The organism is Haloferula luteola, assembly GCF_014201715.1.
In the GTDB taxonomy this organism is placed as follows: Bacteria; Verrucomicrobiota; Verrucomicrobiia; order Verrucomicrobiales; family Akkermansiaceae; genus Haloferula; species Haloferula luteola.
Genome location: NZ_JACHFD010000006.1, coordinates 46,510 through 104,180 on the forward strand (window position 1 = coordinate 46,510; position 57,671 = coordinate 104,180).

53 protein-coding genes (1 of these 53 running past the window's edge) are annotated in these 57,671 nt (G+C 59.4%); 20 read left to right on the forward strand and 33 right to left on the reverse strand.

Annotated elements, in window-relative coordinates; all coding sequences use genetic code 11:
• From HNR46_RS07305 to HNR46_RS07380, 16 genes are all read right to left on the reverse strand, one after another.
• Positions 1–1,536: vWA domain-containing protein (locus HNR46_RS07305; RefSeq protein ID WP_184017304.1), on the reverse strand; the 1,536-nt coding region annotated here is incomplete at its 3' end.
• A gap of 6 nt (positions 1,537–1,542) precedes the next feature.
• Entirely contained in the window at positions 1,543–2,553 is a 1,011-nt protein-coding gene (locus HNR46_RS07310; protein ID WP_343076021.1) for a vWA domain-containing protein, read from the reverse strand.
• A complete protein-coding gene (locus tag HNR46_RS07315; RefSeq protein ID WP_184017309.1) occupies positions 2,550–3,104 on the reverse strand; it encodes a DUF4381 family protein in 555 nt (184 codons plus the stop codon). The genes HNR46_RS07310 and HNR46_RS07315 overlap by 4 nt, the downstream gene beginning before the upstream one ends.
• On the reverse strand, positions 3,101–4,039 hold the full coding sequence (locus HNR46_RS07320; RefSeq protein WP_184017311.1) for a DUF58 domain-containing protein: 939 nt from the start codon (positions 4,037–4,039) through the stop codon (positions 3,101–3,103). Before HNR46_RS07320 ends, HNR46_RS07315 begins: the two co-directional genes overlap by 4 nt.
• A 67-nt stretch (positions 4,040–4,106) precedes the next feature.
• A complete protein-coding gene (locus HNR46_RS07325; RefSeq protein WP_246417982.1) occupies positions 4,107–5,120 on the reverse strand; it encodes an AAA family ATPase in 1,014 nt (337 codons plus the stop codon).
• Between the two features lie 283 nt (positions 5,121–5,403).
• Complete coding sequence (sucD, locus tag HNR46_RS07330) at positions 5,404–6,300, reverse strand: succinate--CoA ligase subunit alpha (protein WP_184017314.1); 897 nt, start codon at positions 6,298–6,300, stop codon at positions 5,404–5,406.
• 32 nt (positions 6,301–6,332) lie between these two features.
• A complete protein-coding gene (locus HNR46_RS07335) occupies positions 6,333–6,734 on the reverse strand; it encodes a VOC family protein (RefSeq protein WP_184017316.1) in 402 nt (133 codons plus the stop codon).
• Positions 6,735–6,756: 22 nt separating this feature from the next.
• Complete coding sequence (sucC, locus tag HNR46_RS07340; RefSeq protein WP_184017318.1) at positions 6,757–7,938, reverse strand: ADP-forming succinate--CoA ligase subunit beta; 1,182 nt, start codon at positions 7,936–7,938, stop codon at positions 6,757–6,759.
• Between the two features lie 77 nt (positions 7,939–8,015).
• Positions 8,016–10,154, reverse strand: a complete 2,139-nt coding sequence (locus tag HNR46_RS07345; RefSeq protein WP_184017320.1) for a hypothetical protein — start codon at positions 10,152–10,154, stop codon at positions 8,016–8,018.
• Positions 10,155–10,221: 67 nt separating this feature from the next.
• Positions 10,222–10,782: a leucyl/phenylalanyl-tRNA--protein transferase gene (gene aat / locus HNR46_RS07350; RefSeq protein ID WP_184017322.1), complete on the reverse strand. Its 561-nt coding sequence runs from the start codon at positions 10,780–10,782 to the stop codon at positions 10,222–10,224.
• Positions 10,783–10,789: 7 nt separating this feature from the next.
• Complete coding sequence (gene xseA / locus HNR46_RS07355; RefSeq protein WP_184017324.1) at positions 10,790–12,169, reverse strand: exodeoxyribonuclease VII large subunit; 1,380 nt, start codon at positions 12,167–12,169, stop codon at positions 10,790–10,792.
• 19 nt (positions 12,170–12,188) lie between these two features.
• Positions 12,189–13,277: an alpha-hydroxy acid oxidase gene (locus HNR46_RS07360; RefSeq protein WP_184017327.1), complete on the reverse strand. Its 1,089-nt coding sequence runs from the start codon at positions 13,275–13,277 to the stop codon at positions 12,189–12,191.
• A gap of 4 nt (positions 13,278–13,281) precedes the next feature.
• The gene (locus HNR46_RS07365) at positions 13,282–13,686 is read right to left on the reverse strand and encodes a DUF2721 domain-containing protein (RefSeq protein ID WP_184017329.1); all 405 of its coding nucleotides are present in this window, start codon (positions 13,684–13,686) and stop codon (positions 13,282–13,284) included.
• Positions 13,687–13,738: 52 nt separating this feature from the next.
• Positions 13,739–15,265, reverse strand: coding sequence for an RtcB family protein (locus HNR46_RS07370; protein WP_184017331.1), 1,527 nt, complete (start codon positions 15,263–15,265; stop codon positions 13,739–13,741).
• A complete protein-coding gene (locus HNR46_RS07375) occupies positions 15,243–15,824 on the reverse strand; it encodes a GNAT family N-acetyltransferase (protein ID WP_184017333.1) in 582 nt (193 codons plus the stop codon). The genes HNR46_RS07370 and HNR46_RS07375 overlap by 23 nt, the downstream gene beginning before the upstream one ends.
• A 150-nt stretch (positions 15,825–15,974) precedes the next feature.
• Positions 15,975–16,565 (reverse strand): HNH endonuclease, encoded by a 591-nt coding sequence (locus HNR46_RS07380; RefSeq protein ID WP_184017335.1) that lies wholly within the window; start codon positions 16,563–16,565, stop codon positions 15,975–15,977.
• Positions 16,566–17,338: 773 nt separating this feature from the next.
• On the opposite strand from HNR46_RS07380, the gene cls reads away from it, so the two are divergent.
• Positions 17,339–18,769: a cardiolipin synthase gene (gene cls, locus HNR46_RS07385; protein WP_221285065.1), complete on the forward strand. Its 1,431-nt coding sequence runs from the start codon at positions 17,339–17,341 to the stop codon at positions 18,767–18,769.
• Between the two features lie 89 nt (positions 18,770–18,858).
• Positions 18,859–20,274 carry a DUF4139 domain-containing protein gene (locus tag HNR46_RS07390; RefSeq protein WP_184017337.1) on the forward strand — a complete coding sequence of 472 codons (1,416 nt, stop codon included), beginning with the start codon at positions 18,859–18,861 and terminating at the stop codon, positions 20,272–20,274.
• Positions 20,275–20,344: 70 nt separating this feature from the next.
• Here HNR46_RS07390 and HNR46_RS07395 read toward each other — a convergent pair whose 3' ends face one another.
• Positions 20,345–20,887 (reverse strand): DNA-3-methyladenine glycosylase I, encoded by a 543-nt coding sequence (locus tag HNR46_RS07395; protein WP_184017339.1) that lies wholly within the window; start codon positions 20,885–20,887, stop codon positions 20,345–20,347.
• Between the two features lie 102 nt (positions 20,888–20,989).
• Here HNR46_RS07395 and HNR46_RS07400 point away from each other — a divergent pair, with 102 nt between their 5' ends.
• The gene (locus tag HNR46_RS07400) at positions 20,990–22,033 is read left to right on the forward strand and encodes a sulfite exporter TauE/SafE family protein (RefSeq protein ID WP_184017341.1); all 1,044 of its coding nucleotides are present in this window, start codon (positions 20,990–20,992) and stop codon (positions 22,031–22,033) included.
• Between the two features lie 36 nt (positions 22,034–22,069).
• On the forward strand, positions 22,070–23,650 hold the full coding sequence (locus tag HNR46_RS07405; protein ID WP_184017343.1) for a glycine--tRNA ligase: 1,581 nt from the start codon (positions 22,070–22,072) through the stop codon (positions 23,648–23,650).
• 91 nt (positions 23,651–23,741) lie between these two features.
• Here the strand turns inward: HNR46_RS07405 and HNR46_RS07410 are convergent, their stop codons facing one another.
• Positions 23,742–24,050: an EF-hand domain-containing protein gene (locus tag HNR46_RS07410; protein ID WP_184017345.1), complete on the reverse strand. Its 309-nt coding sequence runs from the start codon at positions 24,048–24,050 to the stop codon at positions 23,742–23,744.
• Between the two features lie 79 nt (positions 24,051–24,129).
• Between HNR46_RS07410 and HNR46_RS07415 the strand changes: the two genes are divergently transcribed.
• Entirely contained in the window at positions 24,130–24,570 is a 441-nt protein-coding gene (locus tag HNR46_RS07415; RefSeq protein ID WP_184017347.1) for a 23S rRNA (pseudouridine(1915)-N(3))-methyltransferase RlmH, read from the forward strand.
• Positions 24,571–24,588: 18 nt separating this feature from the next.
• Here HNR46_RS07415 and HNR46_RS07420 read toward each other — a convergent pair whose 3' ends face one another.
• The 3 genes from HNR46_RS07420 to HNR46_RS07430 all read right to left on the reverse strand — a co-directional run bounded on the left by HNR46_RS07420 (position 24,589) and on the right by HNR46_RS07430 (position 26,500).
• Positions 24,589–24,777, reverse strand: coding sequence for a hypothetical protein (locus HNR46_RS07420; RefSeq protein ID WP_184017349.1), 189 nt, complete (start codon positions 24,775–24,777; stop codon positions 24,589–24,591).
• A gap of 77 nt (positions 24,778–24,854) precedes the next feature.
• Positions 24,855–25,670: a coiled-coil domain-containing protein gene (locus HNR46_RS07425; protein ID WP_184017351.1), complete on the reverse strand. Its 816-nt coding sequence runs from the start codon at positions 25,668–25,670 to the stop codon at positions 24,855–24,857.
• A gap of 44 nt (positions 25,671–25,714) precedes the next feature.
• Positions 25,715–26,500 (reverse strand): hypothetical protein, encoded by a 786-nt coding sequence (locus HNR46_RS07430; RefSeq protein WP_184017353.1) that lies wholly within the window; start codon positions 26,498–26,500, stop codon positions 25,715–25,717.
• Between the two features lie 137 nt (positions 26,501–26,637).
• On the opposite strand from HNR46_RS07430, the gene HNR46_RS07435 reads away from it, so the two are divergent.
• Both HNR46_RS07435 and HNR46_RS07440 read left to right on the forward strand, forming a co-directional pair.
• Positions 26,638–28,377, forward strand: a complete 1,740-nt coding sequence (locus tag HNR46_RS07435; RefSeq protein ID WP_184017355.1) for an ABC transporter ATP-binding protein — start codon at positions 26,638–26,640, stop codon at positions 28,375–28,377.
• A complete protein-coding gene (locus HNR46_RS07440; protein WP_184017357.1) occupies positions 28,377–29,177 on the forward strand; it encodes an alpha/beta hydrolase in 801 nt (266 codons plus the stop codon). Before HNR46_RS07435 ends, HNR46_RS07440 begins: the two co-directional genes overlap by 1 nt.
• Before the next feature lie 8 nt (positions 29,178–29,185).
• Here HNR46_RS07440 and HNR46_RS07445 read toward each other — a convergent pair whose 3' ends face one another.
• The 4 genes from HNR46_RS07445 to HNR46_RS07460 are packed head-to-tail and all read right to left on the reverse strand — an operon-like array spanning position 29,186 to position 30,926.
• Entirely contained in the window at positions 29,186–29,533 is a 348-nt protein-coding gene (locus HNR46_RS07445; RefSeq protein WP_184017359.1) for an acyl-CoA thioesterase, read from the reverse strand.
• A 7-nt stretch (positions 29,534–29,540) separates the two neighbouring features.
• Positions 29,541–30,005, reverse strand: a complete 465-nt coding sequence (locus HNR46_RS07450) for a DoxX family protein (protein ID WP_184017361.1) — start codon at positions 30,003–30,005, stop codon at positions 29,541–29,543.
• Positions 30,002–30,469, reverse strand: coding sequence for a Jag family protein (locus HNR46_RS07455; RefSeq protein ID WP_184017363.1), 468 nt, complete (start codon positions 30,467–30,469; stop codon positions 30,002–30,004). The genes HNR46_RS07450 and HNR46_RS07455 overlap by 4 nt, the downstream gene beginning before the upstream one ends.
• A 31-nt stretch (positions 30,470–30,500) precedes the next feature.
• On the reverse strand, positions 30,501–30,926 hold the full coding sequence (locus HNR46_RS07460) for a GAF domain-containing protein (protein WP_184017365.1): 426 nt from the start codon (positions 30,924–30,926) through the stop codon (positions 30,501–30,503).
• A gap of 205 nt (positions 30,927–31,131) precedes the next feature.
• Between HNR46_RS07460 and HNR46_RS07465 the strand changes: the two genes are divergently transcribed.
• From HNR46_RS07465 to HNR46_RS07485, 5 genes are all read left to right on the forward strand, one after another.
• On the forward strand, positions 31,132–32,301 hold the full coding sequence (locus tag HNR46_RS07465) for an aldose epimerase family protein (RefSeq protein ID WP_184017367.1): 1,170 nt from the start codon (positions 31,132–31,134) through the stop codon (positions 32,299–32,301).
• Positions 32,302–32,450: 149 nt separating this feature from the next.
• Positions 32,451–34,412, forward strand: coding sequence for a sodium:solute symporter family transporter (locus tag HNR46_RS20615; RefSeq protein ID WP_221285066.1), 1,962 nt, complete (start codon positions 32,451–32,453; stop codon positions 34,410–34,412).
• A 115-nt stretch (positions 34,413–34,527) separates the two neighbouring features.
• Entirely contained in the window at positions 34,528–35,751 is a 1,224-nt protein-coding gene (galK, locus tag HNR46_RS07475; RefSeq protein WP_184017369.1) for a galactokinase, read from the forward strand.
• Positions 35,752–35,864: 113 nt separating this feature from the next.
• Entirely contained in the window at positions 35,865–39,569 is a 3,705-nt protein-coding gene (locus HNR46_RS07480) for a glycoside hydrolase family 2 TIM barrel-domain containing protein (RefSeq protein ID WP_184017371.1), read from the forward strand.
• 88 nt (positions 39,570–39,657) lie between these two features.
• On the forward strand, positions 39,658–40,365 hold the full coding sequence (locus HNR46_RS07485; protein ID WP_184017373.1) for a hypothetical protein: 708 nt from the start codon (positions 39,658–39,660) through the stop codon (positions 40,363–40,365).
• On the opposite strand, the gene HNR46_RS07490 is transcribed toward HNR46_RS07485, so the two are convergent.
• Genes HNR46_RS07490 through HNR46_RS07505 form a run of 4 tightly spaced genes read right to left on the reverse strand, consistent with a single transcriptional unit; the run spans position 40,334 to position 44,734 of the window.
• Positions 40,334–41,365 carry a lysylphosphatidylglycerol synthase transmembrane domain-containing protein gene (locus tag HNR46_RS07490; protein ID WP_184017375.1) on the reverse strand — a complete coding sequence of 344 codons (1,032 nt, stop codon included), beginning with the start codon at positions 41,363–41,365 and terminating at the stop codon, positions 40,334–40,336. The genes HNR46_RS07485 and HNR46_RS07490 overlap by 32 nt on opposite strands.
• A gap of 37 nt (positions 41,366–41,402) precedes the next feature.
• A complete protein-coding gene (locus HNR46_RS07495; RefSeq protein WP_184017377.1) occupies positions 41,403–41,660 on the reverse strand; it encodes a phosphopantetheine-binding protein in 258 nt (85 codons plus the stop codon).
• Between the two features lie 24 nt (positions 41,661–41,684).
• On the reverse strand, positions 41,685–42,410 hold the full coding sequence (locus HNR46_RS07500) for an SDR family oxidoreductase (RefSeq protein ID WP_343076022.1): 726 nt from the start codon (positions 42,408–42,410) through the stop codon (positions 41,685–41,687).
• Positions 42,411–42,466: 56 nt separating this feature from the next.
• Positions 42,467–44,734, reverse strand: a complete 2,268-nt coding sequence (locus tag HNR46_RS07505) for a glycoside hydrolase family 2 TIM barrel-domain containing protein (RefSeq protein WP_221285067.1) — start codon at positions 44,732–44,734, stop codon at positions 42,467–42,469.
• Positions 44,735–44,837: 103 nt separating this feature from the next.
• Between HNR46_RS07505 and tmk the strand changes: the two genes are divergently transcribed.
• Positions 44,838–45,431 (forward strand): dTMP kinase, encoded by a 594-nt coding sequence (gene tmk, locus HNR46_RS07510; protein WP_184017381.1) that lies wholly within the window; start codon positions 44,838–44,840, stop codon positions 45,429–45,431.
• 169 nt (positions 45,432–45,600) lie between these two features.
• On the opposite strand, the gene HNR46_RS07515 is transcribed toward tmk, so the two are convergent.
• Positions 45,601–48,051 (reverse strand): DNA translocase FtsK, encoded by a 2,451-nt coding sequence (locus HNR46_RS07515; RefSeq protein ID WP_184017383.1) that lies wholly within the window; start codon positions 48,049–48,051, stop codon positions 45,601–45,603.
• A 141-nt stretch (positions 48,052–48,192) separates the two neighbouring features.
• On the opposite strand from HNR46_RS07515, the gene HNR46_RS07520 reads away from it, so the two are divergent.
• Positions 48,193–49,125 carry a type I phosphomannose isomerase catalytic subunit gene (locus HNR46_RS07520; RefSeq protein ID WP_221285068.1) on the forward strand — a complete coding sequence of 311 codons (933 nt, stop codon included), beginning with the start codon at positions 48,193–48,195 and terminating at the stop codon, positions 49,123–49,125.
• 10 nt (positions 49,126–49,135) lie between these two features.
• Here the strand turns inward: HNR46_RS07520 and HNR46_RS07525 are convergent, their stop codons facing one another.
• Positions 49,136–49,600 carry an EVE domain-containing protein gene (locus tag HNR46_RS07525; RefSeq protein WP_184017385.1) on the reverse strand — a complete coding sequence of 155 codons (465 nt, stop codon included), beginning with the start codon at positions 49,598–49,600 and terminating at the stop codon, positions 49,136–49,138.
• A gap of 66 nt (positions 49,601–49,666) precedes the next feature.
• On the opposite strand from HNR46_RS07525, the gene HNR46_RS07530 reads away from it, so the two are divergent.
• Positions 49,667–50,317: a protein-L-isoaspartate O-methyltransferase family protein gene (locus HNR46_RS07530; RefSeq protein WP_184017387.1), complete on the forward strand. Its 651-nt coding sequence runs from the start codon at positions 49,667–49,669 to the stop codon at positions 50,315–50,317.
• Here the strand turns inward: HNR46_RS07530 and HNR46_RS07535 are convergent.
• Positions 50,309–51,358, reverse strand: a complete 1,050-nt coding sequence (locus HNR46_RS07535; RefSeq protein WP_184017389.1) for a PA0069 family radical SAM protein — start codon at positions 51,356–51,358, stop codon at positions 50,309–50,311. The two genes, HNR46_RS07530 and HNR46_RS07535, sit on opposite strands and share 9 nt — an antisense overlap.
• A 112-nt stretch (positions 51,359–51,470) precedes the next feature.
• Between HNR46_RS07535 and HNR46_RS07540 the strand changes: the two genes are divergently transcribed.
• Complete coding sequence (locus tag HNR46_RS07540; RefSeq protein ID WP_184017391.1) at positions 51,471–52,742, forward strand: amino acid permease; 1,272 nt, start codon at positions 51,471–51,473, stop codon at positions 52,740–52,742.
• Complete coding sequence (locus tag HNR46_RS07545) at positions 52,739–53,818, forward strand: hypothetical protein (RefSeq protein ID WP_184017393.1); 1,080 nt, start codon at positions 52,739–52,741, stop codon at positions 53,816–53,818. The genes HNR46_RS07540 and HNR46_RS07545 overlap by 4 nt, the downstream gene beginning before the upstream one ends.
• Here the strand turns inward: HNR46_RS07545 and HNR46_RS07550 are convergent.
• Positions 53,815–54,555 carry a DUF502 domain-containing protein gene (locus tag HNR46_RS07550; protein WP_184017396.1) on the reverse strand — a complete coding sequence of 247 codons (741 nt, stop codon included), beginning with the start codon at positions 54,553–54,555 and terminating at the stop codon, positions 53,815–53,817. The two genes, HNR46_RS07545 and HNR46_RS07550, sit on opposite strands and share 4 nt — an antisense overlap.
• Positions 54,556–54,691: 136 nt before the next feature.
• Between HNR46_RS07550 and HNR46_RS07555 the strand changes: the two genes are divergently transcribed.
• The 3 genes in view from HNR46_RS07555 to HNR46_RS07565 are tightly spaced (at most 35 nt apart) and all read left to right on the forward strand, a layout consistent with a single transcriptional unit that may run on beyond the window.
• Positions 54,692–56,158 carry a sulfatase gene (locus HNR46_RS07555; RefSeq protein WP_425491686.1) on the forward strand — a complete coding sequence of 489 codons (1,467 nt, stop codon included), beginning with the start codon at positions 54,692–54,694 and terminating at the stop codon, positions 56,156–56,158.
• A 35-nt stretch (positions 56,159–56,193) separates the two neighbouring features.
• A complete protein-coding gene (locus HNR46_RS07560) occupies positions 56,194–56,739 on the forward strand; it encodes a sigma-70 family RNA polymerase sigma factor (RefSeq protein ID WP_184017400.1) in 546 nt (181 codons plus the stop codon).
• A gap of 7 nt (positions 56,740–56,746) precedes the next feature.
• On the forward strand, positions 56,747–57,671 hold the 5' portion of the coding sequence (locus HNR46_RS07565) for a FecR domain-containing protein (RefSeq protein ID WP_184017402.1). It continues 473 nt past the right edge of the window; the window shows 925 of its 1,398 coding nt (coding positions 1–925); its start codon is at positions 56,747–56,749; its stop codon lies off the right edge, out of view.

The window sequence follows — 57,671 nt, forward strand, 5'->3', positions numbered from 1 at the left end:
CTGCTTCTGATCCTGCTTCTGATCCTGCTTCTGATCCTGCTTCTGATCCTGCTTCTGATCCTGCTTCTGATCCTGCTTCTGATCCTGCTTCTGATCCTGCTTCTGATCCTGTTGCTGCTTGAGTTCCTCCAGCTTCTTCTTCACCCAATCCCGATTGAATTGGGCGTCGGCATCCTGAGGCTGGAGTGCCAAGGCATCTTCATACGCCTTCAACGCTTTCTCCCAATGCTCCATCGTCTTCTTGGGATCGTCCGCGTGATGCGCCTCCCCCCAGCGATATTGGGCATTCCCTAAATTGTAATACGCCTTCTGCTGGAGTTCCAAATCCGACGTATTCAACGAATTCTCCAGCTTCCCGACGGCCGACTCGAACTCCCCATTACCATAGGCCTCCGTACCAGCATTGTAGTCGACCACCGCTTCGCTCCCCCGCACCACCGCCACCGAGATGCATGCCACCCATACCAGAGCCAACGGCCGGACTCGTCGCGCCACGGAAGGAACGGTCAACTTCCGCCGCTCACGCTTTCGCTCTCCTAAGATGGCCTGCACGATCCACAACACCAACGATACTCCCAAGGGCCACTGAAATCGCTCAAGTGGCACTTTTTCCATCTGCTGCGCCAACTCGCTCTTCGGCACCAACGCCAGACGTTGGTGGTAGATGGCATCCAATCCCTCTGCTCCCCGACCAAGCGGCACATACAGTCCGCCCGTTCGTGCCGCGATCTCTTCCAGAGTTTTTGCGTCCAAACTCGTCTTCACCAACTCACCCTTTTCATCGCGAACGTAATCTTTCCGGCCAAATCGGTCGGTCACGGGAATCAGTTGCCCATCTTCCGCACCCACGCCCACCGTGTAGATCGTCGTGCCCTTTTGGGCCGCCTCGTCCGCCGCCGCCAGAGCTTCTCCCTCCAGGTCCTCGCCATCCGTGATAAGAACCATCAACCGATGGTTGTTCCCCTCCGCCTCGAACAATCGCTCCGCCTCGTGAATCGCGCTCGCCAAGTCAGTCCCCTGCTGAGGGATCAAATCTGTGTTTAGCGTCTTCAATGACTCACGGAATGCATCGTAGTCCAGAGTCAAGGGGCACAACGCAAACGCCGTCCCAGCAAACGGAATCAGTCCGACCCGGTCCCCTTCCAACTGCCCGAGAAAATCGAGAATCCCCAATCGCGCCCGCTCCAACCGGTTCGGAGCCAAATCCTCCGCCAACATGCTTCGCGATGTATCCACTGCGAATAGAATATCGATCCCCCGTCGTTTCACCTCCCGCCATTCATAGCCCATTTGGGGCCGCGCCGCAGCCCCTGATAGGGCGAGCAAGGCAGCCAACCACAATCCCCGCCGAGTCCACCGCAGCGCCGGTGACCAACCCGCTACCAACCGCGCGTGGAATCGGGGATGAGCCAACTTCTTCAGATCCTCACGACGACGACGATCCGCCATCACAAATCCCCACGCCCCCAGCCCCGCCAGCAGAACACCGGCCGCCAGCCACCACGGTTGAGCAAAATGCCATGTCATATCGTCCATAGGTCCTCAGGGCAGATGCCGATAACGTGTTTCCGCCAGCCAACGCTCCGCCAGCAATAGGATCAGGCCCGGCACCAAGGCGAAGAGAAACAACTCCTCGTAGTCCTCGTACTTTTTCACCGTCCTCTTCGTGGTCTCGAGTTGATTGATCGCATCGTAAATCTCTTCCAACGAACCCGTGTCGGTTGCCCGAAAATATCGCCCTCCCGTCAGCCGTGCGATCTCCCGCAATGAGTCTTCATCGATTTCCACATCCATCATCGCCAGCCGCTTGCGCCCAAAGCCATCGCGCACCGGCATCGGCGCCTGCCCCTCAATTCCAGCTCCGATAGTGTAAATTTTGATCCCCAAGGTCTTCGCCGCCTCGGCAGCCGTGACCGGATTCGCAGCGCCCGCATTGTTCACCCCGTCCGTCAGCAAAATCACAATCCGCGATTTCGCATCGGAATCCCGGAGGTGATTGACCGAAGCGGCAATCGCGGAACCGATCGCCGTTCCATCCTCCACCCGACCGATCTGCACCTCATCGAGACGCTTCTTCAACCATTCGTGATCCAAAGTCAGGGGGCTCACCAAATACGGCCGTCCCGCAAAGGCCACCATCCCGATGCGATCTCCAGGTCGCTCACCCACGAATTGCTCCACCACCTTCTTCACCACCTCCAGTCGATTCACCTGGCGACCCTCCAGCTTGAAATCCATGGCCTCCATCGAACCTGAAACGTCGATCGCCAAGGCAATATCAATCCCGCTCGTTTCAATCTCCGTCCTTCCCCGCCCCAATTGAGGCCGCGCCAACGCGACCACCAAGAACGCCAAACCCAACAAAAGCAAAACTTGCAACCACCCTCCGATCCTTGAACGAGGACGTCCACCCACCTCCCGTGCATCGGAAATCGACGGCAGCCGCAACGCCACCGCGCGCCCGGACCGACCGCGCAACCACGCCACGACAGGCAATGCCAACAGTGCCCACAACCACCCTGGGTTTGCAAACTGGAACGCTGTTTCCATCATACCTGTGCCTTCCTTTCCTCCACCCGCTCCCTCACAAAACTCCGCGCCTGCATCAAAAGCGCCTCACGATCCTTCTCCGCGATCTCTTCGCCCGCAAACTTCGCCCGATCACATGCGCGAAGAAACCGACGCAACCCCTCCACTCGCTCACCTAAGCCATCGGAGTTGCCTGCCACTTCACGGAGAAACTCCTCCGTCGTCCGCTTCGGTGCGGCAATCCCGAACCGGCTTTCAATGAATCGGCGCAACACCCCACTTGCCGCTTCCGCGAAAACTCCGGCAGCCATCCTACCCCCTTCGCGGCCTAACCGATCCAGCTCCCCATTCGCCTGCTCTTCAGCGGACAAAACCACCCCCTTCTTCCGGCGCAGCCACCCGACGATCCCCGCCGTCAAGAGAAGCAGACCCAATGCGATCGCGATCACCCACCCGATCGACGTCGGTTCCTCGGGAACCGGAATCTCCACGATCGGCTTAGGCCCACGGATATCCCCCCCTTCCTGCGCCATGGACTGCCCGATCAGCGCCACAAGCCCGATCCCTCTCTTCACGATTGGTGCCTCCGTTTCCTGAAAAATCCCATCAACTGCGGCAACCATTCCTCACCGCTCGTGAACTCCAGATGGTCCACTCCACTTCCCGCGATGGCCGCCTTCATCTCCTGTCGCCGCCGCGCCGCCTGCTGCCGATACGCCTCCCTCACGGAGGCCTTCCCCGTATCCAACTCCACATCTTCACCCGTTTCCGCATCCTCGATTCGAAGCACTCCCACATTGGGGAGCTCGTCTTCTCGCGGATCATTCACCGACATCGCGATCACATCGTGGTGCCGACCCGTCACCGCCAATTTCCGCCGCAGATCCCCAGAAGACTGCGATCCTGTTAGCCGGAAATCCGAAACCAGAAAAACCACCGCCCTGCGCCGCAGCACTTGATTCACAAAGTCCAACGCTCCACACAGATTCGTCCCGCGACCCGTCGGCTGAAAGAACAACGCTTCACGGATCACCCGTAGAATATTCGTTCGGCCCTTCACCGGTGGGCTATAAAGTTCCACCTCGTCGGAAAACAGCACCAAGCCCACCTTATCGCGATTGCGGATCGCCGACGAAGCCAACACCCCGGCAATCTCCGTCTGCATCTCACGTTTGCTCGTCTCACTCGATCCGAAGTCCGACGATGCACTCACGTCCACCATCAGCAGGATCGTCAATTCCCGCTCTTCCGTGAACATCTTGATGAACGGTTCACCGGTCCGTGCCGTGACGTTCCAATCAATCACCCGTACATCATCCCCTGGAACATAATTGCGCACCCGGTCGAAATCCATTCCCCGCCCCTTGAAGACACTCGCGTAACTTCCCGACAAGTGATCGTCCACCAACCGACTGGTGCGGATATCGACCCGCCGCACGCGGGCCATGATTTCCGCTGCACGCGCCTCATTGTCCGCCTCTTCGCGCTGCTCTTTCTTCGACTTCGCCATCGCTGCTCAGGACTTCATCACGAAATTCTTGGTCACCTCTCCCCTGCTCTTTTTCTTGTCCCCATCCTCAAGGCACCGGCATTTCATCGAGAATCTGTTGGATGAAATGCTCTGCATCCAGACCTTCTGCCTCTGCCTCATACGAAACCACCACTCGGTGCCGCAAAACATCACGGGCCACGGATTTCACATCGTGCGGCGTTACAAAGTTCCGCCCATCGAGAAATGCCCGGGCCTTCCCGAGAAGAGTCAGTGCAATCGATGCTCGCGGTGACGCCCCCACTCGCAAATAGGGCCCGATTTTCAGCTGAAAATCGTCCGGCTTCCGGGTCGCGTGCACCAAGCTCACGATGTAGCGCTTCACCTTTTCATCGAGATAGACCCGATTGACCACCTGTTGCGCCTGGGCAATCACATCGAGCGTTACCACCGGCACCGGCTTGGCCATTTCCTGGGTACTCGCCGCGACATCAATCACCGCCATCTCTTCCTCCATCGTCGGGTAGTCGACGATCACCTTCATCATGAAACGGTCGAGTTGCGCCTCTGGCAAAGGATAGGTTCCCTCCTGTTCCAGAGGATTCTGCGTCGCCATCACGAAGAACGGCTCTGGCAAGCGGAAACTCTGTTCTCCAATCGTCACCTGCTTCTCCTGCATCGCCTCCAACAAGGCACTCTGCACCTTGGCAGGAGCCCGGTTGATCTCATCCGCCAAGATAAAATTCGCGAAAACCGGTCCGTGCTTCACCTCGAATTGGGCAGCGCGAGGATCAAAGATCTGGGTGCCCACAATATCCGCGGGCAGCATGTCAGGCGTAAACTGTATCCGCCGAAAATTCGCGCTGACCAACTGAGCTAGCGTCTTGAGAGCCAGAGTCTTCGCCAGCCCGGGAACCCCTTCCAAAAGCACATGCCCTCGAACCAACAGCACCGCGATCAATCGATCCACCAAGTCCTGTTGACCGATGAGATGGCGCCCGATCTCGGCCCGCAAGGGAATCACCCACTGGGATGCCTGCTGAATTTCTTCCTCCGTGACCCGCTCTGCCGCGGGCTTCATCTCCGTTGTCTCGAAAGTCATGAATCGTCGCGTTCGTTTTCCAACATCAGGAGCGTTAGCCTCCCGTCCCCCTTGCCTAAGAAACTTCCCCACTCTCTGGAAAGAACCAAGCATCACCTCCGATTCTTCGCTGCGGGAGTGAACGGATCGGACGCCGGTCTTAGCGGTCTTGCCAGGCAGGAAACTCAAGGATTGAGAATCCGCTCCTGCCTCGGACTCCTTCTGCCAAAAGAAAAAAGGGCGCGACCGAAATCGCGCCCTCTAAAATAGATTCGTCATGGGCCTCATGTGGACCCGAGCTGGTTCACTTACCCCACTTTTCGAGCAAGGTCGTCGCCATGTCGCTGGGAGTTTCAGCCACGGCGATCCCACACTCGGCGAGAATCCGCTTCTTTGCTTGGGCCGTGTCCTCCTCTCCACCGACGATCGCACCAGCGTGCCCCATGCGGCGGCCGGGAGGCGCTGTGGCTCCAGCAATGAATCCCGCGATCGGCTTCTTGCAATGTTCAGCCGCCCAACGCGCTGCTTCGACTTCCGCGGTACCACCAATCTCTCCAATCATGATGATGGCCTCGGTTTCCGGGTCGTCGTTGAACATCTGGAGCACGTCGAGGTGCGAGGTGCCATTGATCGGGTCTCCACCGATGCCCACGCAGGTGCTCTGACCATAACCCAACGAAGTGAGCTGGAACACCGCCTCATAGGTGAGAGTGCCTGAACGCGATACGACCCCGACATTGCCCCGCTTGTGGATGTAGCCCGGAGAGATCCCGATACGGCATCCCCCGTGAGACTTGTCTCCGTGTCCGGGAGTCACGATGCCCGGGCAGTTTGGACCCACCAGTCGAGCCTTGGAGCCTTGAAGGGCAGCTTTGACCCGCATCATGTCCATGACAGGGATGCCTTCCGTGATCGCCACCACCAGCTCGACACCGGCGTCGACCGCTTCAAGAATGGCATCGGCCGCAAATGGCGGCGGGACGAAGATCGCGGAAGCCGTAGCACCCGTGGCCGCAACCGCTTGTGAAACAGTGTCGAAAATCGGCACCTGCCCTTCGAAGGTCTGGCCGCCTTTGCTCGGGGTCACCCCGGCGACGAGCTTGGTGCCGTATTCGAGCGATAGCTTGGCGTGGCGGGCGCCAAAGCTGCCCGTGATGCCCTGGACGAGGAGCTTGGTGTTTTCGTCAACGAGGATGGCCATGATGTTATGATATCGTTAGAAAGGTTCGACGCTCAGTGAGCGCACTCAGGATGATTCGGCTTCTTTTGGTGGAGGGCGAGGGTGTTGCCATCCGGATCGGCAATCAGTGCCATACGGCAAATCGGAAACTCCTGGATCGGCATCACGATCGTGACGCCCTCGGCCTGAAGTTTCGTTACGGCAGCATCGAGGTCGGCAACTTCGAAACAAATGCCACCGCCATTCGCATCAGGTCGCCATTGGTCATTGGCGCGAGCAATGGCCAGAGTGTGACCGCCGGGGATGGTGAATTCCAGCCAATGCAGTTCCCCTTGATCTTCGAAGACATGGCCCTCGGGAAGTCCCAGAGTTTCCCCATAAAACCGGCGGGCCCGGGCCATGTCCGTGGCCGGGTAACCGGTAAAGGCAGCTTCTTGAATCCCAATGCCGATCATGCAAGGAAGGGGAGCAAACGCTTCAGCCGACTGCGGCAACGATCTTCTTGGCAGCGTCCGCCATGGTATCACCAGAGGTAATGTCCAGCCCGCTGGCGGCGAGCGTCGCCTTTCCGGCTTCGACGTTGTTTCCCTCCAAACGGACGACCAGAGGAATCGGCAAGCCGGTTTCCTTGGCGGCAGCGATCACCCCTTCGGCAATCACGTTGCAGTCCATGATGCCACCGAAAATGTTGATCAAGATGCCCTTCACGTTGGGATCCCCGAGAATGATTTTGAAGGCCGCAGTGACCTGCTCCTTGGTCGCACCACCTCCCACGTCGAGGAAGTTCGCCGGTTCCCCGCCGTAGTGCTTGATGATGTCCATGGTGGCCATGGCAAGACCGGCTCCATTGACGAGGCAGGCAATGTTTCCATCGAGCCCGATGTAGTTGAGGTTGAACTCCGAAGCCGCCACTTCCCGGGGATCCTCCTCCTCCGGATCACGCATCGCCACAATGTCGGGGTGACGATAAAGAGCGTTGTCGTCGAAACCAAACTTGGCATCGAGAGCCAGCACGCGGCCATCCGGAGTGGAGACCAGCGGATTGATTTCCACCATCGAACAATCGCAGGTCAGGAACAATTTATAGAGTTTGGCAACAAGACGGCAGAACTCCTTCGATTGCTCACCATGGAAGCCCAGCTCAGCCGAGAGCTTGCGCAGCTCGTAGGGCTGAAGTCCCAACAGCGGGTGCACATGGTGGCGGATGATTTTCTCCGGTGTGTCGTGGGCAACATCCTCAATGCTCATGCCCCCCTCGGTGGACGCAACGATCACGGGCCGCGAAGTGGCACGATCCATGAGGATAGAAAGGTAGTATTCGTGGGTGATGTCGACCGCCTCGGCAACCATCACCTTGCGCACCAAACGGCCTTCTTCACCCGTTTGCACGGTGACCAAGGTCTCATTGAGCATCTTGCTCGCAAATTCAGCCGCCTGGTCGGGAGATTCAATGAGATGCACCCCACCCTGAAAACCGTTTTTGAAATGGCCTTTGCCCCGGCCACCGGCGTGGACCTGCGCCTTGATCACCAGCTTTGCACCAGCGAACTCCTGGGCGGCCGCAGCGGCTTCCTCAGGCGTTGAGGCGACCTTCCCCTTCGGGCTAGGGACTCCAAATTGGTCGAAAAGCTCCTTGGCCTGATACTCGTGGATGTTCATGACGCGAAAAGTTGGGCGACGCTGAAAGGCCGCCATCGGCCGGTCAAGGCACAATCCCCTCCAGCCCCCTTCCTCGGTCAGAAAACCATTCTTAGCACCCGAGGCCGGGCTTCATTGCGGAAGCGAATCCAGCAAAGTCCGTCGTGAGATTCCCAAGAAACCTCCTCACCATCGACTTCCACCCGCAACGGGACATTCGAGCTGGCCACCAGCAGGACTCCGGGAGTGTCTCCGACCCCTTCGATGGTCCACGCTGCCTCCTGGCCTTCCCTTGGCAAAGCTTTGCATCCGGCAGCTAATACCCGCGGTCCGGGCGACTGGGGAATCGCCTGCAAGTCAAGCAACAGAGCCCGAGTGCCTGGCTGAACTTCAAAACGCGGCTGCACCTCCAAACGAGGATCGAACAGATTGATCCAGCGGCCTTCCAGAACGGTCGCGCGCTCAGTCGGCGACTCATCAAGACCCGCGACGACTCGATAGGGCCCCCGTTGAAGCATCAAATGCGAGGTCGTGCGCCATTCCAAACCGGCGTGTTCCGCCGCAGCCTGAACCTCGCCAACCCATTGGTCATCGCGGGCAGCATCATCCGAAAAGGTCGCGGGATTCTCCTTGAGCCAGACGACAGCACCCTCACCCACTTCCACTCGTCGGCCTTCTGCCTGCACAAATTCCTCGTCCGCGAGACCGAGGCGCTCAAAAAGATCGAGTCGAGGACTGCGTGGTCTTTTCCCTCCATCATTCCACCACTCGGGAACCGCCAAATACGGATCGGCATCATCGTCCACCACCACCAACTCTCCCCCTTGGCGAACCCATTGGGCGAGAGCTTGATGGGGCTCGGAAGACAGCGGCTTCTGACCCGAGTAGGTGAGTGTCAGCACCTTGAAGGGATCCAGAAAACCCTCGATCCCGACGTTTTCCAGCTGCACAGGTTCCACCGGCATCCCTCGCTTCACCAGCGGCAGAGCTTGGCCATAAATGTGTGCCATGTCCGGATCGCTCGGCGCCGGATCCTCGCGTTGGAACATCAGCGAATCGCTCACCAGCACCCCAATGCCTCGAGTTCCGCTGTCCCACTCCACCTGCTCCTGATTCATGTCGGCCAGAGCCGACATCACCACCTGCAGTTCTGTGGCATAGTCGGGTGGCATGCCCTGACGTTGGTCCTCTGGAGCGTTCCGCGGATAGCGCCCGCCAAAGGCTCTTTCGGGCCACGGTGCCACCTCAAATCGCCACACTTCCGGCTGCAACAACGAGGCCGTGAGAGTGGACTCCCAATGAGTTCGATAATCGGTCCAGTCATGGCGCGGATTGTCCTCCACCGGGTCGTTCAAATACCACACTCGCCGTCCAGTGGAACGCACCAGATTCTGCATGACCCCATACTCCAAAAACGCCGTCTCGAAGGTTCTCTCCCGCTTCACACCCCGATATCGATTGGGCGTCCGGGAGGTACCGGTCCAAACTTGGGCAATGTAGCCGTCACAACCGTCGATCCGTGCCAGGCTCGATTGCGGGCTGACAATATGCCAGTGAGCGTAGTTCAGGAGGCTATGCGTCGGCACGTAGCACTTCACATCGGTGCCGTGCTCCCGATTCCACGCATCCACCCGGGCAAAAACCTGAGCCAGCGCACGACGGTAAAGAAAGTACTTCAGCTTCGATGCCTTCCACTGGGCCTCGACCGATCCATGAGGAGCCTGCCATTCCTCGTCGTAGTAGTCTTTCCATTCCCTTTTGAATCCATCCGAGTAGCCCGCCCGTGCCCAAAATTCAGGCTCCTCCAAATGGATGCCCGTGGCTCCCGCCATCAGGGCTTCCTCCACCCCCTTGGCCAAAAACTCACCGAAGTTCGCCGCAGGGCACATGTAGTAGACGTCGCCGCCGTGGCTGATCTTGTTACCATGGCGATCGGTCTGGGCGTTATCGACGTGGTTCTCTCCATCAAAGCGCCCGTAGAGGTAATCCTGATAATTTCCCCACGCCACCCCGGTCATGACGTGAATGTCGTAGCCCCGCTTGCGCCAGGACTCGATCCGTTCGGTCAATCGTTCTCCGATACCATACACCAGGGCCACATCCGAACGAAGGTTCCCTTTCGGACTCCAAAATTCCGATGTCTGGAAACAGGTGCGCTCGTCGCTCTGCTTTGGATCCCGAGGAAAGGCAGGAGGCGACTCTGCCGCCAAAGTCGCCTGTGCACACGCCGATACCATGAGAATCCCACTCCATCGCATCCCCCCCTTACGCCTCCCTCCACCGAGTTTCTGTCCGACGATTCCGTCAGCTTTCGTTGCCCAACGCTTCCGCCAACATTCTCAGGTACTCATCCCGCGGCACCTCGTATCCTCCAAAAGTCCGCAAATGATCGGTCATCCACTGGGTGTCCAACAGAACGAAACCCGCCTCGCGCAAGCGCTCCACCAAATGCACCAGGGCGACCTTCGAAGCATCAGTTTTCCGCGAGAACATACTCTCGCCAAAAAAGACGCGCCCGATCGCCACGCCATACAACCCACCCTGCAAACCTTCGGCGTCCCAACATTCCACCGAATGAGCAAACCCAAGGTGAAAAAGCTGTTGATAACTTTCGACAATTTGATCGTCGATCCAGGTTTCCACACGTTCTCCACAGCTTTTCACAACCTCCCCAAAAGCCGTATCAAAACGGACTTCGAACAAACACTTCTTCAAAGTCCGCCTGAGACCTTTCGGCACATGGAAGCGTTCATCCAAGGGAATCAGGCCACGGCGATGCGGTGAAAACCAATGAATTTCACCGGCTTCCGCCATGGGAAAAATCCCTTGTGAATAAGCGTTCAGAAGTAGCTCAGGGGCAATCATACCCGACTCAGGAAGCTTGTACACAACTGTGAATATCGCCGTCGGAAACCTTTGTTTGAATCACCTCTCCGGGTTGTACCGAATGCACGCTGTGAACAACTTTCCCATCGGGTCCGAGGGTGATTGAAAAGCCGCGGTCGAATGCCGACTGAGGCCCCAGAGCCTTTAGCAGACCTCCGAGATGACTGACTTGCGCCGCGCGATCTTCCAGTTGAACACGGGCGGCACGATCGATGCGACGTCGCAATCCCTCGAGGAGTTCCCGTCGCTGAGTGACCTGGCGCTCCGGTTTCATTACCGCCAAACGCAAATCCAGAGCTTTCAGCTCCGCCCGTTGCTGGCGCCACCTCGCCACAACCTGACGGACCAATCGGTAGCGAAGTCCATCGAGGCGCATTTCCGGTTCACGCAACAGTCGATCACCCCCGCGGGAAAGCACGCCGCGACGGGCATTCTCCAGAACCAACTCCAGCCGCTCGATGCGTTCAGAGACGCGACGCTTCAGGCGCCTCTCCAATCCTTCGATCCGTTGTCGCAACGCCTCCCCATCAGGAACCGCCATTTCAGCCGCAGCACTGGGAGTGGGAGCCCGGCGATCCGCAACGAAGTCGGCAATCGTGAAATCGATTTCATGGCCCACCGCCGACAGCACCGGAATCGGGCAGGCAGCAATGGCCCGAGCCACGACTTCCTCGTTGAAATTCCACAAATCCTCCAAGGATCCCCCCCCACGGCCAACGATTAGCAGGTCGCACCGTGGCAGACCGAACCGTTCCGGTTCCCCCATCCTGCGAATGGCTTCGGCAATTTCTTTCTCGGCTCCTTTCCCCTGCACTCGCACCGGAAAAAGCACGGGTTTCACCCAAGGTGCCCGCCGGCCCATCACGTTCAATATATCTTCGATCGCGGCACCGGTCGCCGACGTCACCAACCCCACCACCCGTGGAAAAGCGGGCAACTCCTGCTTCCGCTCTGCGGCAAAAAGCCCCTCCGCCTCCAGCTTGCGCTTGAGCGCCTCAAATCGCGCCTGCAGATCCCCCAATCCGGCGCGCTCGACTTTCTGAACGATGATCTGCAGCTGGCCGCGGGCCTCATAGACACTCGGCTCTGCGAATACTCGCACCTTGGCTCCATCCTCCAACGCCTCGGATCCCGCTTTCCGGCGCGCCCCGAACATCACGCAGGAAATCTGGGCACCTTCATCCTTCAGGGAAAAATACCAATGTCCGCTGCCCTGTTTCCGGAGGTTCGAAACCTCGCCTTCCACCCACTGTTCCCCCAGTTGAATTTCCAGCAGGTTCTTCATCCGGCGGACGAGCTGGGTGACGCTCAACGCCTGCGGTTCGCGAGATGATTTCGATGAAAAAAGATCCACAACGGGGATCATGCCCCGTCACGCCTCGCCATCAACCTTTCATGACCGGACGGACCCGCCCGCGGATCGACGGGAGCGTCGGGCACCCCGCAAGCAGCATCGCCACCTCCAGTTCGTGGCAGAGAATGCGCAGCGCATGCGCCACCCCCACAGCCCCCGCAACCGCCAAAGCGTAGAGCATCGGTCGCCCCACCATCACCGCATCCGCACCCAGAGCGAGCGCGATGAAAGCATCCGTGCCACGCCGGATTCCACCATCGACCAACACGGGAATCCGCCCGGCAACCTCTCGGGAAATCTCTGGCAAAACCTTCAAGGGCGCAGGCAGCACATCCAGTGTGCGACCGCCATGATTCGAGACCACCAACCCATCGAAACTCGCTTCGACCGCGCGCTGGGCATCGGCAACACTCAACACCCCTTTCAACCAGACGGGCAAACGCGTTTGATTCTTCAACCAGATCAGGTCCTCCCAAGTCGGCAGCTCCGCGAGATAGCGGGGATCCAAAACCGATTCCACGACCGGCCATGCCGGCTCTCCCACCAAATGGGGAGCTTCGATTTCCTCAGGAAATCGGAACCCAGCCCTCTGTTCTCGATTTCGAATGCCACTGACAGGCGCATCCACCGTCACCACCAAACCATCGCAACCCGCATCCTCCAAACGCCTAACAAGCCCCAACATGAACTCACGATCCTTGCGGACATACAGCTGGAACCACAAAGGCACTCCCAAATGACGGGGCATGGCCTCAATCGGCGTACTGGCCCGACAACTCATCACCAGCGGAGCTCCCATCGCCGCGGCGCCGAGGGCCGTGGCAAGCTCACCCTCCGCATGAAACAGTCGATGCGCTGCCATCGGAGCGATGAAAAACGGATGGGGGAGTTGGCCTCCTCGCAACTGGAGAGTCGAACTCGCCCCATGCATCTCAACGAGCACTTGAGGCTGGATCGACCACTGCCGATACGCCTCCTGATTTACCTTCAATCCCCTCTCATCCGCAGCTCCTCCGGCAAGGTAGGCCCAGATATCCGGGGGAAGGAATTCCGGCGCCAAACGCTCATAGTCGCAGAGAGCCACCACGTCTTGGGGAATGCGTTCGAGACAAGTCTTCATCACTTCAGGATTCCCGACAATGCTCTTCCAGATTGCTCAACAGAATGCGTAGCGCCCCCCCTGAGATCCAAACCTCCAGCAGCAGACACACCAGCGATCCCCCCATCAGAACCAGCGCAGCCGCGAAACAAAACACCGAAATCACCTGCAAGCCACCGACCACCGACACCATCGACACCACGCACAGGAACAAGCTGATCGCCCCCAGCACCTGCATCCATCGAATCAATGTCAGCCGTTTCCGCAAATTCGAAATCTGCGCCATCAGCGTCTCGTCTCTCCTTTCCAACCAGCTGGCATGCAGCTGCCGAATCAACGCCGCAAGGTGAAGAAAGCGATTGGTGAAGGAGAGAAAAAGCAGGCTGATGGCCGGAAAAAGCAGGGCCGGTGTGGAGACTTCAAGCGTCACGCCCCCCTTTACCCCGAAGACTCGTGATTGGCAAAAGGGGACGTCGCTTTCTTCACCACTCCCGCATCTCCTGGTTCATCTGCCGGCGTTCCTTCCGGTGTTGGATCTGACGCTTTTGCTTGGGAGTGAGAACCTCTTCCCGATCGCGCCAGGAACGGCCGGAATCTCCCGCCATAAGACAACCTCGAGGATGGATCTCGGCGATCACTTCAGCGAGCTGATAGGCCTCAATCTGCTCCCTCACGGTCCGCGCGTCCTTGTAGGCGAAAGGTAGCTCACTGAGGTCCGGCTTTCCGCAATACCAGCGGACATCCAGGCCCGCCGTGCTCTCAGCCAAGATCTTGCTGCGGCTCTCCTCCTCCCGATAGCGACGCCGCAGGGCCGTTCGCGAAAGGTTGCGGCCCGCCCCGTGAGGGGCAAAGGCATGATACGCCTCATGGTCCGCTCCTAACACCCACAAGATCGGCTCTGCCATGTTAAGGGGAATCAGGCCAAGTTGCGGTCGGCCCTGATCATCCCGCCACGCCGGAGTGGCACCCTTTCCGTGATAGAAAAGATCCCCCCTCCGCCACACGAAATTGTGGGCGTTCCCCACCTCCGCCTTGGCGATCCCACCAATGGCTTCAAGGAATCGACGATGAATCGCCCGGTGGTTCGCTCGCGTCCAACGGGAGACATATTGAAGGGCCTCCCAATATTCGCGTCCGTCCTCCGAATCCGCATCCAGCCAAGCAGCCGCATCGGGGATGCCCGCCGCCTGCCGCGCGACATGTTTCACCGCAGCTGCAAGTCCCCGTTTGTAGACATGGGCGCCCAGACTGCGGGATCCATGGTGCGTGACCAGAACCCGATAGTGCCCGATCGGCAGAGCAGATGCCAGGTCTCCATGCCCGGTAAGCTGCAACAGCGCCCGCATCTCAGGACGAACTTCGACCTCGCCAAGAAAAGCAAAATGGTTGCCATCCCCCTGATCGGCGATCTGGGCCCGGGCTCTCTCTCGCAAACCGTAAAGAAAGCGGTTCTCCCACACAGGCTCGTCAAGCACCGGATCGTCGACCCAATCCTCGGGAGCACGCTGGCCCTGACCCATTCGCGTGGCATGGGTCAGAGCATCCATTTCTACAGCCAGATCACCCTCTGCCCGATAAAACGTCGCAAACATCGAACACCCGATGTCCGAGGAATGCGCCGCGGGAAGAATCGCGTTCTGCGCCACCACCACCCCACCCACCGGGAGGGTGGCCTCGGCAGTCCCAGCAGGACAGGCGTCCGGCATGATCGCTCCTCCGATGAGAACCGGAGTTCTCAGGAGCTGGTCCATCTGCCGACGAACGCGAGTGAGATTCTCCCTCTCTTCCCGGGTTTCAGCACGAATCGCCTCCGCCCAAGGTAAGGGAGAATCCCGAAGTGTGGGCTTGGGAACTGGATCGCCAAATTCCCGCTTCAGCAACTTGATGAGATATTTCGGACTCGTGATCCCACGGGTCCGGTATTCGGCGAGCTTCTCAAGCATCGCCTCCAATCGCGGACCCGGCAAATAGCCGGCCGCGATCAGGTCATTCTTCGTGATTACTTTCATGGGGCGTCTGCGAACTCTTTCGGGCGGCCCGCCAATCCTCATCAATCATTCCATAATTCACGCGGTCACACAGTTCTCCCAGTCTCTGGGAGCGTAGCCGCTGGACACCTTCGAAGCCCATTCCCGCCTTGGCCATGACCCGTCCCGAGGCAGGGTTCCCGCTGAAGTGATAGGCTTCGATGCGCCGCAACCCGAGATCCTCAAACCCGTAGCGAAGCATCTCGGTCAGGGCTTCGGTCATATATCCCTGTCCCCAATGGTCGATGCCGAGCCAATAGCCCGCCATTCCCCACGGCTTCCCAGGTTCGGGGTGAAGTCCAATTGCCCCGATGAGGGCATCGGTTTCCCGGAGGACGATGACGAAAGTTTCCCAACAGCCTTCCTCCTCTTTCTTGCGAATGGCCGTCAGCCATTCCTCCGCATGGCGTCGCTCATAGGGCCATGGAACCACACTGAGCATTTCCACCACTCTGCGTTCTTGGAGCAGATGGGTGATGACGTCGATGTCCTCCTCGTACGGAGGACGCAGTTTCAATCGAGATGTCAAAAAAGTCTTCATGATGGATTCAAATTAAGGTCAGGGAGCGAACACGGCTCTCCCTGACCATAGGGGGACGAAAAGCAGCCCGCCGTGACGGGCCGCGGGGTCACCTCCCTCCGGAAGCCGGGGGGGCGATGCTTGGGTGGGTGCCGATGCTCCGGGAACCGCTTAGACCGAGAACTTGAGGAAGTAATTCCAGTCCTCGATCTTCCACGAATTCCGGATCCGCAGCGAGGCAGGCACGGCCTTTGGCGTTTTCGGTACCGAGAGCAGCCGAAGTCCCGCTTCTTCCGGAGTTCGGGCTCCCTTGCGGGTATTGATTCGGCGATCGGAAAGCACACAGTTTTCCCAATCGTCCACCCCGCCTCGTGACCTCGGAATGACGTGGTCGATGTTCGCCTCGTCCGGCCGGAGAGTCCGACCGGTATATTGGCAACGTCCTCCGTCACGCTCCCAGATCCCCCTGAATCCAAAGACCGGACGCACCATCGGCACCCGATCAAACTGATGAAGGAGAATCACCGTAGGAACCCGAATGCGCCCACGCGGAGTCCCCACTGATGGCAGATCCTCCGGCACGTCGAGCACCGACCATTGCTCCCATTCCATCGGCTGAAAGGCACCCTCTTCAATCCAGATCGCTCGGGCAGTGCCCGAAACGAGGTGGCTGAAAGCTTCCGCGGGTGAAATGGCATCGATGGCCATCCAGTGGCGGTTCAGCACCAAAACGCTGGTTCGATGAAGGATGCTGTCAGTCATGGCAGTGGGAGGTCGTGGGGATGAATCCGGATTTCGAGGGAGGTTCCGGCCCGAAGATGCCCAGTCAAAGCCAGGCAAGAATCAGGACCGATTGCTTATCTTTTCATGTAACAACAAAGACACAGAGATGGAGGCACTTCGAATATCTTCATGAAGACACCGGAAGTCTTTCAAATGGCCCCAGAGCGCGGGTGGCGCGCCGGATGTCAGGAAGCCCCAAACGGTCGTTGAGGCGATGTTGGATCGGTGGCGGAGCCGTACGGATGAGGAGGCTTGGAGCTTCCGAAGTTCGGGTAAAATGGCTGCGCAGGGTCGGGTGTCTTTCCGGAAGGTCGCTGGGGATAAAGAAAAAGCCCCGTTTCCTTGCGGAAAGCGGGGCGTCACAGCTCGGGTCTTCTGACTCGTGTGGGTCGTCATATCAACCCATCCCTACTTTCCGGATTTCTTCGATGCATCGGATTCGACACCTCCTTACCATTCTGGATGGGGGCCTCGATCCGCGTGATGGCATGCCCTGCATACCCGCCATCGACGAACCACTCCCCGCGCATGCGGCAAGGTTTGGTTGGACTGGATGAACGATGCAGGAACATGGTGCTAGGAGCAGATTGATTTTGCTGGCGGAGCACTATCTATCGATCCCGCCCATGTCAACACCCCAGTTGCTTTTTCAATATCATTTTCTCGAATCTTTCGCGGACCTTCGCCCCCTATGCACGGATTCCTTCCCTGCGATATTGCCGAATCTCTGCCTCGACCGGTAAACTCGGCGCGTGGAACACCCTGAATGGATCGCCCCTCTGCTCGCCGTGGGCATCGCCTGCCTTCACGGGGTCGGCCTCTTGCATGTGCTACACGTCCTGATGCGCGGCCGCACCTCCCAAGGGACCATTGCCTGGATTGTCTGCATGATCGTCGCCCCATGGGTGGCCATTCCATTCTACTGGATTGCCGGGCGTCAAAAATTTGCCGGGTACATCCGCGCCCGACGAGCCGAGGACGCAGGACTCCGGCGACTTTCCGACGACATGCATCGCCGGCTCCGCCAATTCGAGATTCAACCCGACGATCCATTTGGTCGCGCCGCCGCTCAATTGGGAGGACTTCCTTTCACCCGCGGCAATCACCTCGAACTCCTGATCGATGGAGACCGGACCTTCGAAGCCATCTTTGAATCCATCCGGACGGCCCGCCACTACCTGCTGGTCGAATTCTTCATCGTCAAAAACGACCGCGTGGGACAGCGCTTCAAGGAGGCCCTATGCGAAAGGGCCCGGGCGGGTGTCGCCGTCTATTTCCTTTTTGATGAGGTGGGCTCCCACAAGCTCTCGCGAACGTTCCTCGACGAACTCAGCGAAGCCGGCGTGGAATGCCATTCCTTCGGCACCAACCGCCATTGGTGGTCGAGACTGCAGATCAACTTCCGCAACCACCGAAAAATCGTCGTGGCCGACGGTCGCGAAGCCTTCGTCGGTGGACTCAATGTCGGCGATGAATATCTGGGCCGCGATCAACGGTTTGGACATTGGCGCGATACCCATCTTCGCCTGCGTGGGCCGTGTGTGCAGGCCGTGCAAATTGTGTTTCTCGAAGATTGGAATTGGGCGGCTCCTCGTCGCCCAGATCTCCACTGGGATTCCCACGAAGAACCGTCCGACCAAGCGGCAGCTATTTTACCGACCGGCCCGGCCGACCCCGCCGATTCCTGGCAACTCGTGGTGGCCGAGTCGGCAAACACCGCGCGCCAGCGCCTTTGGATCGCCTCACCCTACTTCGTCCCGGATCAAGGCGTCCTCACCGCACTTCAGGCAGCTGCCATTCGAGGCGTGGATGTGCGGATTCTCATTCCCGAAAAAGCCGACCACCTCATGGTTTGGTTGGCAGCACCCACATTTTACGAGGAGACCCTCCCGTTTGGGATCCGTATCCTCCGCTACCAGGCAGGCTTCCTTCACCAGAAAGCCATGCTGGTGGACCACCGCTACGCTTTTGTCGGCACCGCGAATCTCGACAACCGTTCCTTCCGCCTGAATTTCGAAATCACCGCCGTCAGCACCGACCTCGCATTCATTGATGAAGTCGGCCACATGCTGGAGCAGGATTTCGAACAAGCCGTGGAAGCCCAAGTCGAAGATTTTACCGGACGATCTCTTGGCTTCCGCATCGCCGCCCGCGCCGCACGCTTGGCAGCCCCCGTCCTATGACCCCGGGCGCAAGCCGCGATCTCCCAAGAAAACAAGTTTTTCAAAATCCCCTGTCACAATCTTCCTTCCCCGCTTCAATGGAGGGTAGCATGAGAGCATCACTCCTTTTCACTGCCCTGATCACCGCCGCTTCTGCGGAAACGGCCCTTACGATCTACAATCGCAACCTCGCTGTGGTGAGAGAGACCCTTCCCCTTCATCTCGAAGCAGGCGAAAATGCCATCACCTTTGATCGCGCCACAGCTCAGGTCCAAGCCGACTCCGTCGTCCTCCGCGATCCCGCCGGCTCCCATCCCTTCTCCCTCCTCGAACAATCATACCGCAACGACCCAGTGAGCCGCTGGCTACTGCTTCAACAGTTCGAGGGACAGAGCATCGAGTTCAGCCACACCTATCCCGATGGCCGGGTCGATCTGATCCCAGGGAAAATTGTCCGCTCTGGATACGTCCCCGGCGGATCTCCAACCGAACCCATCATCGAAGTCGAAGGCAAGTTGCTCTTCTCCCTCCCCGGAGAACCGCTATTCCCCAACCTCGGCGACGGCTCCATCCTTCGTCCGACACTCAGTTGGCAGATCTCCGCTCCGGAGGCTGCGAACTTCGATGCTCAACTGTCCTACCTCACAGGTGGCTTCACCTGGGAGGCCGACTACAATCTGGTTGCCCCCGAGAAAGGAGAATCCGTCACCCTGGCCGGCTGGATCACTCTCAGCAACCACTCAGGAACCGGTTTCGATCAGGCAAAGGTCAAGCTGGTCGCTGGCGATGTGAATGTGATGGAGAGCGACGTTCGCACCCTGATGAGAAAGAATGCCATCCACCCCGAATCGGCCGCTGCCGCGCAAGTTCAGGAGAAAGCTTTCGACGATTTCCACCTCTACACCCTACCGCGGGCTCTCACCATCCGGGATAAAGAAACCAAACAGGTCGAGTTCCTGCGATCCCCCCAAGTTCACGCGACCAAGAAATACATCTACGATGGTGCCTCAGGATTCCGCTACTACGGCGGCATCCAAACCCAGCCCAGCCAAGGTCAGACCTTTCCCAAGGACGTCGCCATCTACTGGGAGTTTCGGAATGATGAAGACAACGGCTTAGGAGTTCCACTGCCTGCAGGACGCGTTCGCTTTTATCGCGAAGACTCGTCCGACGGGAATCTGGAATTCGTCGGCGAAAACCAGATCGACCATACCGCCCGGCATGAACAACTAAGCATCTACACAGGCAACGCCTTCGATCTCGTCGGCGAGCGGAAAATTGCCAATTTTGAAAGCAACGAGCGTCAAAAATGGATGCGTGAGACCGTGGAAGTTCAGCTCCGCAATCGCTCCAAAGAAGCCAAGACCATCATCGTCCGAGAGCACCTATGGAGAGGTGCCAATTGGACCATTGAAAACCCCTCCCTCCCTTTCGAAAAGCAGGATGCGCAGACCATCGAATTCACGGTGAATCTCCAACCTGACGAGGAAAAGACCCTCAACTACGCCGCTCACTATACTTGGTGATTCGGCCCCTCTCCGGTCATTGAAACCCTCGGCACCCCATCCCAAAAGGGGCGCCAAATGCATTCAAAAATCACCGGCTCCTGAAGCAATCGACTGAGTGCTCATCGACCATTCCCACGGCCTGCATGAAGGCATAGAGAGTGGTCGATCCCACAAAGTTGAAGCCGGCCTTTCTCATCGCCTTGCTCATCGCATCAGACTCTGCGGAGGTGGCAACCACCTCGGCCATCGTGCGCGGCCGCTTCACCACGGTCTCCCCTCCGACAAAACTCCAAATCCATTCCACCGGGTCGTCGAGCTCCAGCCAGGCCCTGGCGTTCTGCCGGAAGGCCATCACCTTCCCTCGGTGACGGATGATCCCAGGGTCCTCAAGGAGCCCCTCCAACTCGGAATCGCTCATTTCTGCCACCTTGCTCACCTCAAAATGGTGGAAGACCTCACGGTAACGCGCACGCTTCTGGAGCACGGTCCACCACGAGAGCCCCGCCTGTGCGCCCTCGAGGCAGATCATCTCGAAGAGATGCCGAGGATCGCGAGACGCCACTCCCCACTCCATGTCGTGATAGTCCACATACAAGGGCTTGTCTTCCGGCACCCATAGGCAACGCGTCATGCCGCCCAGGCTGCCAGCCTTGGCCGCGACCGTCCATCTTTCCGCGCAGATTTCCCCCTCGACCCGCCACCACGCTCGGCTATGCCTTCGGGACCCATCGCCATGCCTTCATCCCGTCGTCCCCTCCTCCCCTGGTTTCTCTGGCTCGGTGTCTTCTACGCCGTCTGGCTAGGAATCGTGCTGGTCGGCAACCACGGACATACGGTGCGCGAGCATCTTGGAATCGCCATCGCGATGATCTTCGGCTCCTACTGCGCCGGAGCGACTCCAATGGGCGGGGGCACCGTGGGATTTCCCATCCTCGTGCTCCTTTTCGGTGAACCTGCCACCCTCGGAAGAGATTTCAGTTTCGCGATCCAGAGCATCGGCATGACCAGCGCCTCGATCCTGATCGCATGCCGTCGGCAACCGGTCGAATGGCCCATGCTCCGCTGGGCGGTGCTCGGCTCACTCATCGGCACCCCCTTCGGCATCCTTTTCATTGCCCCGCATGTGCCGTCGCTTTTCATCAAACTCCTATTTGCCGTCGTGTGGTGCTCCTTCGGCGTCCTGCACCTCTATCGGCTCCGAGAAATCACCCGCCATGAGGGACTTGCGCCAGGAGCGCATCGCTTCGACCGCACCGCAGGTCTGATGATCGGCCTGTTTGCGGGCTCCGGAGTGGCGGCCCTCACCGGTGTCGGCATCGACATGGTCATCTACGCCGTGCTCGTTCTGCTCTGCCAAGCCGACCTGAAAATCGCCATCCCCACCTCGGTCATCCTAATGGCCGCCAACTCGGTCATTGGAGTCGCCACCAAGAGCCTGACGAGTGGCTTTCAACCCGGAGTTTTCGAAAACTGGCTCGCAGCAGCTCCAATCGTCGCCCTCGGAGCTCCACTGGGCGCCTTTGTTGTCGATAAAATCGGCCGAACGCCCACCCTTTATGGCGTCTCCGTGCTCTGCATCGTCCAGTTTCTTTGGACCCTGCGCGACGAATGGTCGCAGCTCGGTGGCCTGGGACTTCTGGGGGGCATTGCGGGCGTGCTGACCTTCAATGCCGGTTTCGAGATTCTCCATCGTGTGGGGGCTCGCTTCGACCGCCGCGGCTTACGCGGTGATTCTGATCCAGACGAATCGCGCCTTGCCCCCGCCGATCCGGACTGATTTTCTCCCCGGCCCAAACCATTTCCGCAGAACATCATGGCCAACAAGGAGCATACCGACCCCGTCCGCATGGAGAAGATCGTCTCCCTCTGCAAACGCCGCGGCTTCATCTTCCAAGCCGGCGAACTTTACGGCGGTCTCAACGGATGCTGGGACTACGGTCCACTCGGCGCCGAACTTAAGCGTAACCTCAAGGACTATTGGTGGCGCAAAACCGTGCAGGAGCGCGACGACGTGCTCGGCATGGATGGGGCGATCCTGACCATGAAGCAAGTTCTCAAGTCTTCCGGTCACCTTGACGGTTTCAGCGACCCGATGTCCGATTGCTTGCTTTCGAAAGCCCGCCTGCGTGCCGACCAAATCCCTCCGCAGGATGGCACGGCTGTCTGGTACTCGGGCGCTCGCCACGAGGCGTCCGCTTGGTCCACCGACAAAGCATTCGCCGTCCTCGTCCCCGCTGGCAAGGACGCCGATTCGGCCAAGAAAACAGCCCGCCAGTTCTACGGTTCGTTCATGCCGGACAAAAAGGTCTCGCCCAAGGAATTGGAACTCATCGAGGACAAGCGCGAGGAACTCACTGGCACCACTCGCTTCAATCCCGAGAATGGCTCTCTTTTGACTGAGCCGCGTGACTTCAATCTCATGTTCAAGACGACCATGGGAGCCTCGGCCGATGAAAACGACCCGAACGCCGTGGCTTTCCTCCGCCCGGAAACGGCTCAATCCATCTTCGTTCAATACAAGAACATCCTCGACTCGAATCGAGTCAAGCTGCCCTTCGGCATTGCTCAGGTGGGAAAATCCTTCCGCAACGAAATCAATCCCCGCAACTACACCTTCCGTAGTCGCGAATTCGAGCAGATGGAGATCGAATACTTCTGCCGCCCGGAAGATGGCCTCCGCCTCACCGATGAATGGCTTGAATCCCGCCTTTGCTTCTATGAGGAAATCGGCATCCCACGGGAAAAACTCCACATTCTGGATGTGCCGGACGGCGAGCGCGCCTTCTACTCGATGAAGACATACGACATCGAATATGAGTTCCCCTTTGGCATTCAGGAACTCGAAGGCGTTGCCTACCGCACCGACTACGATCTGGGCGTCCACCAGACCGGCTCTGGCCGCCCCTTGGAGTACTTCGACGAGGAAACCAAAGAGCGCTTCCTGCCTCATGTCGTCGAACCCTCCGCTGGCTGCGATCGCACCGTGCTCGCGATGATTTGCGAAGCTTTCGACGAAGAAACCCTGACCGATGAAAAGGGCAAGGAGGACGTCCGAACCGTCCTGCGTTTCGCGCCCCGCATGGCCCCAATCAAGGTCGGCATCTTCCCGCTCCTCAAAAAGAACGAAGAGCAGGTCCGCCTGTGCCGCGAAATCCAAAAGACCCTGCAACCCTGGATGACCGTCTTCTATGACGACGGGGGTGCCGTGGGCCGCCGCTACCGTCGCCAAGACGAAGTGGGAACCCCCTTCTGCATCACCGTGGACTTCGACACCATCGGCGAAAATGGCCCTGAGCATCAAGGCACCGTCACCATCCGCCATCGCGATTCCATGGAACAGGAACGCCTGCCCATCGATGGCCTGCTCAGCTGGCTCCTCGACCGCATCCGCTAACCCGGGTGGGTCTGGTGGCCCCATCTCCAACTCTCAAAAACGGGGCGATCTCGCCCCGTTTTTGCTTACACCCAACAGGGTCTCCAACCGCTCAATGCAGGTCTTCCGGTAGAGGACTATCGATCGCCCGCTGAGTTTCCCAACGGGAAATGCCGCCATCCCGGTTGACATCGTAATGCTTCATCAAAGCATCGAGATCCGCCTCGGTCACGCCCGTCACACCACTTTCCCGCACTCCTTGCGCCACTTCGGCCTTCGTCAACTCGCCGTTGGCGTCGTAGTCAAATCGATCAAATTTCTCCTGCAACGCCATGACCTTGCGATTATGAGCTTCCTCCGAGTGAGGAGCTTCAGACGCACAGGCGGCGAGCAGCAGAAACAGCGGAAACATTGGCTTCATGATCCGGGATTATAGCCCAGGAAATCGCTCCGCAAGCTCCGACTCGCCAAACCACAGCGTCCTCTTTTCACTTCCTCCCATGCGAATCCGAGTTTACGTCGCCGGAAAGCCCGCCCTCGATCATGCCAAACGAGGTGTGGACGACTACCTCAAGCGTCTGCGCCGCTACGGCCACGTCGAACTCATCATTCTCAAGGCCGGGGATTCCGCAACCGTATCCGCCCAACTTCTCGCCCGCAGCGAAGGACACCATCGCATCGCCCTTGACGAAAGGGGGGAAGCGCTGACCACCCAACAATGGGCCGACGTTTTCGAGGAACTCGAACAGAGGGGCGAAGTCAAAACCCTTAGTTTTCTCATCGGAGCCTCCGATGGACATACCGAGTCCCTCAGACGAGCCAGCAACCGCATCTGGCAGCTCTCCAGCCTGACGCTGCAACACGAGATCGCATTGGTCGTCCTGCTTGAGCAAATTTATCGGGTAGCCACTCTCCGCAAAGGAGAGCCCTACCACCGCTAACTCGCGCGAACTCCAGGCTCAGCGCCGCTGCTGCATCGGCAGTGCTCCAAGTTGCCCAGCGCCTTGTCCGGCTACCGGACGATTGTGAGGCAGCTGATTGGAAGTCGACGGCGGCACCTTCGGCTTCGGATTCAAATCCGGGTCTGACGTGCAGGCGTTAAATCCAAGGCAGCTGAAGGCGATCACGGAGAGAGTGAAAAGTCGCATGGCGGGAACATAAAAAAACCTCCGTGCGTTTCAAGCGCACGGAGGTCGGAAAAAGCAGTGTCCGCTAAGGAAGTGGATCAGTTGGTGGCCGGCTCGGCGAGAATCACCGTGTCACCCGGCTGGATCACCACTCCTGGAGCGAGAGAATCGAAGTCGATCTCAGCCACAGTCTGGGTGGACTCAATGCTCGAAGGCGTCACTTCTGCGATGCGGCGACCATTGCGGGTCACCAGCAGGCGGGTTTGAGGCTTGAAGCCGCTGGTCGTGCCCGCGCCAATGATCACGAAACCGTAGTTTTGGTCGACACCGGTCACCACGGAGGACATCGCATTGCGTCCCATCCGGGCATCCCGCTCGGACTTGCGACGGGAAAGGCGGGAAATCTCCTCACGGTTCTGAGCGATGCTCTTCTCGGCGGCTTCGTTGTTGTTGGTCAGCTCTTCCACTTCGGCATTCAGCTCCTTCTGCTTATCGGTCAGAGTGCGAATGTTCTCTTGGATGCTTTCCATGGTCACCGGACCGGTGATCCCAAGACTTGCGAGGGCGGCCTCGATTTCCTTACGAGCCTTTTCGGCCTCGGCGAGCGTGGCCTTTTGCTCTTCGAGCTCCCCTTCCACCGTCGCAATCTCGCGCTTGATGCTGGATTGATCGGACTTGAGGGTCGAGATGCTGGCTTCAACCACGGCCAATTCTTCGTTGGCAGTCGTCAGCTTGGTATTTTCATCGTCGAGCTCGGCTTGAGTCTTGTCGATGTTCGCAGAAACCCGGCGGTTGTTGCTCACCGTCGCTTCATGGGACTCGAGCTGCTCGCTGAGGGCCTTCTTGTTGGAGGCGGAGAAAAACGCCGCGACTCCGGTGCCGAGAACGGCAATGACGTAAAAAAGGGCTTTCATGTGTGATGGAACAATGGGGCTTTTAAAAGGGATCGAAAACCGGATCAGTTGCCTTCGGAGGTTTCAGCGGCAACCGGCTTCACGAGGTCACCCACCATCAAAGTGGTGTCTTCGGCGAGGGAACCGGGGATCACATCGGCGGAAGCCCGGCCGGCCTCGACGGTGCGGACGCGGAGCTTAGCGATGGTCTCACCGTCCCGCACCACGCTCAGCGTGGAACCTGCGACGGCACCCGCGGAGTTGCCCGCCGAGATGGTCACGAAACCCCAAGGGCCAAAGATCGAATTGATCTGAGCGGACTCGAAGAAGGAGTTCTTGTTGGAGTAGTCGCGGTTGATCTTGTTGTAATCCGCGATGACTTCCTGAGTGCCATTGCGCTCGGAAAGCAGGTTGGCCTGCGTCGCCTTGAGGCTGGTGCGGCTGTCCTCAGCGGAGGCGATCTCTTCCTTGAGGCGGCGAATCTTGCCGGCGATCTCTTGGATATCGCCCAGCTCATCGGTTTGAGCCTTAATGTCCGAAATGCGTGCTGCATTCTTTTCCGACTCCGACTTCTTCTCCTCAAGGCCGGACTTAAGTTCGGCATTGGTCGTCTGAGTGGCGGTCTCCTCGTCCTTTTTGACGAGCGTTTGGGATTCGACGTCTTCGCGAGTTGCGATCGTATCGTCACGATCCCCTTGAAGTCCGGTCAATGTGGCCTGATTTTGGCTCAACGTCGATTCGGCAGCGGAACGACGATCCACTTCGGTTTCAAGGGCAGATTTGTTCTTGAAGGCAATGTAGGCGGATGCGGCAAGCAGCACCGCGCTGATGATGGCAAGGATGTTGGCCATGGAATTTTTTTTGGGAAGGTGGGTTTCTTGGGCCCGGAAATTAGGGAGACCCATCCACCCCCGGCAACCCTTAAATGCGGCAATCGCAAACGTGTCTTTACAAAGGATGACGCCGGAACCATCCGTGACCGCCCCTTATGCAATCGGTCTTACGAGTATTCACCTACCTGCGGCGCTACCCCGGTTTGGCGACCGCCCAGCTGTTCTGCGCCACCTTGATGGCCGCCTCGGTCATCTTCTTTCCGAGCGTCGCCAAGTTCGTCATCGACCAGGTTTTGCCCGACCCGGAACGTCAAAGTGAGCTGGCCTTCTGGGTGTTGCTCGGACTCGGAAGCTTTTTTCTCAAGGATGGTCTCAACTGCGCCCGGATCTTTGTGAACAACCATTTCGAGCAAAATGTCATCTTCGATATTCGCTCGGATCTTTATCAGAAAATCCAACGTCTGCCCCTCAATTGGTTCGATACCCGGCGCACGGGCGACGTCATGACTCGAGTCGTCGAAGACGTCACCTCCATGGAGCGAGTTCTCATTGATGGCATCGAACTGGGCGTTGTCGCCCTGATTCAGCTGCTCGCCGTCGGCCTGTGGATGTATCTCACCGATTGGCAAGTCGCCCTCTGGGCCACCCTTCCTATCCCGATTTTGATCGTGGGTGCGTGGGTGTATTCCAAGGACGCGCGCAGCCGCCACAAAGCCGAACGCACCACCACATCGGCTCTCAATTCCCTGCTCCACGACAACATTGCCGGGATTCGCCAGATCAAATCCTACGCCGCAGAAAACGTTGAGCATGAACACTTCAATCGCCTTTCCAACAAGGTCAGGGAAGCCACCCTGCGATTGATGCGCTGGTGGGCCATTTACAACCCCAGCATGTCCTTCGCCAGCATGCTCGGCTACGCGCTGGTTCTTTTCTTCGGCGGCAAGGCCGTCATCGCCGGCAACATGTCGAGTGGAGAGCTCTTCGCCTTTTTCCTGCTGCTCAGCCTATTCTACGAGCCGGTCTCAAAACTCCGGCAGCTCAACCAGCTGATCTTTTCCTCCCGCGCCGCGGCCGACCGGGTTTTCGAGATCATGGATGCCGATGACGAACTCAATGCTGCCGATGGCGCCGTGCTTCCTGACGACCTCCGGGCCGAAGTCATCTTCGAGCAGGTTTCCTTCTCATACGGCGAGCAACCCACCCTTCACGAAGTCCACCTCACGGCACGTCCTGGCCAAACCATCGCGCTGGTAGGTTCCACGGGTGCCGGAAAATCCACCGTGCTCTCCCTGCTGAACCGATTCTACGAGGCGACTTCCGGACGCATCACCATCGATGGCCGGGACATCGCCGAATTGGCCAAGCCATCACTGCGCGAAAAACTCGCCTACGTCACCCAGGAGCCGTTCCTCTTCAATGGCAGCGTGAGGGACAACCTCATGCTCGGACGGCGCGACGCCGATGAAGCCGACCTTTGGCAATGCCTGGAAGCCGCCCATGCCGCCAACTTCGTCCGCCAGCTCCCCAAACAACTCGACACTCACGTCGGCGAACGGGGAGTGAAACTTTCCGGGGGGGAAAAACAGCGGCTGTCCATCGCCCGCGCCTTGCTCAAGAACGCCCCCATCTTGCTCCTCGACGAAGCCACTGCCTCAGTCGACTCCCAAACCGAGCACGAAATTCAGGCCGCGCTCGATGCCCTCATGGAGAACCGCACCGCTTTCGTCATCGCCCACCGCCTCTCCACCATTCAGAATGCCGACCGGATCTACGTGCTGGAACGCGGGCGGGTGATCGAGGAAGGCAACCACGAAGAACTCCTGTCCCGGGAAGGAAAATATGCCGAACTCTGCCGTAAATCCTTCCTCACGGCTGAATCGGCTCCCGCTTGATGAAATCCCGAACAGCCCATCGTCTGCGCCGCTACGCCTGGGTCGCGGTGATCCTCTACGGACTCCTGGGGCTGTTTTCTTTTTTCGTCGCCGATTCTCTCATTTTCGCCCCACCCAGCCATCCAAATTACCAGGCGGATGGCACCACCCTTCAGCTTCTCGACACTCCGCAAGGGGGCCAGTTGGCCGTGCTGCATCTCCCCGCAGCACCCGGCAAGCCCACGGTTCTTTATTCCCACGGCAACGCTGAGAATCTCGCCCACTCACTGCCCCTCTACGAAGCGTGGAACCACCGTGGCTGGGGTGTTTTCGTTTACGACTACCCCGGTTATGGCCTTTCCTCCGGAAAACCCAGCGAAACCTCGGTCGAGAAAGCTGCCGAGGTTGCCTGGAACCACCTCACCACCGAGTGGGGAGTCGCCGATCGGGATGTTCTATTGATCGGTCGCTCCGTGGGGAGCGGGCCCGCCACTTGGTTGGCGACTCGGCACCCCGCGGCGGCTCTCATCCTGATTTCGCCCTTCACCTCCACCTTTGAGGTCCTGCCTCCCGCGCAGTGGATCTTTCCCGGAAACCGTTTCCCCAATCTTCGCCGGATCCGCCACTGCGAGCTCCCGCTATTGGTCATTCATGGGACCGCGGACGATGCGATTCCACCCTCCCACGGACTCGCCCTCTATCAAGCCAGTCCAGCCACCCACAAACTCTGGCTACCGCTTGAAGGCGCAGATCACAACAACCTCTTCGACCGCGAAAGCGATCGCATCTTTCAGTCCATTCAAGACTTCACTGGCCGCTGATCGCCCACTCAACGAATCGGCCGCTTGCGACCCTCATCATCCACACTCACGTACGTCACGTGAGTCGTGAACAAAGGGGGCGATCCTGGATTGCGACGATCCAATACCTCAACCGAATATCCGGCCGACGTCCGACCTTCGTGATATTTCTCACACCGGATCGATAGGATCGTTCCCTGCCGCACCGAGTGCCGGAACTCCACCTTGTCCATCCCGATGGTGACGAACTGGCAGTGAGGAAAATCGAGGCTCGCTGCAATCCAGCAAGCCTCGTCCACCCACGCGAGGAGACGTCCGCCAAACAAAAACCCCAAATGGTTCAGGTCTTCAGGCAGTACCAATCGCTGAGTCTCCATCGCTCGATCAGAAGAATTTCCTTCGCTTCTCCCGATACACCAGAGCATCCACCGAAAACTGGCCGGCGCCCGTGATGACCAGCACCAAGCTAGGGAGGAAATACAAGAATGCCGGTTCTTTTGCCGCCCCCCCAGCCATGAAAAACGGGGCCTCGCTGTGCACCTGGAAAGCCGCCACCAACATGGTGAAGCCAAACACAAAGGCCGCTGGGCGAGTCAACAACCCCAATACCAACAAGGCAGAGCACCCCACTTCCGCCACGATGGTGGCCAGCATGCTGACCGGGGGCGACATGGCAGATAGCAGGGGCAGCGAAGGCACCGTCCAAGTATCCTTTGCCTTCGAAAACATCTCAATTTTCGCCCACCCGTGGCCAATCAGCATCATCAGGCCGAAACCGACACGCAGCACCAACAGACCAGCCGAAGCCACCGCATCGCGGGTGCCACATTCAAAAAGGAACTTCTTCATGCTTCTTTCTCGTTCGATCGCGGGCGCAAAATGATCCGCTTGAGCCGATCGTCGCCCGACGGGGAAATGCTCTCTACCTCCGTTTCGTCAAGCAACACGTTGTGGACGAGCCGCCGGTAATACGCATTGAGCGGGCGCATCTTCATCGCCTTTCCCGACACCTTGACCCTTTCGATCATGCTCTGAACCTCTTCAACCAGCTTATCCTCTTGGATCGCCCGGTAGTGCTCGCAGTCCACCTTGACCCGCGGCGCCTCCGGGAAGTGCTTTCGGAGAATCCGGTTCACCAAATACTGCATATCATCCAAGCGCCCTCCATCCTTACCAATCAGGTGGGGACTCTCGCTCGTCAGAATCTGCAGGCACGGACCATCATCCGCCTGTTGCAGTTCGATGTTCACGGGGAACCCCAGATGCCCCAACATCGTATCGAGGATCTTCTTTGCCGCCGCTTCGGGTGTCATGGCGATCAAGCTAACAGCGCTCTGCGGTCGGTCAATGATCCTGCACCCAAACCCGGGCCAGTTCCGTCGCCTTTTCCGCCAGTCGCGCCTTTTCCTCCTCACTGAAATTGTGGGGCGCGGCCATCCCGACCCCCAAAGTTCCCAGCACGGAGCCGTCAACCGGAGAAAACACCGGCACCGCCAACGAGCCCGCCACTTGGGTCGCTCGCGCCCCTTCCTTGGCGATGCCTCCCAAATCCTGCTGGAGATTGCACAACTCCACCGGTTCCCGGGTGGCCGCTGCAGCTCCCGCAATCCCCTTGCCGAAGGGAATCCGCTGAATCACCGGCAGCAACGATTCCGGCACGCCCACCACGGCCACCAACTCCAGCCACTCACCATCTGCCGACCGGTGTACCGTCCCCGTGCACCCTCCAAACTCGTTCAGCACCTCACCCAACCATCCTTCATCGATCATGCCCGCAACCAAACACCATCCCCGGATTCGCGAAAGCGGGAAAACTCACCCACCCTTTCCCGCCCCACCATCGACTCCCCAGGGTTCCCCCGGCACCCGGCATTCCAAAACGAATTCCTCTGCTCACACGATCCGCCCTTTTCTTTTCACCATCCGATGGGTTAGTCCGGTCCCCGATCACATCCGTGACTCGAACCCTGTACTCATGAAAGCCCTGAATCAACTGATGCTCGTCAGTGCGGTCGCCGCTTTGGCTGCCTGCAAAGAAGCCCCCGCTGGAGACTCCGCCACCAGCACTACCGGTGGTGAATTCCCCGTCGAATCCTTCGGCAAACTCCCCGACGGCACCGAGGCACACCTCTACACCCTCACCAATGCTGCCGGCATGACCGCGAAAGTCTCGGACTTCGGCGCCACCTTGGTTTCCCTGACCGCTCCCGATAAAGACGGCCATTTCGCCGACGTGACCCACGGCTACACCTCGGTCTCCGGATACGACAACAAGGACAACCCTTACTTCGGCGCCTCCGTCGGCCGCTTCGGCAACCGCATCGCTCACGGCAAATTCTCCCTCGATGGTCAGGAATACACTCTGGCCACCAACAATGAACCCGGCGGCATCCCCTGCCATCTCCACGGAGGCGACGTCGGCTTCAATCGCCGCATGTGGACCGTCAAGAGCAGCGAACTGCCCAGCTCGATCACCTTCGAATACATCTCCAAAGATGGCGAAGAGGGCTACCCCGGCACTCTGACCTCCACCATCACCTACACACTCACCGACGCCAACGAACTCAAGTGGGAGGCCACCGCCACCACCGACAAGCCCACCGTCATCAACCTTGTCCACCACAGCTACTGGAACCTCTCCGGAGATCAGACGACCTCGATCAACGATCACATCCTGACCCTTCCAGCCGACAAATATCTTCCCACCGATGCGGGCCTGATTCCCACCGGTGAGCTGGCCCCTGTTGCCGGCACGCCGATGGACTTCAACAGCCCCACCGCCATCGGCGAGCGGGTCGAGCAAGACTTCGAAGCCCTCAAGCTTGGAGGAGGTTACGACCATTGCTGGGTCCTCACCAATCCTGACACCAACGGCCTTGCCTTGGCCGCCCGCGTCAAAGACCCGAAGAGCGGCCGCGTTCTCGAGGTTTCCAGCAACCAGCCTGCAGTGCAGTTCTACGGTGGCAACTTCCTCGACGGCACCCTGACCGGTAAAAATGGCGACGTCTACGGCCGCCGCACCGCCTTGTGCCTTGAAACCGAAGGCTTCCCGGATGCGCCCAATCATCCTGAGTTCCCCTCTGCCGTGCTCAAACCCGGCGAGACCTACCACCACGTGATGGTCCACAAGTTCTCCGCCGAATAAAGCGCATGAATCTTCCAAGAGCCGCCGGATTCCTCCGGCGGCTCTTTTTTGCCCCTCCTTTCGTGGGTCCCTGCAAAACACACTCCGTCCTTGCGGCACCTAACGGGGCTCCATTGAATGTCGCGCCACAGACCACCTGAACCCAACCCATGAACAGCCTAGAAGTCATCCTTTTCATCGTCGCCGTTGTTGGCGTCGTTGCCCTTGGCATTTGGAAAGCCAGGGATGAGACCGACGCCGAAAACACCGGCGCTTCCGATTATTTCCTCGCCGGCCGCGGCCTCACCTGGTGGCTCGTCGGCTTTTCCCTGATCGCTGCCAACATTTCCACCGAGCAGTTCGTCGGCATGTCCGGGTCCTCCGCCAACTGGCTCGGCATGGCCATCGCGTCCTACGAATGGATTGCGGCGGTGACCTTGATCTTCGTGGCATTCTGGTTCCTGCCCCGCTTCCTGAAAGCCGGACTCTACACCATCCCCGAGTTCCTCGAGTATCGTTTCGATGGCGTCGCCCGACTGGCCATGGCCATTCCCGCCATCGTCACCTTGGTTTTCGTCACCACCTCTTCGGTGATCTTCTCGGGGGCGAAGTTCGTTTCCGAATACTATCACGACGTTCCGGTGCTCAACAACCTGTCGGCCATGTGCTGGCTGATTGCCGCCTTCGCCGCGGTCTATGTGTTTGTAGGCGGCCTCAAAGCCTGCGCTTGGACCGACCTGATCTGGGGTGCGGCGCTCGTTGTCGGGGGTGCGGTGGTCATGTATTTCGCATTCAACACCCTCGCCGAACGTCCCGCCGAGGATCTCATCCAGACCAAGGTCGCCAACTCATCTGCGACCGTTCAAGACCTCGATAATGCCGGTCCCTGGGAGCGCCTCATGCTCCTCAATGACGGCAAAGAGGGTGAAGCCATTGCTCAGAATGGAGACAACTTGGCTGGCGGCAAGATGCACATGAAACGCCCCAAGGAAGATTCCGACATCCCTTGGACGGCCCTTCTCATCGGACTTTGGATTCCCAACTTCTTCTACTGGGGTCTCAACCAATACATCGTCCAACGCACCCTTGGTTCCAAGTCCCTCGCGGAAGGCCAAAAAGGCATCGTGTTTGCCGCGTTCCTCAAGCTCATCATCCCCTTCCTGGTGGTCATCCCCGGCATCCTTGCCTTCAACCTGTTCTCTGGCGATCTCCACAAGGGCGCCCAGACGATCAACAGCAGGGTGATCGAGAAAGCCGCTCCCGGTGATGTGTTCAAGGTGGAAACCGCCTTCGTCGAACGCGAACCCGAGCTCGCTGCCAAGATCCTCGCCGACAATGCCAACGCGGCAAAAACCACGGCATCCCCTGCGCCAGGAGCCTCCGCGACCGAAATCGCTGAGCAAATCAACTCCCTCGCCGATGAAAGCAAAAAGAACCTCGCCGGAACTCTCAAGGGGTACGACTACGACGCCGCTTTCCCCATCCTCGTCCGGAACTTGATCAAGCCCCATCCGCTCATCTCCTGGTTCGTGCTCGCCGCTCTCTGCGGTGCTGTGATCAGCTCGCTGGCTTCCATGCTGAACTCGGCCTCGACCATTGCGACGATGGACCTCTACGCCAAATTCTCCGGCGTTCAGGACTCCGCCAAACTCGTCTCCGTGGGCCGGATCTTCGTGGTGATTTTCGTGCTGCTCGCCGCTCTGGTGGCCCCCAGCCTGAATAACTTCACCTCGATCTTCGCCTACATCCAGGAATTCCAAGGCTTCATCTCGCCCGGCATCCTTGCGGTGTTCATCTTCGGCTTCTTCTCGCCCCGCACCCCGCGGTGGTTCGGTGTCGTCGGGATCCTCACCAACGTGGTCGCCTACGCCGCCTTCAAGTGGCTGATCGGACCCTACCTGGTGGAACACGGCCTCTGGTATGCCGATTCCATCGCCTTCCTCGACCGCATGGCGATCTGCTTCTTCATCGTTCTGGTGCTGGGTATCGTGATCACCTTGATCAAGCCGCTGCCTCGCCCGGTCGAACTCCCGGTCAATGATCAAATCGCGCTCGAGAGCTCGCGTGGCGCCCAGATCTGTGGCGTTTTCGTGATCATCGCCACCGCCGTGCTCTACGTGATCTTCTGGTAACTCCAACGGATCCACCTTCTCACCCCGTTCGGCTCGCCGGACGGGGTTTTTTGATGCCTGCATTTTCGGCTGGGCCCACCCGAATGGTGACCCTCTTTCGCCTTTGCCTCCGGCGATGCATCGACCAAGCTCCGCCAACGAAACCTCCGGATTTCCGCACTTCATGGCCCTTCCCATCAATCCTCCTCTCGCTGACCTCGCCTCCGACGCCGACGCTGCATTCCGTCAACAATTTGATGCCGATCCGACCCTCCACGCCGCCGCCCCGGGTCGGGTCAACCTGATCGGTGAGCACATCGACTATTGTGACGGCTTTGTCCTCCCCTTTGCCATCGAGCGATATATTGTCATCTCTGCCCGTGCCAATGGCTCCCAGGAAGCCCACATCGGCTCCACAGGCCAGGAGGTCGTGACCCTCGATCTCACCAAGCGCAAAGAACCCGGGCAACCGAAGTGGGCCAACTACATCCGCGGCGTGATCCGGGGATTCCAAGACCGTGGTCACCACATCCCCGGCTTCGACGCCTGGATCGTCTCCTCAGTTCCTCTCGGGGCTGGCCTCTCGTCCTCCGCCGCCTTGGAGTGCGCCGTCGCCACCTTGCTTGAGGGCCTTCTCGACACTGTCCTCGACACCAAAGAAAAGGCTCTCCTCGCCCAGAAAGCCGAACATGACTTTGCCGGCGTGCCTTGCGGCATCATGGACCAGTTCGCATCCGCCTTCGGCCAGCCTAACCGCCTTGTTCTCATCGATTGCCAGACCGGGGAACCCGAACTCGTTCCCTTCGAAAACCCCGACCTCACCGTGCTCATTGCCAACACCATGGTGCACCACGAGCTTTCGGATGGTGGCTACGCAGCCCGCCGCAAAAATACCGAAGACGGCCTCGCCCAAATCGGCAAATCCTCCTGGCGCGATGTCACCGCTGCCGATGTCGAGGCCCATTGGGACGCCATGGGCGAACCCGTCAACCGCCGCGCTCGCCACGTCGTCGGCGAAATCGCCCGCACCATCGGAGCCGCCAAGGCGCTTGAGAAAAACGACTTCGAAGCCCTGGGGCCCCTCATGGCTGCCAGCCACGATTCACTCCGCGATGACTTCGAAGTTTCCTGCAAAGAACTCGACATCATGGTCGAAATCGCCCGCTCCATCGGCCGTGCTGGTGGCGTCATTGGCGCTCGCATGACCGGTGGCGGCTTCGGCGGCTCGACCGTCACCCTCTGCGAATCCGGAAGGGCTTCGGAAATCGCGGAAACCCTCGCCACCGAGTATGCGAAGGCCACCGGCATCCAAGCCGAAATCTTCGCTTCCCGCCCATCGCGCGGCGCTCACCTGCTCTAAAGCAAACGCTCGATAATCCGCACACTTTCAAGGACCCACCCCCCAATTCATAGGGGAGTGGGTCCATTCTCCTTGCCACCTTCGAGGGAGGCTCCATGGATAGGCATCGCTTCATGAAGACCCTGTTCATCACGTTCACCCTCGGGGCCCCCTTGTTGGCCCAGGCGGCTCCGGATTGGGAAAACCAGCACGTTTTCCGCATCAACAAAGAAGAACCCCGAGCCATTTCGATGCCCTTCCCCACCGCGGAAGGTGCGCTCTCCCACAAGCGCCTGGAATCCCCATGGTGCCAGCTTTTGAACGGAGATTGGAAATTCCATTGGGTCGAACATCCCGACCAACGCCCCGTCGATTTCTACAAGCCCGACTTCGACAGCTCCTCGTGGAAGACCATTCCGGTTCCTTCCAACGTCGAAATGGAAGGCTACGGCACGCCCATCTACACCAACGTCACCTATCCGTTCGTCAAGAACCCGCCCTTTGTGATGGGCGAACCCCCGCAAAACTGGACCACTTTCAAGGAACGCAATCCGGTTTCCTCCTACCTCCGCACCTTCACCATCCCGGAGAACTGGAAAGGTCGCCACACCTTCATCAACTTCAATGGTGTCGACTCCGCCTTCTACCTCTGGATCAACGGCCAGAAGGTCGGCTACTCCCAAGATTCGCGGACTCCGGCAGAATTCGACATCACTCCCTACCTCAAGGAGGGGGAAAACACCCTCGCCGTCGAAGTCTACCGCTACTCCGATGGCGCCTATCTTGAGGATCAGGACATGTGGCGCCTCTCCGGAATCTTCCGGGATGTCTACCTCCACTCCTCCGCGCCCCTTCAACTGCGCGACTTCTTCGCTCGCGGCGGCCTTAGCGACGACTACGCCAAGGGCACACTGAATCTCGAAGCAGAAGTCCGCGACCTCCAAGGCGGCAGCTCTTCCTGGTCCGTCAACGCCATCGTCACCGACCTCACCGGCAAGGAAGTGGTCAACTCCACCCTCACCGGAAACACCGGCGAAGGGTCCTCACTCAAACTCGAAGGCCTCGACATCCAACCTTGGTCAGCGGAAAGCCCGACGCTCTATCAGCTCCTGCTCACCCTGAAGAATGCCGACGGCCAACCGGTCGATTACTTCGCCACCAAAATCGGATTCTCCCGCAGCGAAATCAAAAATGGCCAACTCCTGGTCAACGGCCAGCCGATTCTCATCAAAGGCGTCAATCGCCACGATCACGATCCCGACACCGGCCACTACATCTCCGAGGAGCGCCTCCTCGAAGATATCCTCCTGGCCAAGCGGAACAACATCAATGCCATCCGCACCTGCCACTACCCGAACGACCCGAGATTCCTCGAGCTCTGCGATGAATACGGCCTCTACGTTTGCTCGGAGGCCAACATTGAATCCCATGGCATGGGCTATGGAGACGAATCCCTCGCCAAAGACCCCTCTTGGAAGGATGCCCACCTCGACCGCGTCCGCAACATGGTCGAGGCCTTCAAAAACCATCCATCCATCATCCTCTGGTCCCTCGGCAATGAAGCTGGCGACGGTGTGAACTTCGAAGCCTGCTCCGAGTGGATCAAGGCCAACGAATACTCCCGCCCCGTTCACTACGAGCAAGGTGGCCGCAAGGCCCACGTCGACCTCTACTCGCCCATGTACGCCTCCCACGATTGGTGCGAAGGCTACGCCCGCGATGAGGAGAAAAAGCCCCTCGCCGAACAACGGCCTCTGATCCAGTGCGAATATTCCCACGCCATGGGCAACTCCACCGGTGGACTCGCCGAATATTGGGATCTCTTCGAAAGGGAACGCCTGCTCCAAGGCGGATTCATCTGGGACTACATTGACCAAGGCATCCGCACCACCAAACCCGCCCCGGCCGAACTGACCGATCACTCCGCCCAAGGGCACTTCGTGACCGCCAGCGGCAAGCTCGATCCTACCCGCGGCCTGATCGAAGGGAGCGCTTCCATCGCGGACGCCCCCAGCCTGCGACCCGAAGGCCCCTTCACGGTCATGGCCGAAGTCACCCCTGCCGAAAATCCAGGCCACAACGACATCCTTTCAAAGGGCGACCAATCCTGGTCCTTGAAGATCGGCGCCACCGGACGGCTCGAGTTCTTCGTCTACGACGAGACCTGGCACACCGTCGCCGCCGACCTTCCCGCGAATTGGCAAGGCCAGCGCCACACCGTCGCCGGGGTTTTCGATGGCAGCCAACTCCATCTCATCCTCGACGGCAAAGTGCTCGCTTCCGCACCGTTCACCGGAAAAGTCCGCTTCGATGGTCGCCCCATCGTCGCTGGCTCCAACGACGAGCATCCGAGCCGTGTCTTTCATGGCGACCTCCACCGCATCCGTTATGTCGGTTCGGCACTCGCCGCCGATCAACTCGATCAGGGTGCCGCCTTGCTTGAAGTGAACTTCCGCGAATTCACCCAGCCTGAAGGCGAACGAGAATTCTTCGCCTATGGCGGCGACTTCGGTGACATCCCGAACGATGGCAACTTCTGCTGCAATGGCATTGTCGCTGCCGACCGCTCGCCCACCCCGCAGCTGCCGGAGGTGAAAAAGTGCTACTCGGATCTCGGCTTCGAACTCGTCGGACCAGGGGAAGTTCGCATCACCAACAAGCGCTTCTTCGCCAGCTTGGACGACCTCAAACTCGCCTGGGGTATCCTCGTCGATGGCGTGGGACGCCTGGATCGTTCCGCACCACTGCCGAACATAGGGCCTCGCTCCTCTGCTGTCGTGAAGCTCGACCTCTCCGAGGTGCCTCTTTCCCCGGGTCAGGAAGTCGTTCTCGCCGTGGATCTCTCCCTGAAACACGACACCTCGTGGGCACAAGCCGGCCACCGCGTTGACTTTGCTCGCTTCGTCCTCGCCGGTTCCGGCATCACGGCCCCGGCGAGTTCCGACTTGCCCGCCCCGAGCGTCGCCGAGTCCGATACCCTCGTCACCGTCAAGGGAAGCGACTTCTCGGCTGATTTCAGCAAAAGTAACGGCGCCCTCGAACAACTCACGGTGAAGGGCGAGAAACTCCTCCTCGCTCCCCTTACCCTGAACTTCTGGCGTGCCCCCGTCGACAACGACAATGGGACCGACGGCAACTGGCAGGTCGACTACCGACGCGTCTCGGCCCCTTGGAAAACCGCTGGCCCACAGGCTCGCGTGCTCTCCCACTACGTCGAAACTCTGGACGACTCCGTTGAAATCCATTTCGCCCTCCGCATCCCGGTGGGCAACAGTCAGGCTGTCGTCATTTATCGAATCGATGGCGGTGGCAAGGTGACGGTCGACACCACCTTCAAGCCCCGGGCGGGTCGCGATGAATCCATTGGCCGCATCCCACGGATCGGCATGCAAACCCGAGTCGCCAAGAAACTCCACACCCTCTCGTGGTATGGCCTCGGCCCGCACGAAACCATGCTCGACCGCCACCGCGGCGGTGAACTTGGAAACTGGGCCGTGCAAGCCGATAAAGCTTGGTATCCCTACGTTGAACCCCAGGAAACCGGCAATCGCACCGGAGTTCGCCACGGGCGCCTGACGGACGACTCAGGCAAGGGCCTCGCCTTCGCCGCCATCGGCAGTGAGCTCTCCGTTAGCGTTTGGCCATTCACCACAGCGGACCTCGAAAACGCCGCTCACCCCTGCGACATTCCAGAGCGCGACTTCGTCACTCTGAATCTCGATCACGCCCAGCAAGGCGTCGGCGGCGAAAACTCCTGGGGCGCGCTGCCGCTGCCTCAGCACATCCTGCGTCCGAACCAAGACTACCACTGGATCTTCAGCCTCGAAGCCCAAGACTGAAGTCCCCCCCTCCCCTTTCACCCGGACCGTTTCGGCGGTCCGGGTTTCTTTTTGCCCCCATCCTTCATTTTCCGCTTCATTCCACCCCATGCGCCACCTGCTCGTTCTCCTCCTCACCTTGGTGCTCAGCTCCTGCTTTGACGTCAAAGAGGAGGTCTGGGTTCATCGCGATGGTTCTGGCGATCTTGCGCTCGTCGTCCACCTCCCCCATCGGGCCTTGCAACTCGCCGGTGGGAATGAGGCTCTCGAAAACGCCATCCTTGAGTGGTTTCAGTCCACTCCTCAGCTGGAATTGAGTTCCCTCGATATCCTGCCACCCACCCCTCCCAGTGAGGACACCACGGTCCAGGTGCGTGCCCACGCCCCATCCCTGCGAGTGCTGTCCGAAATCAGCGAATCCATCCCCTCGCAGACCTTTCCTTCGATGCCCAACCTCGCCGGGACTTTTCAAATCGATCTCTCTATCCGTGGCGTCGACTTCCACCGCCAAGTCAACTACCGCCAAGCACTCGGCCTCGCCGCCCTCGCCATCTCATCCGATCAGCGCCAGCAACGGCACCTTGAAACGCGCATCCACCTGCCGACCCGCGCCACCACCAGCAATGCCGACGAGATTCTCGATCAGGGCCGCACCCTCGTTTGGCATCGCTCACTGGGCGACGCTCTCACTCGCCCCACGGAGATGACCTTCCACGCCCCTCTCCCCCTGCCCCTCGGGTGGCTCGCCTGCCTAAGCGGCCTCGGCCTCCTCCTTGCCGGTGGACTTAGCTGGCGACGCCTTCGTCGCCGTCCTTGACCGCATCCTCTTCTTCCAGCTTTCGAATCTCGGTCATCGCCGATCGTCCGCCGGTTTTCAAAAACAATAGGGCCCCAGGAATCGCCCACACCAATGTGAACACAAATCCCACCAAGGATGACGCCACCGCCACATCCGGGGGCATCCCCGTCAGATCCTCCATCAGAATCTTCAGCGAAGCCTCGCGCACGCCCAAACCCGCGACAGAGAGCGGTAGCGCACTCAACATATCGACCACCGGCATCGCCGTCAGCACCGGTCCAGGGGCCACGTCGGAGCCCGCCAATCGGGCACCGCACCAAAAAGTGGCATAGTAGACCGGCAACATTGCCATCGCCACCGCCAGCGCCACGAGCCCCTGCCGCCATTTCCTCCGATAGACATCGTAGACCAAGGGAAGCTGACGCATGAAGGCAATCTTCCAATGCCTTCCCCGGGCGTGAATCCGATCGTGGATGGGCGGATAGGACACCACGAACATCGAAAGCACCATCACCAGCCCTCCAGTAAAGAACATCCACGCGAAGCGCAGCATCCCCCGGGTTTCCGGGCTCTGTGATGCGAGCGCGTCAAACCTCCCCGCCGTCAACGCATAGAACACCAACGACATCGCCACCAATCCCACCAGGTGATCAAACAACACCGTGATCGTCACCGCTAACTTGCGCTCCGGATGATCTCGGATCAGCAGGAAAATCCTCACCGCATCTCCTCCGATTCCTCCCACCGCAGCCAAGTTGAACAAATTGCCAATCAACGTCAGCTCCACTGCGCGCATCAGGGAAATCCGAATCCCCTGAGCTCCTAACAACAGCCACAACCGGGCTGCCGTCATCACCGCCGTCAGGCCCGCCAAGGCCACCCCTGGCAAAGCCCAACGCCACGCCAGAGACCCAGGATTGGAGAAGATCGAACTGTTCCAGTCAACTTCATGCAGCGCCCACCCCAGACACAGCCCGGTCAGGCACAATTTCACTAGGAGCAGCAGCGCCTTTTTCATCAAAAATCGCTCCCGCGTGGTCGCTTCTCCAGCGCCCTCAGGCAGCTTCGATGGCCTGTGCAATGGTTTCCACCGATTGCAGAATCGACTTCGCCTTCTCGGCATCGCCGACCTTCAAGCCGAAGTGCTTTTCGATCGCCACCACCAACTGCAAGGCATCGACCGAATCGAGCCCCAGCCCCTCCGCTCCGAAAATCGGCGTGGTGTCCTCAATCTCTGCCGGATCGAAATCTAGCATGAGCTCGTCCACCATCACTTCTTTGATCCGCGTCCGCAGTTCCTCACCTTGAGCCATGTTTCCGAGTGTCCGTGTTGAAAATCAGAAGATGCCGCCGTCGATCTTCAACGCGGAACCTGTGACGTAGCCCGCATCCTGACAAGCGAGAAAGAAGACGGCTGCCGCAACCTCGGCCGGTCGGCCAAATCGGCGCATCGGAATCCCCATCTTCGCACGCTTTGCCCCCTCCGCGTCCAAATGCGCCAGCGCTTCCGTCTCGATGTAACCCGGCAGCAACGCATTCACCGTGATCCCAGCCCGTGCGACCTCCTTCGCCAGGGTTTGCGTCAATGCCACCACCCCAGCCTTCGCCGCAGCGTAGTTGGTCTGCCCCAAGGGGGGCAAAACCGCACTGAGCGAGGCCATATTCACAATTCGCCCAAAGCGCTCCCGCATCATGCCCGGAATCACCGCTCGGCACCCAAAGAAGACCGAATCCAAATTCGACGAAACCACCGAACGCCAGGCCTCATCGTCCATCGTCGCCAACAGCGCATCGCGATGCATCCCAGCATTATTCACCAGCACGTCCAAGCGACCGTCCGCAGCCTGAATCGTTGCCACCGCCGCTTCCCAAGCATCCTTCGAAGTCACCTCCAAGTCCACCAAACGTCCCCGCTCCGGAAACTCAGCAATCAGAGCTTCGGCGGCCGCACGATTCGAGCGCACCCCCAGCCACACCCGCGCTTCCGGGTCCTTCTCCAGGAAATACCGGCCGATTCCCAGCCCCAGTCCGCCATTGCCGCCCGTGATCAGAATACTACGCACCGCGCCATCCTCGACAGCCCCTTCCACTTGGCAAGTTTCAGGGGTTCTCCGCCATGTCATTCAGCGAGGATCCTCACCACCGCAGGCTCCAACCCCTCGGCGTGGACCACCACCGTGATCTCGCCCGGGCCAGTCGCTCGCACCACCCCGTAACCACGCCCCTGGAAAGCACTCCGCTCGCTACCTTGGAAAGACTCGTGGCTCGTCACCGATCCATTGTCCAAGCCGACCAGCCGGCCTGGGCCTTCCACCGTCCAACGGATTCGTGGATGGGCACGCGGAACCCTCGTCCCTGCAGCATCCACCACCTCGACCTCCAGTTCCGCCACCGATTCGAAATCCTGAGCAAGGGGCTTCCCGTCTCCCAGCAACCGCAAACTCGCCGCCATCCCGGCCGTGGTCAATTCATCCACGGCCACCCTTTCTCCCCCGCGCCGCGCCACCGCTCGCAACTGGCCCTCTTCAAATGGAACCTCCCAGCTCAGCGAGAAATCCTTCTTCACCTTCTTCGTCCCCAATGAGCGCTCATTCAAAAACAACTCCACTTCATCCGCCACCGCATACACCTCCACGGTTTGCACCTCTGAGGTCTCCGGATTCCAATCGGGAAACAACACCTGGCGCCGTTTCCACTCGACCTGCTCATAACCCGGATCCGGAGGCGTCGCTTCCGTCACACCCACGCGACGAAACATCTTCACCATCGGCGCATCCGACCACCAACTGCGCCTCTCCCAGCCACGGGGTTGCACCCACCCCGTACGATCCAACAGCCCCGCATTGAATGTCGTGATCGGCCAGCTGCTCGCTTCGCCGAGATAGTCGATTCCCACCCACAGAAACTGTCCGGCATGCTGCGGATGATCCCGGCACTCCAACCAAGTACTGCGCTCGTGCCCCTGCTCCGTGCCAAGAATCTTCCGCCCCGGCTGATCCTTCCACGCCTGCAACAACTCCGCATCCCGATAGTTCGTGCCGATCACATCCAACAGATCCGCCAACCCATTGTCATAGTCGTGCGTCACATTCGGGCGAAACAAGGCCTGCGTCACCGGCCGCGTCGGATCATTCTCGTGACACACCCTCACCAACCCTTCCAAAACCTCGAGAGCCCGTTCCGGATCATGGGTATCCCGGATTTCATTGCCGACGCTGTAGAGCACCACAGAGGGGTGATTCCGGTCCCTCCGCACCATCTCCGCGAGATCCCGCTCCCACCAGTCTCGGAAGTTTTCGTGATAATCGTGGCGATTTTTCCCCATCGTCCAGCAGTCGAATGCCTCGTTCATCACCAGAAAACCCATCTGGTCACACACATCGAGAAAACCGGGATCGACCGGATTGTGCGCCGTCCGAATCGCGTTGACCCCCAAATCCTTCAGACGTCCCAGCCGTCGTCTCCAAACATCCAAAGGCACCGCCGCCCCCACCGCCCCACCATCATGATGGAGACACACGCCCTTTAATTTCAGATTCTTGTCATTCAGCCAAAATCCTGACTCGGATCGGAACTCCGCATGCCGGATGCCGAACGGAACCTGCACCTCATCCACCACCGCTCCCCCCTTCAGCACCTCGACCTTCATTTGGTAGAGCACGGGCGTTTCCACCTCCCAACGTCGCGGAGAAACCACCTCCAGCACCACTTTCCCGTCAGAGAAGGGACCCGCAGCCACCTCCTTCCCGTCCGGATCGAAAACCACTGCGCGAACCTCTTCCGCTCCCTCTTGCGACAATTCAACCTGCACCTCCACCTGAGCCCGCTTCTCGTCCACCATAGGCGTCGTCACCCACACCCCATGGGGCACCACGTGCAGGGGATCCGCCACCATCAACCGAACATGCCGGAAAATCCCCGAACCCGCATACCATCGGGAAGCAGGTTGGGCCGAGGTGTCTGTCTTCACCACCAATACGTTCGCATCCTCCCGCAGTTTTCCTGTCAAATCACACCGAAAGCTTGAGTAACCATACGGTCGACCTCCGACTTTTTCCCCATTCAACCACACTTCACTGTGGGCCATCACTCCATCGAATTCCACCCACACGGCACCCTCGCGCGCGCCCCCCAAATCCCTCCGATACCACGCTTCCCCCGTCGGCAGCCACCCACCGCCTCCCCCACTGGGGGCGTCCTGGGAAAAACTCCCGCCAATGCTCCAATCATGAGGAGTCTCCACCACTTCCCAGTCGCCATCGGCAAAGCCCGCCTGCTCGGCGCCGACCGCAGAACCTTGAAAAAACCTCCAGCCGGCATCCAGCGAGACCTCCTCACGCCCCATCGCAATCCCTACCGCCAAGCCCAGCATCCACCAGCATTTCATCGCGGCATTCGAAGCTCCTCCTCGACCTCTGGCAACCCCCCGCTCGGGTGATGTCGGGCATTTCCCGCTTGGCAAGTGAAGAACCTCTCCAGACTCTCTGCAGATGCTGATTGCCTTCGAGGGCATCGATGGTGCCGGAAAAACCTCACAAGCAAGATTGCTAGCCGATTGGTTGGAGTCTGAAGGCAGCCTCGTCGTCATAAGTCACGAACCTACGAATGGCCCGTGGGGAACAAAGCTTAGAGAGTCAGCTTCAAGTGGAAGAAGTGCACCTGAAGAAGAATTGGATCTATTTCTGAAGGACAGAAAACAACACGTCGAAGAACTTATACAGCCATCTCTCAATAAAGGAGTTACCGTCATTCTTGACCGGTATTATTTTTCCAATATGGCTTATCAGGGAGCCCGGGGGCTCAACCCTTCACGGATTCGGGAAGTCAACGAAGCCTTCGCTCCAGTTCCCGATTTTCTATTCATTCTCGACCTTGAAGTCGACCTCGCTCTCCAGCGCATTGGCTCCCGAGGCGACATCGCAAATGAATTTGAAAAGCGAGACGCTCTTCAGGATTGTCGAGACATCTTTAATACCTTGGAGAATGAAGCATTTGCTCACATCATCGACGCAAGCAAGTCGCTGGATGAGGTCCATTCGATGATTCGGGAAATTCTATCCGGCGGAACTCGGCCTACAACCTAGCGCTGTCTTTTCACGAACTTCCTCACTGCGCGGGTTCTTTTCCTAGCATTACTCCACCTCTTGCTTCCTCTCACGCCTCATCATGCCGATGAAGACTTTGAAGCGACGATACCTTCGTATGCCGCAAGTAGGAACGTAGGGGAGTGAGAGACAGGCTCTAGGCGCTCTCCTACTTCACATACACCTCGCGCGCCTTCGCTCCGTCGCCCGGCCCAACAATGCCCCGCTGCTCAAGAATATCGACCATTCGCGCCGCTCGGGTGTAGCCCAGACGAAGCCGTCGTTGCAGCAAACTCGTACTGCATTTCTGCTCCTGCCGGACGACATCGATGCACTTCATGATCATGTCCTCATCCGCATCCGAGAGCTCCTCCTCTCCATCGTCGTTGGCGGCACTCTCGATCGAGCGCTGAATGTCCTCCACAAAGTTGGGTTCCGCTTGCCCCGAGCAATGCTTGACCAAGCGCTCGACCTCTTCGTCGGATACAAATGCCCCCTGAGCCCGCTCAAGCTTCGCGGAACCGGGTGGGAGATAAAGCATGTCACCCTTGCCGACGAGTTTCTCAGCGCCTTTGGAATCGAGGATCACCCGGGAATCGAGCTGCGATGAGACCTGGAACGCCACCCGACACGGGATGTTCGCTTTGATGATCCCTGTCACCACATCCGCCCGAGGCGTTTGCGTGGCAATGACCAGGTGGATCCCCGCCGCCCGTGCCTTTTGGGCGATCCGGGCAATGTTCATTTCCACCTCTGCCGGAGCCGTCTGCATCAGGTCCGCCAACTCATCGACGATCACCACAATGTAGGGGAAACGATCCGGAATTTCATCCTCCTCGATCTCCAATTCGTCGTCCTCTGCCTCGGGGCCCAGTTCTCCGCTCTCCAGAGCCGCGGCAATCGATTCGATCTCCTCCTGATCGACCTCTTCCTCTTCCCACGGCGGCTCAGCAGCCGCATCAGCCAAAGGCTCAACCGGGGCCTTTTCCTCCCGCGGTCGATTGTTGAAGCCATCGAAATTCCTCACCCCGCACTTCGCAAAGACTCGGTAACGTTTCTCCATCTCGTTCACCACCCACTTCAGGGCAGCGACCACCTTCTTCGGATCCGTCACCACCGGCACCACCAGATGCGGCAGCTTGTTGTACATCTGCATCTCGACCACCTTCGGGTCGACCATGATGAAGCGCAGTTCGTCCGGCCCAAACTTGAACAACATCGAGGCAATGATCGAATTGATGCACACCGATTTCCCCGATCCAGTCGCACCCGCGACCAGAAGGTGAGGCATCGCGGCCAGATCGCCGATCACCGTCTTTCCGTAGACATCCTTGCCGAGTGCCAAAGGAATCTTCTTCTTGGCTGATCGGAATTCCGGGTCCTGCAGCAGCTCCCTGAGCGGCACGGCCACCTTCACCGAGTTGGCCAGCTCGATGCCCACCGTGTCCTTGCCCGGAATCGGAGCGAGAATATTGATCCGCTCCGCCTTCGTGGCCCGGGCGATGTCCGCTTCCAGCTGGGAAATCCGCGAAACGCGCAAGCCCACACTCGGATAAATCTCATAGCGGGTGATCGTCGGCCCCCGAGTGATGTCACCCGCCGTGGTTTCGATGCCGAAAGAGCGCAATGTGTCCACGATCGTTCGCTGCACCTGAAGCAACTCGTCGCGATTCGCCTCCGGAGATTCCTCGGCCTCCTCGACCACATCGAGAAGATCGAAACCCGGCAAATCATAGTCTTCAAAGCGGGCGGTCAGCAGCGATGCGTGTCCTTTCCGCCTCTCGAAGGGCTTGTCGCCCGGCTTCGGTGCGTCCAGGCGGCGCTGCGAAGCATCAATGATCTGCGGCGTCGGAATTTCCCGCAACGGCAATTCCGCCTGCGGAGTTGGTGAGTCTTCGACCGGGGCACTTGCCGGTTTGCGACGTTCCTGACGGCGCTTCTCCTTTTCCCGCTCACGCTCAAATTTTAACCGCGATTCCTGATCACCCCGTTGGCGGCGTTCGGCGATCCCATTCGAAACCTTGCGAATCCCCGCCATCGTCAATTGAGCCGTTCCTTTCGCGAACCGCAGCGGCCGCTGGCCGACGACCAAAATCAGCGCAAAGAGATAAAGCACTGCCGCAATCACCTCGGTGCCCGTTTTTCCCACGATGGGCCGCATCAGGAAATCCGCCACCAATCGACCCAACACCCCTCCCGCTCCCGGCAACTCTCCAGCCTGCGACCAGCCTGCATGAAGAAACGCCGAACCACTCAGAATCATCACCACAAACCCCGTCCCTGTCCGCGGCCAAAGCCGCCCATCAAACACCAACTTGATCACCCCGAACCACACCAACGCCACCGGCACCAGAAATCCGGCTTTCCCAGCGAAATACACGTGAGCCAGCCCAATCACCGTTCCCAGAGGACCCAGGAAATTTCCCCGCGGAGATTGCGCCTCCGCATGCGGGGCCAACGAATCCCCCATCCCCAACACCGGCAAATCTTCCGGCGTAAACGACAAAACCGACAAAAACAGGACCAGACCGAGCCCGATCAGGCTCAGCCCAATCAGCTCGTTCGACCACTTCGGCGGTTCGGGGGCCTCACCCCGCTTGCGGTTGTCCTTCTTCGACATCGATCAATCTGCGGCCGCCAGCATCCCCCGCACCCCGCTCTGCGGCAAGGTTGTTTTCCAGGCCAGAAATTCAGGATTTCTTAGCGAAATGCCGCGAATTTGGCCTTTCTCCTAACCTCGGAGATGGGCAGCGTCGGGGCCATGGAACCGATCACTTTCAAGCCCCTTTACATGCAGCGCGTCTGGGGAGGCCGGACGCTGGAAACCGCCTACCGCCGGGAACTCCCGGACGATGCCCCCTATGGCGAATCCTGGGAGGTGGTGGATCGAGAGGGTGAACAATCGGTCGTCGTTGGCGGCCCCTTGGCGGGCGCCACGCTGCACGAATTGTGGAGCACACGCCGCGATGAAATTTTCGGCGCCGGCATGCCCGACTGCACTCGTTTCCCCTTGCTCATCAAAGTCCTCGACGCCCGTGATGACCTCTCCATTCAGGTGCATCCACCCGTGGATCTTGCCCCGGCACTCGGCGGCGAGCCCAAAACGGAAATGTGGTACATCGCCGATGCGGATCCCGGCGCGAAGCTCTACGTCGGATTGAAAAACGGTGTCACCCGAGAAGACTTTGATCGCGCCCTGGCCGATGGAACCGTCGCCGACGTGGTCCACGCCATCCAGCCCAAGACAGGCGACTCTATCTTCATCCCCTCCGGAAGGCTCCACGCGATTGGCGCCGGATTCTTGATCCACGAAATCCAACAAAACTCCGACACCACCTACCGGGTGTTCGACTGGAATCGCCTCGGACTCGACGGAAAACCGCGCGATCTGCATGTCGAAGAATCGCTGAAAAGCATTGATTTCGACGACTTCGAACCCGGGATGGATGTCCCTGACGGCACTGTGATCGCCCGCTGCGAGTATTTCGTCGTCGAAAAAATCGCCCTGGCCCCTGGGGAGTCCGAGGGCAACGCCTCCGAGGATCGATTCTCGATCTTCTCCGTCGCCGAAGGCCAGGTGACCGGCTCCGACGGACGCATCTTCAAGAAAGGCGAATTCCTACTCCTGCCCCGTGGCACCAGCAAGTTGACCGCTTCCGGTCGCGCCACCCTGCTGCGCACCACCCTGCCTTAAAGTTCGCGGATCAAACTTTCACCCCGGCCATTGAGCAAACCTGATCGAAGTGATCAGGCTCGACCGGGGTGATCGACAACCGGGTGCCGCGTTGGAGAACCCTCATTCCCTCAAGCGCAGGCTCGCCCTTGAGCTGATCCAGCGTGACCATTTCAGGAAATTTGAGCACAAACTCAAAATCTCGCATGAGCCACCGCGGAGCTTCCGCAGTCGACTTCGCGTCAAAATAATCCGACTGCGGATCGAACTGAAGATCATCGGCGTAAGGTTCGCTCACCACTCTCGCGATACCCACCACGCCGGGCGGTTTGGCATTGGAATGATAAAACAGGGCGAGGTCGCCCACTTCCATGTCATCGCGCATGAAATTCCGCGCCTGATAGTTGCGGATTCCATTCCACGGTTCCCGGCCGACGCGGGCAAGGTCGTCGATCCCAAACACATCGGGTTCGGATTTGATCAGCCAATGGCGCATGCCGACCCTTCCCGCCCATCGGCAATTCGAGCAAGCGGATTCCGGGGAATGCGTTAGGTTCCCCCCATGAACCCCCTCGCGAGCAAGGAACAGATGTTGCATCAACACCTGCAGGACCGCGGCATCCGCGACCTGAGGGTACTGGATGCTTTCCAGGCGATCCAACGGGAGGATTTTCTCCCCGAACAAGAACGCGGTCTTGCCTACGATGACACCTCCCTTCCCTTGCCCCACGGGCAAGTTGCTGCCCAGCCCTACATCGTCGCACGCATGGTCGAACTCCTCGAACTACCCGAGCACGCCCACGTCCTCGAACTCGGTGCTGGCTGCGGATTTCAAACGGCCATCCTCGCTCACATTGCTCGCGATGTTTGCAGCATCGAGTGGTACCCCGATCTGGCCACTCAGGCAGCACGCAACCTCCTAAGCCTCGGATTCACCCACATCGAGTTGATCCACGGCGATGGCCTCCTCGGATGGCCGGATCGCAGCCGGAAATTCGATGGCATCGTGCTGGCATTTGCCGTCGATGAGATTCCCCAGGTGCTCTTCGACTCCCTGGTTCCTTCGGGCCGATTGGTCGCCCCGCTCGAAGTCGGAGACCATCAGACGCTCCGCGTCTTCCAGCTCGATGAACACGGTGACGTGCAGACCCATGACGAAGAAATCGTCCACTTTGTTCACGGCAAAACTCACGCCACCCCTGGCTCAGAATAGCTCCCCCTGATCGGGGAGACAGCGGCGAAAATGGTCCCCCTTCACCTCAGGCGCCGTCGTCGCCAGTCCCAGCCTGCGGCAGCTGGCATGGAAAAGGGCCCTCAGTTGCTCAGCAACCGGACCCGTGCCCCGCATCCGCTCTCCCGGAGTGTTCCGGTTCAGCCGTCCGCCGTGAGCATCGCGAATGCGCCCAAGGACCTTCTCTTTGGCCCCGGGGCGATGGTGGTCGAGCCAATCCCCGAAAACCTCCGCCACGGCTCCCGGCAATCTCACCATGGAGTAAGCCGCAAAACTCCCGCCCACCTCTTTCACCGCCTTGAGAATCTCCGGCAACTCATGGTCGTTCAGCCCTGGAATCATCGGCGCAGCACTCACGCCGCAAGCCACCCCCGCGGCAGATAGCTGCTCCAAGGCTTCCAAACGCGCCCGCGGAGTCGACGCACGAGGCTCCAACACCCGCGCCAAAGCCGGATCCAGAGTCGTCACCGAAAGATAGACCGCGACGGCCTGCCACCGTGACAATTCCCTCAGCGCATCCAGATCACGGGTCACCAGCGCGTTCTTGGTGATGAGCACCACCGGTTGCCGAAAAGTCGCCATCACCTCCAAACACCCTCGCGTCAGTTTCAAGGTCCGCTCGATCGGCTGATAGCAGTCCGTCACCCCACTCATCGAGATCTTCCCCAAGCGGTAACCCGGACGCGCCAAGGCTTCAGCCAAAAGCCGCGGAGCTTCCGGCTTCACGACGATCCGCGATTCGAAATCAAGCCCCGCCGAATATCCAAGGTATTCGTGATAGGTCCTCGCATAACAGTAACTGCATCCATGTTCGCATCCCCGGTAGGGATTCACGCCGTAGTCGAAAGACAAATCCTCCGCCGAATTTCGAGCAAGAATCTCCTGGGAATCATCGCGCAAAAACTCCGTCCGCAACGGCCGCGAATCCTCGTCGACCCATGCATCTTCATCCACTTCCACCTGCAACGCTTGAAAGCGGTTGGCAGGATTCCCTTGCGCGCCTCGTCCCCGAATGGAGTTCATTTGAACATTCTTGTCTCGATCACCTGCCAGACAAGAAGGAATTCCGCGCAGGAGGCGACGCCCTCCCGGATTTGCCTTGGCGAATCCTCGACCTCCGCGCATGTAGTGAACTGTGCCCAAGCCCGGTCTCGCTGCCGCCACTTCGCTCGTCATTGCCTCAATGATCGGCACCGGCGTCTTCACTTCCCTCGGCTTTCAACTGGTGACCCTCCAATCCGCTCCCCAGATCCTCCTCCTCTGGGCGGTGGGCGGAATCGTGGCTCTTTGCGGGGCTCTGTGCTACTCCGCGGTGGCCAAGGCCTACCCACGCTCAGGAGGTGAACATCACTTCCTCTCCGAATTGTTTCACCCAGCTTTGGGATTCATGGCAGGCTTGCTATCCGCCATCACAGGCTTCGCAGTGCCCACTGCCCTCACGGCTCTGGCACTCAGCAACTACCTCCACGTGGCCTTTCCTGCCTTACCGGTCACGCCCACGGCGCTGGCGGTCATCCTTCTCGGCACCCTCGCTCACTCGATTTCCTCGACGACCAGCGCGCGCGTTCAACTCGCCTCCACCTGCCTCAAGTTGCTGCTCATCCTTGGTTTCATCGCAGCCGCCCTCTCTTTCCCAGGCAAAGGAGACATCCGCTGGACACCCGATTTCAGCACCGATTTCACCGCGATCGGCACTCCCGCCTTTGCCGTCTCTCTCTACTATGTCTTCTATTCCTATTCCGGCTGGAATGCCGCCATCTACGGCTTGGAGGAATGGGATCGTCCCACCCGTACCGTGCGCCTCGCCCTGATCGTCGGAACCCTGGGCGTAACCCTCCTCTACCTCGCTCTGAATGCATCTTTCCTCCGCGCCGCCCCGGTCGAAGCCCTTCAGGGCCGATTGGAAATCGGTGCCATCTCCGCGCAGCACCTCTTTGGAGACCGGGCCGGCCAAGTCATTTCCGCCCTGTTCGCAGCCGGTCTCTTTGCCTCCGTGAGCGCCCTCCTGTGGGCGGGGCCCCGAGTGCTCGCCGCCATGGCCGACCATCTTCCCACCCTGGGATTCCTCACCCTCCACGGAACCGCCCCGCGACTTCCCCTCTGGCTGCAGGCCAGCCTCGCCGCGGTTTTGGCCCTGCTCAGTTCCTTCCGCGAGCTGGTTCTCTACACTCAAACCGGCCTCACCCTGTGCACCCTCCTTGTCGCAGCGGGAGTGCTCCGACTCCCGGGACCCAAACCCGTCGTCCCCGCAGGGATCTTCCTCGCTTTCACCTCTTTCGTCATCGTCCGCTCGATTGTCGATCAACCGTGGGAAGTCTCCGCCGGCCTCGCCACCGCCTTAGCCTGTGCATTCCTCGGGCTTTTCCTCACTCGATCTCCCTCCCATTCTTCCACCTCATCCTCATGAAACGATTGCTGATGCTCCTCCCCGCGCTGGCCTTCACCCACTGCGCCCCCGAAATCCCGCCGACTCAACAAACCACCACCCCGCTGAATCCCGCCCGGGACTATCGCCCTGTGGATGGCGATCCCACTGTGGACGATGTCGCCCGCTTCCTCGCTGGCCGCCCCGTCGAACACGGTGCCGCATTGGCCCGCTGGCAAATGCGAGATGGAGACTACCACACACACGCCCTGGTCATGGATTCCCGCTGGCGCAATGCCGGTCGCAAACGGGCCGTTGCCCAAGCCCAGTTCTACTACACCACCACACGCAACGCCATCGGCAACCCTTCCACCGTCGTCTACCCGTTTGGTGGTCCGGACATCTTGCACGCCACCTCGATGTTCCCCAAAGCCTCGACTTACGTCCTGCTTGGCCTCGAATCCGTGGGCTCAGTGCCGGACTTCAGCGCCGGTGTTTCCAAACCCATGCTGGCGGACCTCGCCGGTGTGCTTGAGGCACCCATTCTGCATGGCTACTTCATTACGGAAACCATGCGCCAATCCCCTCCAGCGACTCCGATCCTCCTCACCTCCCTCGGCATCATGGGTGCCCGGGTCGACAGTATTTCCGCCATCGACGCCGGCGGACGCCCCGGTGTGGAAATCCGCTTCCGCGGCCCTCAAGGAGGATCCAAGCGAGTCCTTTACGTGTCCGCCGACCTCTCCAACCGCGGCTTCGACAGCTCCTTCCAATCCTGGCTCAACCGCTACTCCGGCGGCGCCGCCTATTTCAAGGCAGCTTCTTACTTGCCTCACGATTCCGCCTTCTCGTCCGTACGCCAGTGGGTTCTGAGCCACGCGAAAGTTGTGCTGCAGGATGACTCCGGCATTCCCTTCAAGGACTTCGATCCCGGCACGTGGGAAACCACCCTGCTGGGCAACTATGAGCGACCTATCCCCCTCTTTGCCAACTTCCGTCAGCCCGACCTCGCAGCAGCCTATGACGCCGCTGCCGGGCGTACCCCTTCCATCCCCTTCGGATCCGGCTATCACATGCGGGCTGCCGAAGCCAACTTGCAGATCCAACGACGCCGTTAATTGGGCTTCTCGGACGGGTCGGCCACCGGCCTCAAACCACCCAGGCTCCCGTCGGTCTCGGGAGCCGGGGCAACCAATCCAGCGGAGAGGATCAGCTTGCTCGCCTCCTCCAGAGTCATGTCACTCATGGTGATCCGCTCATTATCCATCAGGACCACAAAACCCGTAAGCGGATTGGGAGCTGTCGGCAGGAAAACCGAAGTCACTTCCTTCCCGGTCCGTGTATCAAAAAAACTGCCCGTCACGAACCCGACCAAACGGCAGCCCGGGCTCGGATACTCCACAAAGGCCACCCCTTTGAAGTTTCGCTCTGATCCCATCCCCTTGATCGCCTCCATCAGCTGCTGGATCGACGAAAAGAGAAATCCAATCACCGGAATTCGCTCAAACTTCCCTTCGACCCATTGAAGAATGTGCCGACCTAGCGAGTTCGTCACCGCAAACCCGATCGAAAACACAATCAACACCGGCAGCAACGCTCGCAAAAACTCCGAACCGGGGAACTCAAACCGCCAATAGCCCGGATCCGCCGGCCGCATCCCGCGAATTTGATTCAGGAAGTCATACAAGCCTCCAATGATTCCATCCCCCGCCTGGCCGAGGATCTTATAAATCAATACCAAAATCCACAGGGTCGCAAGAATCGGGATCACCGAGGCAACCCCCGCCAACAAGGTGCTGAAGGCTTTTTTCAGACTTCCCGTGCGCACGGGACTATTTGCAGAAGAGTCATCCATCGACGCCCCGATCCATAGCCATCCCCGCCCGGTTGGCAAGGAGGGCCCCTGTCGCTTCCGCGAAAATCACGCGGCGATTTCGCCCCCTGATCCGGACATTCTCCGAAACACTCGGCCCCCTCGCGAAAGTAGACTTATGCTCATGAAGCTACGAACTGCCCTCGCCGCTTGCCTTTCCCTTCTTTCGGTCGTGTCCGCCGAAGAACGGAAACCCAATGTTCTCCTGATCCTCGTCGACGACCTCAAGCCCGTGCTCGGTGCCTACGGCGATCCCGTCGCCCAAACCCCCAATCTCGACAAATTTGCAGCCTCTGGCATGCGCTTCGACAAAGCCTACTGCAATCAAGCCGTCTGCGCGCCATCCCGCTACAACTACATGCTCGGATCGCGGTCCACATCCACGGGTCTCTACCACCTCAACCAGGAACTTCGGAAATTCGTTCCCGACGCGGTCACCCTGCCTCAATACTTTGCCAAATTCGGCTACTCCACCCAATCGCTCGGCAAAACCTACCACGTGGGTCACGGCATTCATGGCGATCCTCAATCCTGGACCGTACCGCCCCTCCGCGATCAGGAAGTCGAATACGCCCTTAAGGAAACCACCGGCGGCCAACTCACCCGCGAAGAAGCCTACTTCAACAACATCTTTGACCGACCCATCAACGATCTGCCGAAAGGCCCCGCATGGGAGGAAGCCGATGTTCCCGACGAGGCCTACGCCGACGGACGCGTCGCCGCCGAAACGATCAAGCGCCTCGAAGCCGCGGCCCAATCCGACGAACCCTTCCTCATCGCCGTGGGGTTCGCCCGCCCCCACCTTCCTTTCACCGTTCCCAAAAAATACTGGGATCTCTATGATCCTAAAAAGCTGCCCATGCCGAAGACCTCGGAATTCCCTCAGGACAGCCCACCCGTCGCTCACAAGCACGGCGGAGAGATCGCCAACTACAAGCCCGTCCCCAACAACGGCCTCACCGATCCCGATCTCACCCGACAACTCATCCACGGCTACTACGCCGCCACCAGCTACACCGATGCCCAGGCCGGCAAAGTCCTCGATGCCCTCGATCGCCTGAAACTCAGCGATAACACCATCGTCATCCTTTGGGGAGACCACGGCTTCCACCTCGGAGACCACGGCACCTGGACCAAGCACACCAACTACGAACAGGCCAACCGCATCCCCATCATCATCCGCGCTCCCGGAGTCACCCAACCGGGCACCTCCACCGAGCAACTCGCCCAAACCGTCGACATCTACCCGACAGCCGCCGCTCTCGCCGGACTGCCCGCCCCCGAAGGCCCCCAACCCATCGATGGTCACAACCTCGTCCCGGTTCTCAAAGACCCCAAGGCCCGCATCTCGGACCACGTCTACCATGCCTTCCCGCACGCGGTCATGGGCCGCGCAATCCGCACCGATCGCTATCGCATGGTCGAATGGAAACGCTCCGGCGCTCCAGAATCGACCGCCAAATATGAACTCTACGACTACGAACGCGACCCCGAAGAAACTCAAAACCTCGCCGCCAAAAAGCCGAAGCTTCTCGAAAAAATGAAGGAAATCCTTCATCAATATCCCGAGGCCGTCATTCGTTGATCGCTCCCGACTTGCGGCCCTATCTGAACTGACGTGTGAAACCCGAACGCATCCGCCGTCTCGATCAGCTCGACGCCATGGTGCGCGAGCACCACGTCAGTCTCCGCTATTTCATCCGCTCACTCGGAGTAAACGCCGCCTGGGTCGATGATCTCGCCCAGGAAAGTTTCCTCGTCGCCTACCGGAAGTGGGAGGAACTCGACTCCCCCCACCACGCCGGCCCCTGGCTGCGCAAGATTGCCCGCAACTTGGTCATGAACGAAATCACCAAGACCGGCCGACGCCAGCGCCTGATCGACGAAAACCTGACCACTCTCCTCCTCGAAGCCACCTCCAGTCATCCCGCACCTGGAGAACTTCAGGACACCGAGGCCCGCCACCAAGCCCTCCGCGACTGCCTTGAGCAACTCACCTCCCGCGCCCGCCAGGTCGTCGAGGCCCGCTATTTCCGGGATCGCAATGCGACCGAGATCGGCGAAGAACTGGCCATGAGCTCCGTCGCGGTCCGAAAGGTGCTCTTCCATGCCCGCCAAAATCTGGCGGCTTGCCTCTCCGCCCATCCCACGGAACCCACTGCCTAAGCCTCCGATGAGCGATCCTCAGCCCCTTTTCGAAGACCTCTTGAGTGAACTGCTCGACGGCGAACTCGACGATGCCGATCGCGCCCTGCTCCTCGAACTCCTGAAGCAAAATCCCGCCTTGCTCGAGGATGCCCGACAGCATCTTGACCTCGCCGGACGCCTCACCGATCTCCGCTCTCCTCGCGGCGACGAAGCCTTCGTTCAAAGTGTTTCCACTCACCTCCGCCAAGTTGCCGACGAGGATCCCAACGCGTTCCCTCAACGGGTCACGGGGCGCATCCAGCGCTCACGCCGACGTCGCATTCTCGTGGGAGCGTTGACTCTCGCAGCCTGCATCGCCGCCACTACCCTTCCCGCCTTGCTTCGCAAATCCACGCCGACCCGGCCATCCGCGCCGGCGGTCGCGCTCGCCATCACGTTGCCCGATGCCCGCGGCAGCGAAACACGGCTGGAATCGTATCCCGTTGGCCAAGAGGTCCACCTGCGGTCCGGCCGCATGAAACTGGAGTTCATCAATGGCGCCGTGGTGGCCGTCGAGTCCCCCGCCCACTTCACCATTCGCTCAGCCGAGGAAATCGACCTCCACAGCGGCAATCTCAATGCCTGGTGCCCGGAATCCGCCCACGGATTCCGCGTCTCAACCCAAACGGCCCAACTCAAAGACCTCGGCACCTCCTTCGGCGTTTCCGTTGGACCCGATGGCACCTCCGATTTCCTCGTCCTGGAAGGCGAAGTGGAAGTCTCCAATCAAGGAGCCCAACGCACCCTCCTGCAGGGAGCCGCCGTGCGTGCGTCGTCCCGCCACGAACTCAAAGACGCCGACTTCGAAACTTCCGCCTTCACCCACACCTGGCCGCTAGCTTCCGGCATCGTCTCCACCCGTGGCGAGGTCATTCCCGCTCCCCCGAATATTCCCGAAGTCGTCGCCGCCC

Bases quoted from the DNA above. Each gene is read 5' to 3' on its own strand.
- HNR46_RS07370 (WP_184017331.1), bottom strand. From the start codon at position 15,265: ATGAAAGTAATCACGAAGAATGACCTGATCGCGGCCGGCTATTTGCCG.
- HNR46_RS07545 (WP_184017393.1), top strand. From the start codon at position 52,739: ATGAAACGATTGCTGATGCTCCTCCCCGCGCTGGCCTTCACCCACTGC.
- HNR46_RS07445 (WP_184017359.1), bottom strand. From the start codon at position 29,533: ATGGAGACTCAGCGATTGGTACTGCCTGAAGACCTGAACCATTTGGGG.
- HNR46_RS07460 (WP_184017365.1), bottom strand. From the start codon at position 30,926: ATGATCGATGAAGGATGGTTGGGTGAGGTGCTGAACGAGTTTGGAGGG.
- HNR46_RS07505 (WP_221285067.1), bottom strand. From the start codon at position 44,734: ATGAAATGCTGGTGGATGCTGGGCTTGGCGGTAGGGATTGCGATGGGG.
- tmk (WP_184017381.1), top strand. From the start codon at position 44,838: ATGCTGATTGCCTTCGAGGGCATCGATGGTGCCGGAAAAACCTCACAA.
- HNR46_RS07480 (WP_184017371.1), top strand. From the start codon at position 35,865: ATGAAGACCCTGTTCATCACGTTCACCCTCGGGGCCCCCTTGTTGGCC.
- HNR46_RS07520 (WP_221285068.1), top strand. From the start codon at position 48,193: ATGGAACCGATCACTTTCAAGCCCCTTTACATGCAGCGCGTCTGGGGA.
- HNR46_RS07425 (WP_184017351.1), bottom strand. From the start codon at position 25,670: ATGAAAGCCCTTTTTTACGTCATTGCCGTTCTCGGCACCGGAGTCGCG.
- HNR46_RS07455 (WP_184017363.1), bottom strand. From the start codon at position 30,469: ATGACACCCGAAGCGGCGGCAAAGAAGATCCTCGATACGATGTTGGGG.
- galK (WP_184017369.1), top strand. From the start codon at position 34,528: ATGCATCGACCAAGCTCCGCCAACGAAACCTCCGGATTTCCGCACTTC.
- HNR46_RS07495 (WP_184017377.1), bottom strand. From the start codon at position 41,660: ATGGCTCAAGGTGAGGAACTGCGGACGCGGATCAAAGAAGTGATGGTG.
- HNR46_RS07435 (WP_184017355.1), top strand. From the start codon at position 26,638: ATGCAATCGGTCTTACGAGTATTCACCTACCTGCGGCGCTACCCCGGT.
- HNR46_RS07530 (WP_184017387.1), top strand. From the start codon at position 49,667: ATGAACCCCCTCGCGAGCAAGGAACAGATGTTGCATCAACACCTGCAG.
- HNR46_RS07535 (WP_184017389.1), bottom strand. From the start codon at position 51,358: ATGAACTCCATTCGGGGACGAGGCGCGCAAGGGAATCCTGCCAACCGC.
- HNR46_RS07415 (WP_184017347.1), top strand. From the start codon at position 24,130: ATGCGAATCCGAGTTTACGTCGCCGGAAAGCCCGCCCTCGATCATGCC.
- sucC (WP_184017318.1), bottom strand. From the start codon at position 7,938: ATGAACATCCACGAGTATCAGGCCAAGGAGCTTTTCGACCAATTTGGA.
- HNR46_RS07550 (WP_184017396.1), bottom strand. From the start codon at position 54,555: ATGGATGACTCTTCTGCAAATAGTCCCGTGCGCACGGGAAGTCTGAAA.
- HNR46_RS07325 (WP_246417982.1), bottom strand. From the start codon at position 5,120: ATGACTTTCGAGACAACGGAGATGAAGCCCGCGGCAGAGCGGGTCACG.
- HNR46_RS07410 (WP_184017345.1), bottom strand. From the start codon at position 24,050: ATGAAGCCAATGTTTCCGCTGTTTCTGCTGCTCGCCGCCTGTGCGTCT.
- HNR46_RS07440 (WP_184017357.1), top strand. From the start codon at position 28,377: ATGAAATCCCGAACAGCCCATCGTCTGCGCCGCTACGCCTGGGTCGCG.
- HNR46_RS07555 (WP_425491686.1), top strand. From the start codon at position 54,692: ATGCTCATGAAGCTACGAACTGCCCTCGCCGCTTGCCTTTCCCTTCTT.
- HNR46_RS07400 (WP_184017341.1), top strand. From the start codon at position 20,990: ATGCCTTCATCCCGTCGTCCCCTCCTCCCCTGGTTTCTCTGGCTCGGT.
- HNR46_RS07390 (WP_184017337.1), top strand. From the start codon at position 18,859: ATGAGAGCATCACTCCTTTTCACTGCCCTGATCACCGCCGCTTCTGCG.
- HNR46_RS07490 (WP_184017375.1), bottom strand. From the start codon at position 41,365: ATGAAAAAGGCGCTGCTGCTCCTAGTGAAATTGTGCCTGACCGGGCTG.
- HNR46_RS07420 (WP_184017349.1), bottom strand. From the start codon at position 24,777: ATGCGACTTTTCACTCTCTCCGTGATCGCCTTCAGCTGCCTTGGATTT.
- HNR46_RS07485 (WP_184017373.1), top strand. From the start codon at position 39,658: ATGCGCCACCTGCTCGTTCTCCTCCTCACCTTGGTGCTCAGCTCCTGC.
- HNR46_RS07525 (WP_184017385.1), bottom strand. From the start codon at position 49,600: ATGCGCCATTGGCTGATCAAATCCGAACCCGATGTGTTTGGGATCGAC.
- HNR46_RS07310 (WP_343076021.1), bottom strand. From the start codon at position 2,553: ATGATGGAAACAGCGTTCCAGTTTGCAAACCCAGGGTGGTTGTGGGCA.
- sucD (WP_184017314.1), bottom strand. From the start codon at position 6,300: ATGGCCATCCTCGTTGACGAAAACACCAAGCTCCTCGTCCAGGGCATC.
- HNR46_RS07380 (WP_184017335.1), bottom strand. From the start codon at position 16,565: ATGACTGACAGCATCCTTCATCGAACCAGCGTTTTGGTGCTGAACCGC.
- HNR46_RS07465 (WP_184017367.1), top strand. From the start codon at position 31,132: ATGAAAGCCCTGAATCAACTGATGCTCGTCAGTGCGGTCGCCGCTTTG.
- HNR46_RS07320 (WP_184017311.1), bottom strand. From the start codon at position 4,039: ATGGCGAAGTCGAAGAAAGAGCAGCGCGAAGAGGCGGACAATGAGGCG.
- HNR46_RS07375 (WP_184017333.1), bottom strand. From the start codon at position 15,824: ATGAAGACTTTTTTGACATCTCGATTGAAACTGCGTCCTCCGTACGAG.
- HNR46_RS07335 (WP_184017316.1), bottom strand. From the start codon at position 6,734: ATGATCGGCATTGGGATTCAAGAAGCTGCCTTTACCGGTTACCCGGCC.
- HNR46_RS07515 (WP_184017383.1), bottom strand. From the start codon at position 48,051: ATGTCGAAGAAGGACAACCGCAAGCGGGGTGAGGCCCCCGAACCGCCG.
- HNR46_RS07450 (WP_184017361.1), bottom strand. From the start codon at position 30,005: ATGAAGAAGTTCCTTTTTGAATGTGGCACCCGCGATGCGGTGGCTTCG.
- aat (WP_184017322.1), bottom strand. From the start codon at position 10,782: ATGATTGCCCCTGAGCTACTTCTGAACGCTTATTCACAAGGGATTTTT.
- HNR46_RS07345 (WP_184017320.1), bottom strand. From the start codon at position 10,154: ATGGTATCGGCGTGTGCACAGGCGACTTTGGCGGCAGAGTCGCCTCCT.
- HNR46_RS07395 (WP_184017339.1), bottom strand. From the start codon at position 20,887: ATGACGCGTTGCCTATGGGTGCCGGAAGACAAGCCCTTGTATGTGGAC.
- HNR46_RS07430 (WP_184017353.1), bottom strand. From the start codon at position 26,500: ATGGCCAACATCCTTGCCATCATCAGCGCGGTGCTGCTTGCCGCATCC.
- xseA (WP_184017324.1), bottom strand. From the start codon at position 12,169: ATGATCCCCGTTGTGGATCTTTTTTCATCGAAATCATCTCGCGAACCG.
- HNR46_RS20615 (WP_221285066.1), top strand. From the start codon at position 32,451: ATGAACAGCCTAGAAGTCATCCTTTTCATCGTCGCCGTTGTTGGCGTC.
- HNR46_RS07360 (WP_184017327.1), bottom strand. From the start codon at position 13,277: ATGAAGACTTGTCTCGAACGCATTCCCCAAGACGTGGTGGCTCTCTGC.
- HNR46_RS07405 (WP_184017343.1), top strand. From the start codon at position 22,070: ATGGCCAACAAGGAGCATACCGACCCCGTCCGCATGGAGAAGATCGTC.